Below are 56699 nucleotides of genomic sequence, written 5' to 3'. Positions count from 1 at the left end.
GGCGTCGGTCGCGATGCTGCTGCGCCAGATCCGCGAGGGCCGCTGCGAGGTGGAAAACCAGTACAAGCGGGTAGTGCCCGAACAGGGCAACCCGGCCGCTCTGGCGCTGATGGCCAAGGTGTTCGCGTTGCGCCCGCACTTCGAATGGCGCGGGCTGGGTTTCATCTCGCAGAGCGCGCTGCGGCTGCACGACGATTTCGCCGGCTTCGACGCCGAACTGCGGTTCGCGATGCCCGGGGTGCGGGTGGCCGACCCGAAGGCGTGCCAGTGCGGTGAGGTGCTCAAGGGTGTGCTCAAGCCGTGGGAATGCAAGGTTTTCGGCACCGCGTGCACCCCGGAGACACCGATCGGCACCTGCATGGTGTCCCCGGAGGGAGCATGTGCGGCCTACTACAACTTCGGTCGCATGCACCGTGACGCGGTCAAGCTGGTGGGGTCTTCGGGGCGGGGGTGACGGTGGCCGGACGCGGCGTGGAACCGGGCCCCGAGATGTTCGCCCGGTATGCCTATGCCCCTAACGCGCTGGGTTATTGTGGTCCCCCGCTGGGAGCCACCCTGCGCGACGGCTCGGCCGACGACGTGCGGGTGGCGGCGACGAAGTTCTCCGGGGCCTGGCCGTACCTGCGCGTGCTGTCACGTCTGACCGGCATCGCCGACCCGCTGGACTACCGGCTGGTCGAATCGTATTGGCTCGGCGGCGGCGTCGGCGCCGACCTCGATCCCGGCCGGTTCTTCGAGGACCTGCTGGCCATCATCGGCCCGCAGGCGGGACGCTACTGGTCGCACCTCCCGCAGCTGGCCGACGAGGCCGCCGCCAATCACTGCTTTCATGTCTTCGGTGTCTATCCGTGGACCCGGTTTCTGGGCCGGGGACGCGATGACCACCCGCTGAGCGTGTTGGACAATTGCCGGATCACTTGGGGGACAGTCCTTTCCCGCACCGGAGCTGCCGTCGAAATCTCGTGCCGGCGGCTGGTGTGGGACGGCCGGACGCTGGGGCTGTCCGAGCCCTCGCCACGGGTGCTCGACGTCTGGGCCGACGGGTACAGCGCCGTTCCCGACGTCGCCGCCGGCGACGACGTCGCCGTGCACTGGGGCCGGCTGTGCGGGCGGCTACGGCCGCACCAGGTGCGCGCGCTGGCCGACAGCACCGACCGACAACTGCGGGTGACCAGCCGGCGCCTGGCGCCGGTCTAGTGGCGCTCGGTTCGATCTGCGACGTGCTGCCCGCCGCGGCCGCGCTGCTCGGGGTCTCCGCAGCGGTCGACAAGCTGGCGATTGCGGACCGCGTCGGCCGGGTCGATCGCGTCCTGGTGATCCTCGTCGACGGGTTGGGCTGGCACCTGCTGCCGGAATTAGCCGGCGACGCACCGCTTCTCGCCGCGGTCCTGGCCGGTGCCACCGGTCGGCTCAGCCAGCTCGTGTGCACGTTCCCGTCCACCACACCCACCAACCTGGTCTCCTTGACCACCGGAGCCCAGCCCGGCGAGCATGGCATCCTGGGCTTCACGCTCAACATCCCGGGCACCGGCACGGTGCTCAATCACATCCGGTGGCGCGACGATCCGCCGCACACCCAATGGCAACCACTGCCCACCTGGTTCGAGCGACTGGCCCGGGCCGGCGTCGAGGTGCGCGCCGTGCTGCCGCAGTGGTTAGTCGGCAGCGGGCTGACCGCCGCGGCATACCGGGGGGCGCAACTTCGCGCGGCGTATCAGGACCAGGACTACATCGAGCAGATCGCCGACGAGTTGGCTGCGGCGCCCGGGCTGGTCTACGGCTACACCGCCGAACTCGACACTGCCGCACACCTATTCGGCCTCGGTTCGCAGCAATGGCACGCCGCGGCGAGCAGCGTCGACAACCTGCTGACCCGGCTGGTCGAGGCGCTACCCCCGGATACGGCGCTGCTGGTGACCGCCGACCATGGCGGTCTCAACGTGCCCGCGGTTGCGCGGCTCGATCTCGATGCCGACCCGCGGCTGACGGCGGGAATCCGGGTGGTCGCCGGCGAACCGCGGGTGCGCTACCTGCACACCCAACCTGGCGCCACCGCCGATGTGCTGGCCACCTGGAGAGAAGTGCTGGCCGGCCGGGCGGACGTGCACAGCCGCCAGGAAGCGGTGGCGACGGGACTGTTCGGCCCGGTGAGCCCGCGGCACCTGCCGCGGATCGGCGATGTCGTGGTCATCTGCCGGGGTGAGACGGCCGTGCTGGCCACCGGCCACGAGCCTCCGGAAACGGCTCGGCTCATCGGCTTTCATGGTGCGGCCACGGCCACCGAAATGGCCATCCCGTTGATCGTCTTCGGGGTCTGATTCCCGGGCTGATTCCCGGGCTGATCGGCTGCCGCAACTTCGGGTCGCTGATAGGGTGGACGCACTGTGAGTTTGCGGGGTCGGGGTGAACCAACGCGATGGCAGCGGGCCATCGCTGTTGTCGCCGGGTTGAGCTTATTGGCCGCCGTCGTCGGATGCTGGGCGTTGCGGGCCGCTCTTGCGTCCGCTTCGTCGCAACCGACCATGGTGTCAGCCAACACCGCCGGTATGGGCGAGTCGCGTGCGCAGGCGCGTTCCGACATTCGGTTCCAGGCCTCCAGCGATTCGCATCAGTGCACTTCATCGACGGGTACGACACCGTTCAAAAGCCCTGGGCTCAAGCGTGATCGGCCGCCGACGTGGTCGCGTTCTACACCGCCGCAGTGGTGGTTGCCGACGCCGGCATCGCTTTGCACGGCCGGGTACCCACCGGGTGCGCCGCACACCCGTGCGCCGGCTGCCCCAGTTGCCGGCCAAGACTATCTCAACCAACTCTGCGTCGCGCGCTGCTGATCGGCCAGCGCCAGGCCATCCGGGCGCGGCCCCTCTGCGGTCGGCGCCGCAGCAGGTGAAATCTCAACCGCGTCAGTAGCTTTGCCGCTACGCGGCGCCACGATCACGTCATGCTGCCTGAAATCGGTGTGACGCCTGCGAATCAGTGCCGGCTCGGCCCCTCGCGCCCCCGGCACAGCACACCATGCCCAACGGGAGAAGCTCATGTCCTTTTTCAATGCAACTTTCAATGCAACGCAATCCAACTTCAACAGCCGACCAAGCCGAAGCCAGGGAGATCTAGCAATGGATTTCGGTAGTTTGCCCCCGGAAATCAATTCTGCGCGCATCTATTGCGGTCCCGGCTCGGCATCCCTGCTGACCGCCGCCGCCGCATGGGATGCGCTGGCCGCCGAGTTGTACGCGGCCGCCAGCGGCTACGGTTCGGCCACTTCGGGTTTGACCGGCAAGTGGCAGGGCCCGGCCGCGGTGGCGATGGCCCAAGCCGCGGCACCGTTCACCGGATGGCTCAGCGCCACGGCAACCCGGGCTGAACAGGCATCGGCCCAAGCGCAGGCGGCCGCCGCCGCCCATGCCGCGGCGTTCGCGGCAACCGTTCCGCCGCCGGTGATTGCGGCCAATCGTGCGCTGCTGATGTCGCTGGTCGCGACGAACATCCTGGGTCAGAACAGCCCGGCGATCGCGGCCACCGAGGCCGACTACGAGCACATGTGGGCTCAAGACGCCGCCGCCATGTACAGCTATGCCAGCGCTTCGGCGAGCGCGTCGACGTTGACTCCGTTCGCCGCGCCCCCGCCTATCACCGACCCGGCGGGGTTGGCGCGACAAGGCGCTGCGGTCGCCCAGGCGAGCGGCGCCGCCGCGGCAATACCGGCGCAAGACATCCTGCTAGCCGGATCCCAGCTGCTTGCTACGGTGCCGCAAGCGCTCCACGGGCTGTCCGCGTCGTCGACGGTTACGTCGCTGGATACCACGCTTATCTCGTTGTCGACGTCGCTGTCGAAGCTGAGTTCGCTTACCGTGCCGTTGAATTTCGCGATGTATCCGCTGAATTTCCTCGACAAGGGCCTGGGCTTCGCCAAGGCCGCCACGGGCCCGGCCACGGCAGTTGCCGGTGGTGCCATGAAGGCGCTCGATTCGGGAGCGCGCTCGGTGGGGTCATTGTTATCCGGCCTGGGCGGCGGGAGCGGAGGTGCCGCGGTGTCTGCCGCCATGGGCCGGGGCATGTCGGCTGGCGCGCTGTCCGTGCCGCATGCCTGGACCGCGATGCTGACGTCGAGCTCTCACTCCACATTGCCGGGCCAGAGCTGGGTTCCGGCACCGTTCGGGTCGGCAGAGCCGGGGTCGACGGGTGTGCCGTTCATGCCGCTCACCAGCATGGGCGGACGTGGTTCCAGCGGCCCCTCTGCGTCGCGGTTCGAGCTGCGCCCGAGCGTCGTACCCCAATCACCGGCGGGCGGATGAGCACGGATTCCATTGCACCGCAAGCACAAACGAGCCCCCGCAGCGCTCACATCGGTGCACGCCGCCGGCTCGGAGCGACAGTGCCACGTCGGGCTGGCGCCTAACGGCGCGCGTAGGCGCGCGCCGCCTCGACCAGCCCGGTGAACAGCCGCAGGTCGTCCAGCGACTTCTCCGGATGCCATTGCACCGCAAGCAGAAATCCGTTTCCGGGAGACTCCAGCGCTTCGACCACACCGTCGGCGTCCGTCGCGCTGACTACCAGGCCGGTAGCGACTTCGTCGATCGCCTGATGGTGATAGCAGGGGACGTCGGCCGACTCTCCGATCAGTCCCGCCAATCGGCTGCCCGGCACGGTCTGGACAGGCAGCGTCGTGAAGATCCCGTTTCCCGCGCAATGCCCACTATGGCCGAGGACGTCGGGAAGGTGCTGATGCAGCGTGCCGCCGAGCGCGACGTTGAGCACCTGCACGCCGCGACAGATGCCGAGCACCGGCAGCCCCCGATCCAGCGCCCGCTTCAACAGCGCGACTTCCCAGGCGTCACGGTCGGCTCGGGGCTGGTCGGTGGCCGGATGCGGGTACTGGCCGTATGCGGCGGGATCGATGTCGTAGCCCCCGGTGATCACCAAAGCATGCAGGCCGTCCAGCACCCGGTTCGCGTTCTCCGGATCCACCGGCTGCGGCGGCAGCAGTACCGCGTTGCCACCGGCCATGATGACGGCGTCGGAGTAGTCGGCGGGCAGGTAGCTCGCGGGGACGTCCCAGATCCCGGTCTGCACCTGCTCCCGATACGTCGTCAAACCGATCACCGGCCGACCCCTAGAGGTGTCCGAAACCACGCTGGCTCCCCAATCGATCACCGCCGCATTGAAACTGATTTGACCGCCGCCTGCCCACTCGGGCTTGCCAGCCGAGCAACACCGCGAAACGCATTGTAGGACAATAATTTCGACGTTGTGCGAACCACTGCGCCAAGCACGTCGATGCAGAGCCGGCGCCGCACTACCAGCCGCTGGTGCGCAGGACGATCTCGGTGGCCAACTGCGCGGTCGAGTCGTGTGCATTGCGCCGCGCCGGCAGGTCCACGACCCGGTAATCGGCGTAGACCAGTCGCTGGCTGTCGCGGGCAACCTTGCGCGTAGCCGGAGAACTCACCAGCACGGTGGTGCTGATCTCCACCGGCGGGCAGTGGTCGTCGCGGACCACGCCGTTGACATCGGCCACACGCGGATGTCCGCGATCGATGGCCACCAGACCGGCGAACCGCCCCAGCCTGGTCGCCGCCAGTTCCCAGGCGAGCTCGCCGCCCGCGCGGTCACCGACCACCACCGCCCAGCCGATCGCCAGGATGTCGAGGATGCCCATCACGGACTTGGCGGTCAGCCGCGGGTCAGCGCCGATAACGACGGTCCGAAGCGATGCGGTGTGCAGGCGCTCACAAATGGCGCCGTAGGCCGCGACGGCACGCTGTTCGGCGCCCAGAATGGTGACGACGACGCCCGTTGCCGGACCCGATACCGCTACCGGAACCGGAAATCCGTCGAGCGTGGTCATCATCGCGGACACTTACGCCAAAGTACAGGGAACCGGGCTGGGTGCGCACCGGTTCCAGACGTTCGGCGCGGCCCGCTCACAGACCCGTCAGCGCACCGAAAATGAGGTTGGCGACGTAAAGCGCCCGCGGTACATAACCGATGTCCTCGGTACCCGAGGTGTAGATCCCGAGGTTCTTGACGCCGGACAACAGGGTGCCCAAGTTGAGCAGGCCGGAGTTGGTCGCACCGAAGTCCAGTAAGCCCGAAACCCCTGCACCGAGGTTTAGCGCTCCGGAGTTCCCGAATCCGGCCAGCAGACCCCCCGAGTTTCCCGCACCCGGTGTCAACAGGCCCGAATTCCCCGCACCCGGCGTCAGCAAGCCCGAGTTGCCCAGGCCGAACGCCAGGTAGCCGGAGTCCCCGGCGTAGATGTTGAGCAGCCCCGAGCTGCCCGCGCCCGGGTTCAGCGTCCCCGAGTTTCCGGCGCCGGGGTTGTAGCTGCCGGAACTCCCGAAGCCCAGGTTCTGGTTGCCGGAGCTGCCCGCGCCCGGGTTGCTGGTGCCCGAGCTGCCGGCGCCGACGTTGCCGGTGCCCGCATTGCCGGCACCTGGGTTGTTGGTGCCCGAGCTGCCGGCCCCGATGTTGGTCGTGCCGGAGCTGCCGAAGCCGATGTTGCCGCTGCCGGCATTGCCGCCGCCGATGTTGCTGCGGCCCGAGCTGCCGGCTGACCCATTGTTGTTGAAGCCTGAACTTCCCGCGCTTCCCGCGTTGTCCTTGCCCGAATCCCCGCCGGTGCCCGAGTTGCCCGAACCCGAGCTGCCCTGCGCCGCGATGTTGCCGGTCCCCGAGCTGCCGAACGTCACCGCGTTGTTGCCGGTGCCCGAGTTGCCCGCGCTGCCGTTGTTGTTGAAGCCCGAGTTACCGCCGCTACCGTTGTTACCTTTGCCGGAATTGCCGGCGGTTCCGTTGTTGCCCGAGCCGGAGCTGCCGCCAGAGGCGTTGTTGTTGGAGCCCGAAGTTCCTGCGCCACCGTTGTTTCCGGTGCCCGACTGTCCGCCGCTGCCGTTGTTGTTGAAGCCCGAGTTACCGGCGCTTCCGTTGTTACCGGTGCCCGAACTTCCCCCGGCCGCAGCATTAGTGCTGCCCGAGCTTTTACAAGCCGACACGCCGAGAGTGCAACCACGGCGGCACCGCCCGGCGTGTCGCCACCGCCAGTGCACACTCGGCGCAGCCGGTGCACACTCGGTGAGCAGTTGGGAATTACTCATCTAGCTCAGCAAGCGAAGCTAGCCCGACCTAGCCCCGCAGTTCGCTGACCAGATAGGGCCGCCGCGGCGGCGGCCCGGCAAGCAGGCCGAGCACCGCCTGCACGTCGACATGCGACGCCAACAGATCAGCCATCAGATCCAGCTGAGCGTCGCGTCGCGCCGCCACGTTGACGCCGGCGGCGATGACGAATCCGCTCCGGCCGGCGGCAGTGGCCACCTGCTTGAGCCAGGCGCGACGGAAGTCGTCGTTGTCGAGCAGGCCGTGCCAGTGGGTGCCGAAAACCGCGCCGCACCTGATGCCGTGCATTTCGGAGTCGACGTCGAACCAGCCCACCTCGGCACAGCGGGCCAGCTGCCCATGATGGATTTCGTAACCGGTCAACGGCTGCCGCCAGCGCCGCAGCGTCTTGGCCGCTGCGAACACGATGTCGGCGTCCAACAACCCCAGCCCCGCCACCGCCCCGGCTCCGGACTCAACGGTGTCTTCGATGCTGCGGCACAACATTTGGAAGCCGCCGCAGATCCCCAGCACCGGCCTGCCGGCCCGCGCGTGGTCGACGATGCAGCTGGCCAGGCCACGGTCGCGCAGCCACGACAAATCTGCGACCGTGGCCTTGCTGCCGGGCAGCACGATCAGGTCAGTGTCGGCCAGGTCGGCGGGGTCGGTAATCCAGCGCACCAGCAGGCCGGGCTCACACGCCAGCGCCTCGACATCGGTGGAGTTGGAAATCCGCGGCATCCGCACCGCCGCCACCCGCAGCCACTGGTCGCCGCGGGGCGGCTCGGGCGTGCCGACGACACGGTGCGCCACCACCGACAGCGAGTCCTCGGCGTCGAGCCAGAGCTCGTCGGTGTAGGGCAACACCCCGTAGGTTGGGCGCCCCGTCGACTCCAGCAGCTGCTGCAGCCCCGGCTGCAGCAGCTGCGGGTCACCCCGAAACTTGTTGACAATGAAGCCCGCAATGTGTGCCTGGTCGTCGGGGTCGAGCACCGCGACCGTCCCGAACAGATGGGCCAGCAAACCGCCGCGGTCGATGTCGCCGACCACCACCACCGGCAGGTTGGCCGCGCGCGCCAGCCCCATATTTGCCAAATCCGTTGCCCGCAGATTGATTTCGGCTGGAGAACCGGCTCCCTCGCAGATTACGGCATCGAACTCGGCTCGCAGATTTGCTAATTCGTCGAGCACGACCCCAGCTAACCGGTCGCGATGCCGCAGGTAGCCGGCCGCGGTGACGCTATCGGCGACTCGGCCCCGGATGACCAGTTGCGACGTCCGGTCGCTGCCCGGCTTGAGCAGGATGGGGTTGAACCGCACGCTGGGCTCCAACCCCGCCGCGCGAGCCTGGATGGCCTGAGCCCGGCCGATCTCGCCCCCTTCCACGGCGACGGCTGAATTGTTGGACATGTTCTGCGCCTTGAACGGCGCCACCCGCACGCCGCTGCGGGCGAGCAACCGGCACAGGCCCGCGACCATCACGGACTTGCCGGCATCGGAGCTGGTCCCGGCAACCAGCAGCGCGCCGCTCACCGTGTGGCGGCGAGCAGACGCAAACTCGCACCGCTGCGGCGACGATCATGCGAGTTTGCGACTGCTCGCGCCGGAAAGGTCACGGCAACGTGAGGATTTCGACGCCGGTGTCGGTCACCAGCAGCGTGTGTTCGAACTGCGCGGTCCACTTGCGGTCTTTGGTGACCACCGTCCAGCCGTCGTCCCAAATCTCGTAGTCCAGGGCGCCCAGGTTGATCATCGGCTCGATGGTGAAGGTCATGCCCGGCTGCATGATCGTTTCCACCGCGGGCTGGTCGTAATGCAGCACGACCAACCCGTTGTGGAACGTGGTCCCGATGCCGTGACCGGTGAAGTCGCGAACCACGTTGTAGCCGAACCGATTTGCGTAGGACTCGATAACCCGCCCGATGACCGACAACGCGCGTCCGGGTTTGACGGCGTTGATCGCCCGCATCGTCGCCTCCCGGGTCCGCTCGACGAGCAGGCGGTGTTCTTCGGCGACGTCGCCGGCCAGGAAGGTCGCATTGGTGTCGCCATGCACGCCGTCGAAGTAAGCGGTGACATCGATGTTGACGATGTCACCGTCGGCGATCACCGTCGAGTCGGGGATTCCGTGGCAGATGACCTCGTTGAGCGACGTGCAGCACGACTTCGGGAATCCCTTGTAGCCCAGCGTCGACGGATATGCGCCGTGGTCGACCATGTACTCGTGCGCTATCCGGTCCAGTTCGTCGGTGGACACCCCTGGGGCCACGGCCTTACCGGCCTCGGCCAGGGCGCCGGCCGCGATCCGGCCGGCGACGCGCATCTTCTCGATTACCTCCAGCGTCTGCACCCACGGTTCGGTCCCCTCCTTGGCCGTCGGCTTGCCGACGTATTCGGGGCGCGCGATCCACTTGGGCACCGGCCGCGTCGGGGACAGGGCGCCGGGGGAAAGCGCGGTGCGAGCAGGCATCCCGCTAGCTTAGCCGCGCCCGCGGGACGAGCCGTCAAATGCCGCCCACCGCTGCGACGCCTCGCCACTTGCGCCTCATTGGCCGCTGCCCGGGGAATTGCCCACCTCTCAGCTGTACCCGCGCCACGATCAAGCCTGATGGCGACGCAGCAACGCCCGGCGTGGGCCCCGAATCACCACCGAACCGCAGACCACCCGGCCGGTCAGCACCACATGCGGCGTCCCCTCCGCCGGTGCGTCTTTGCGGCGGTCGCTGGCGCTGCCCACATACACTTCGACGTCGTCGATCGAGGCGCTGGCGCCGTCGGGCAGCCGCAGGTCCAGTGAACCGAACTTCATGTCGAGCTCGATGACCACCACCGGCCCGGCAAAACGGGCCCTAGTGAGGTCGAGATCGATCGAACCCAAGCGGCGGACCAGCGCCAGCCGGGTGGGCACCATCCATTCGCCGTGGCGCTTCAACGACCCTGCCCAGCCGCGCAGTTCCACCCGGTCGGCTGCGGACGTGACGATCGCGCCGGGCCCGGGCAGGTCGCAGACCAGCCCCTCCAGTTCGCTGTGGGTACGCGCGAAGGACACGCGAGATGAGCGTTGCTCGAATTCGTTGATATCGATCAACCCGAGCGCGACGGCGTTGTGCAACCGCCGCATGGTGCCGTTGCGGTCGGCGTCCGAGACCCGCAGTGTCATTGGAGCCACCATGTCCCCGCCGCTGTCCGTCATGACCTTTCCTGATCGTTCTGTCGTCGCCTCACCCTCGCAACTTACCTCCGTTACCGGGCCGGCGCGGCTCGGCGAGTCGGCTGCATCGTCGGCAAACACCCGGTCCCGCCAACGCGATCGCGATACGATCCTTCGGTCGCGGCTTCGGCTTGGGTGAGGCTTGGGTGAGGCTTGGGTGAGGCTCAAGTGAGGCTTGGGTGCGGCGAATCTGCGGATCGCCACGAAGCAACGCGAGGTGCACATGACCTACTTGATCACCGCTCCGGACTCGATCCTTGCGGCGGCTTCGAGCGTATCGAGCATCGGGTCGACGATCACGTCGGCCAACGCGGCGGCCGCGCCCGCCACCCTCGAATTGTTGGCCGCGGGCGCCGACGAGGTTTCGGCAGCCGTTGCGGCCCTGTTCTCCGGGCACGCCCGCGCCTATCAGACACTCAGCGCGCTGGCGGCGACGTTTCACGACCAGTTCGTCCGCGCCTTGACGACCGGTGGCGCGGCGTATGCCGGCGCTGAGGCCGCCAATGTTCAACAGAACCTGCTCGACGTCATCAATGCACCCGCGCTGACCCTGTTGGGCCGCCCGCTGATCGGCAACGGGACAGCCGGCGCCCCGGGCTCCGGGGCAAACGGACAGGACGGCGGGCTATTGGCCGGCAACGGGGGCGCCGGCGGCTCCGGCGCCGTCGGCCAGCGGGGCGGCAACGGCGGGGCCGCCGGGCTGTTGTTCGGCAGCGGCGGCAACGGCGGCAACGGCGGCGGCTCGGCAGCCGTCATCGCCGGTGACGGCGGAAACGGCGGTGCCGGCGGGCTGTTCGGCACCGGCGGGACGGGCGGCACCGGCGGCTTTGGTCTCAACGGCGGTGCCGGCGGCGCCGGCGGAGCGGCCGGCCTGTTCGGCACCGCCGGGTCCGGCGGTGCCGGCGGGCTCGGAGTGGTCGGCTCCCCGGGCAACAGCGGGGCCGGCGGCGCCGGTGGCGCCGGCGGATTGTTCGGTCCCGGTGGCGCCGGCGGCACCGGCGGAGCCTCGCTGGCCCAGACGGGCGGGGCCGGGGGCGCCGGCGGTGCCGGCGGGCTGTTCGGCTCCGGCGGCAGCGGCGGAGCCGGTGGCGCCGGCCACAACGCCGGCGGGGTCGGCGGCGTCGGCGGTACCGGTGGGGTGGTCTTCGGCTCCGGTGGGACCGGCGGCGACGGAGGCCCCGCAGGGATAGGCGCCGCCCTCGGCGGTAACGGCGGGGCCGGCGGCCACGCTATCGGCCTGTTCGGCAATGGCGGTGCCGGCGGTGCCGGCGGCGCCGGCGACTTCACCGGAGGCGTCGGCGGGGCCGGCGGGAACGCCGGCATCCTGTTCGGGTCCGGCGGGATGGGCGGTAGCGGCGGCTTTGCGCACGCCGCCGGAGGCAGCGCCGGCCCCGGCGGCAACGGCGGCAAGGCCGGGCTGATCGGCGACGGCGGTGCCGGCGGCGCCGGCGGCGCATCGGTTGACGGGCTCAGTCCGGGCGGTGACGGCGGTAACGGCGGCGACGCCTGGCTGCTGGGAAGCGGCGGCAGCGGCGGCAACGGCGGTAGTGGCGCACCTGCGGGTAAGCCGGGCGGCGGCGGCGCCGGCGGGCTGATTTTCGGCCAGAACGGCTCGTAGCCAGGACCGGCTACGCCAAGTAACCGGGCGGCAGGATGTCGAACATCATCTTGGTCATCCGGACCGCGTACTCCGAACTGCCGCCCCCGACGATCAGCGACGCGAATGCCAGATCGCCGCGATACCCCGCGAACCAGGAATGCGATCCGCCCGGGAATTCGGCTTCACCGGTCTTTCCGAAAATTTCACCGCAGCCGGCGATCTCCTTGGCGGTGCCGTTGGTCACCACCAGCCGCATCATGGGGCGCAGCGCGTCGATCATCTTCGGGCTGATCGGCGTGCCGTCGCCCTCCACCGCCGTCGGCCGGCCGACGATCAGCTGCGGCACCGGGGTCTTGCCCGCCGCCACGGTCGCCGCTACCAACGCCATGCCAAAGGGGCTGGCCAGGACCCGGCCCTGACCGAACCCGTCCTCGGTGCGCTCGGCGAGATCGACCGTCGGCGGCACCGAACCAGTCACCGTGGTGATGCCTTCCACCCGATAGTCCAGGCCGATGCCGTAGCGACTGGCCGCCTGGGTCAGACCACGCGGCGGCAATTTGCTGCTCAGTTCGGCGAAGGTGGTGTTGCACGAACTGGCGAACGCCCGCGACAACGGCACCACGCCCAGATCGAAGCCACCGTAATTGGGAATGGTGCGGTGTCCGATGTCGAGGTGGCCCGGGCAGCCCAGCATGGTGTTGGGGGTGGCCATATCGCGCTCGACGGCCGCGCCGGCGGTGATCATCTTGAACGTCGACCCCGGCGGGTACAGGCCGGTGGTGGCGATCGGGCCGTCGGCGTCGGCGCCCGCATTCTGTGCGATGGCCAGAATCTCGCCGGTCGACGGCTTGAGCACCACGATCATCGCCTTGCCGCCGCGGGCGTCCACCGCGCGCTGGGCGGCGTTCTGCACGGTCCGGTCCAGCGTGATCGTGATCGACGGCGCCGGCGACGGCTCGACTTCGTGCAGCACCGCGACGTCGACCCCGTTCTGGTTGACGCTGACCACCCGCCAGCCCGCCTGTCCGTCGAGCTGGTCGATCACGGCCTTTTTCACCTCGGTAATGACGACCGGTGCGAAATGGTCGTCGGTGGGCAGCAGGTCGGCCTGCGGTGTGACCACGACGCCGGGCAGTTGTCCGATCGCGCCGAAGACCCGATTGCTGTCGTCGGCGCGCAGCGTGACCCCCAGATCCAACGGCTGGGTCGACGAGCTGGCCTGTTCGGCGAGCAGCTGCGGGTCGTTCAGCGCGTCCAGAGCCGGATTGAACGGGTGCAGGACCTCGACCACCGCGTGTGCGGTCCCGATCAGGTCGGCACCGGCCGCGGTCGCGTCCAGCGAGTAGTGGTACAGGTAACCCGGCGCCAGGACGTCGGTACCGCCGAGTTCGTTCACCGAGGCCCGTCTGGGTGGATCGGACCGCAGCGAAAAGGTCTGGTGCTCACCGAGTTTCGGATGCAGCCCGGTGGTCGACCAGCGGACCTCCCAGTTGCCTTCGTCGCGGGCCATCTTCAGCTGGCCGTCGTAGCTCCAGGTCCGGTTCTTGGGCAGATGCCAGGTGAAGCGATACGCGGCAGTGCCCATATCCTCGGCGTACTTGGAGCTGAGGAGCTGCGCGTCCAGGTGGGTGGCTTGCAGTCCGGCCCAGGCGGCGTTGAGTGCTTCGCGGGCTTCGTTGGGGTTGTCGGTGAGCTGGGCCGCGGTAGCGGTGTCGCCGATAGCCAATGCGGCGAAGAACTTCTCGGCGGCCGGGCCGGGGCCTTCGGGCCGGGGAGTGCACCCTGGCAGTGCGACGACCGCGGCCAGAGCACCTACGACAACCGAGGCTAACGTTATACGAGTTACCATCGTGACTGATGTTAAGAAGACTGACAGCAGCGGCCGCGCAGACACACCGAGACCCAACTGTTATTGGAGCCCGGCACACGCGTACGTAACGTCAGGGCGAGAATCGGGCCGCCGCCCAGATTTTCGCCGCGGCGTTACGCTCGCGGATCGGGGTCAGTCGAGCAGCACCGTGGCGAAGGTGCCCACTTCCCGGAAGCCGACTCGCGTGTAGGCGGCGCGGGCGACGGTGTTGAAGCTGTTCACGTACAGGCTCGCGATGCGCCCACTGCCGACGATCACCGCGGCCACCGTCGCGGTGCCCGCGGTGCCCAGGCCCAGGCCGCGTCGTTCCGGGTGAACCCACACCCCCTGGATCTGCCCGACCGATGGCGACTGCGATCCCACCTCGGCCTTGAAGACCACCTCGCCATGCTCGAACCGGGCCCAAGCCCGTCCGGCCGCGATGAGGCTGGCCACCCGACGGCGGTAGCCGCGGCCGCCGTCGCCCATCCGCGGGTCGATGCCCACCTCGCCGATGAACATGTCCACGGCCGCCACCAGGTAGGCATCCAATTCCTCCGGCCGCACCTGCCGCACCTCGGTGTCGATCGGACAGCTGGGGTGGCTGTTGATGGCCATCAGCGGTTGATGGTCGCGCACGTCACGCGCGGGGCCCCAGGTTGACTCGAGGCGCTGCCACATGGGCAACACCAGGTCGGCCCGGCCGACCAGCGACGAACACCGCCGCGCTGTGCTCTTGGCCTCATCGGCGAAGGCGTTCAGATCGATCAACCCGCCGCGCAGCGGAATGAGGTTGGCGCCGGCGAAGCACAACGACTCCGCCACGCCGCCGCGTCGGGTCCACAATTCGCCGCCAATCGAATTCGGCTCGATGCCATAGTCGGCGACGCGCGCGGCAACCATGCACGATTCGACCGGATTCTCGTCGAGCACCCGCCATACCACGGCGGCATCACGCACCACAGCCACCCGTCGTTCGCCGACCAGGCGCAAGATGGGCGGAGCCGACATCTGAAGGACTCTCTATGGTGCGAACCGAAACCAGGACCGAGGGCTGGCGCCTATCAGCTTACGGTCACAATCGGCGAACCGCTCGATGTCGCGCCCGGATCCTGTTCGGCGTCGGCTGCCATGTCGGCGGCCAGCCGCATCGCCTCTTCGATCAACGTCTCGACGATCTGCGCTTCGGGCACGGTTTTGATCACTTCGCCCCGAACGAAGATCTGTCCCTTGCCGTTTCCGGATGCAACGCCCAAGTCCGCCTCGCGCGCTTCCCCGGGACCATTGACGACACAGCCCATCACGGCCACCCGCAACGGCACGTCCAGCCCGTCGAGACCCGCGGTCACCTCGTTGGCCAACGTATAGACGTCGACCTGGGCGCGACCGCACGACGGGCAGGACACGATCTCCAGCGTCCGCGGTCGCAGGTTCAGCGATCCGAGGATCTGATTGCCGACCTTGACTTCCTCGACCGGCGGGGCCGACAAGGACACCCGGATGGTGTCGCCGATGCCCTTGGACAACAGCGCGCCGAAGGCGACGGCGGATTTGATGGTGCCCTGGAATGCGGGACCGGCCTCGGTGACGCCGAGGTGCAGCGGGTAGTCGCACTGGGCGGCCAGCAGCTCGTAAGCGCGGACCATCACCACCGGATCGTTGTGCTTGACGCTGATCTTGATGTCGCCGAAACCGTGCTCCTCGAACAGCGAGGCCTCCCAGAGCGCCGACTCCACCAGCGCCTCCGGCGTGGCCTTGCCGTGCTTCTGCAAGAACCGCTTGTCCAGCGAGCCGGCGTTCACGCCGATCCGGATCGGGATCCCGGCGTCACCGGCGGCCTTGGCGACCTCGCCGACCCGGCCGTCGAATTCCTTGATGTTTCCCGGGTTTACCCGCACTGCGGCGCATCCTGCTTCAATGGCGGCGAAGATGTACTTCGGCTGGAAGTGGATGTCGGCGATCACCGGGATCTGGCTGTGCCGGGCGATCTCGGCCAGCGCGTCCGCGTCCTCCTGACGCGGGCAGGCCACCCGGACAATGTCGCAGCCGGCCGCGGTCAACTCGGCGATCTGCTGCAACGTCGAGTTGACGTCGTGGGTTTTGGTGGTGCACATCGACTGCACCGAAATCGGGTGGTCGCTGCCGACGCCGACGTCACCGACCATCAGCTGACGGGTGGGGCGCCGAGGGGCGAGCGTGGGCGCCGGCGGTTGCGGCAGGCCCAGGCCAACGGTCACTGTCGGTCCTTCTCTCTAGGTCGCTATTGGAAAAGCCGGATCGGGTTGACCAAGTCAGCGGTGACGGTCAAGAGCATGTATCCCACAACGAAGAACAGGACGACGTAAGTGGCCGGCATGAGTTTGAGATAGTTCACCGGCGCCGCGGCCACCTTGCCGCGGGCGGCCCGAATCATGTTGCGGATCTTCTCGAATACCGCGACGGCGATATGACCACCGTCGAACGGCAGCAACGGCAGCAGGTTGATCGCCCCCAGGATGAGGTTCAACTGAGCCAGGAAGAACCAAAAAGCCACCCACAGCCCGTGGTCCACGGTGTCGCCGCCGATGATGCTGGCGCCGACCACGCTCATCGGGGTCTGCGGGTCACGCTGCCCGCCACCGATGGCGTGCACCAGCGCGCCGACCTTGGTCGGGATGGTAGCCAGCGCCTTGCCCACCTCGATGGTCAGGTCGCCGGCGAACGCGAAAGTAGCCGGAATCGCGGACAATACGCCGTAGTGGGTGGGCCCGGGACGGACGGCTCCGACCCCGATGGCGCCGACCGTGGCGGGCTGAACTTGACCACTCTGTCCGCTGGGCAACCAGCGACGGGTGGATTCGATGGTGACGTTGGCGGTGATGGTGGCGCCGTCCCGCTCGACGACGACCGGCACGCTGCCGTGCATTGCGCGTACCGCAGCGGCCATCTCGTCGAACGTGGACACCGGGGTGTCGCCAACCTTGACGACGACGTCGCCGGCGCGCAGTCCTGCCAGGGCGGCGGGGCCGGGCCCGACGCACTGTTCGAGCTTGCCCTGACTGGTTTCGGCTGCAACGCAGCCGGTTTCGCCGATCACGGCCCGGGTTGGCGGATGCAGGTTGGGCAGGCCCCAGATCAGCGCGATGGCATAGATCAGCACCAGGCAGATGACGAAGTTCATCCCCGGGCCGGCGAACAGCACCGCGACCCGCTTCCAGGTCGCCTGCTTGTACATGGCGCGGTCACGTTCGTCGGGAGCGAGCTCCTCGACCGGGGTCATGCCGGCGATGTCGCAGAAACCGCCCGCCGGAATCGCCTTGACGCCATATTCGGTTTCACCGCGGCGCGTCGACCAGAGGGTGGGACCGAAGCCGACGAAATAACGGCGCACCTTCATCCCGGTAGCGCGCGCTGCCCACATATGGCCGCACTCATGCAACGCCACCGAGATCAGGATGGCGAGTGCGAACAGCACAATGCCGATAACGAACATCATCAGGCTGTATGGACCTTTCTCACGCCTTTCCGGAGACCTTTTCCGGAGACCTTTTATGGGCACCGGCCGGCCTTGCTCTGACAACCGCGCGCTGCGCCCGTTCCCGCGCCCAGCGCTGCGCGTCGAGTACGTCATCCACGGTAGCGGGTGGAAGCGCCCATTGGTCGGCATCGTGCAGCACGTCGGCGATGGTCCCGACGATCGCCGGGAAGCCGATACGCCCGGCAAGGAACGCTTCGGCCGCTTCTTCGTTGGCGGCGTTGTAGACGGCGGTCATGCAGCCGCCGGTTTCGCCGGCGTGCCGGGCCAGTTCCACCGCGGGGAAAACTTGGCTGTCCAGCGGCTCGAACTCCCATGTCTGCGGGTGATAAAAGTCGCAGCAGGTGGCCGCGCCGGGCACCCGGCGCGGCCAGCCCAACGCCAACGAAATGGGCAGTTTCATATCCGGCGGGCTGGCCTGGGCGATCGTCGAGCCGTCGACGAAGGTGACCATTGAATGAATGATCGACTGCGGATGTACGACGACGTCGATGCGGTCATAAAGAATGCCGAACAACAGGTGCGTTTCGATCAGCTCCAGGCCCTTGTTGACCAGCGAGGCCGAATTGAGAGTGTTCATCGGGCCCATTGACCAGGTGGGATGGGCGCCGGCCTGCTCTGGGGTGACGCTCTCGAGGTCGGCCGCAGACCAGCCCCGGAACGGCCCGCCCGAGGCGGTGAGCACCAGTTTGGCCACTTCGTCCGGAGTGCCGCCGCGCAGGCATTGGGCCAGCGCGGAATGCTCGGAGTCCACCGGCACGATCTGGCCGGGCCGCGCGGCGCGCAGCACCAGGGGGCCGCCGGCCACCAGCGATTCCTTGTTGGCCAGGGCCAGCCGGGCACCGGATTCCAGTGCCGCCAGTGTCGGCCGCAGGCCCAATGCACCCACCAATGCGTTGAGCACGACGTCGGCTTCGGTTTCCTCGATCAGCCTGGTGACGGCATCGGGTCCGTGGAAGGGGATGTCACCAACGGCCTGCGCCGCTTGATCGTCGGCGATGGCGATATTGGTCACCCCGGTCTCGGCGCGTTGCCGCAACAGCGTGTCGAGACTTTTGCCGCCTGCGGCCAACCCCACCACCTCGAAGCGGTCCGGATTGGCGGCGATGACCTCCAGCGCCTGCGTGCCGATCGAACCGGTGCTGCCCAGCACCAGGACACGCAAGCGGCTGCCGTCGTGCCCGTCGGTCAGGTTTGTCACCTCATCCTCGGGTTTGTCACCTCATCATTTGTCACCTCATCATTGTGCCGCCAAACTCTCCCGTCGTCGCCACGCCCACGGTGATCGTCGAGTCGGGGTGACGAGCATCCTCTGATGTCATGTTGATGTCTGAGGTTGATGCTAAGATGCCGCCATGCGCACCACGATCCGGATCGACGACGAGCTCTACCGCGAGGTGAAGGCAAGGGCCGCTCGTTCCGGGCGCACTGTCGCCGCCGTTCTCGAGGACGCGGTGCGGCGTGGTCTCAATCCGCCTGAGCAGCCGGCGGCCGGCCGCTATCGGGTCCAGCCGACCGGCAGGGGCGGGCTACGGCCCGGTGTAGATCTGTCATCCAACGCCGCCGTCGCGGAAGCGATGGACGACGGCGTGTCGGTCGATGCTTTGCGTTGACGTCAACGTCCTCGTCTATGCACATCGGGCGGACCTCCCTGAACACTCGAGCTATCGCAGTTTGCTCGAGCGGCTGGCCAACGACGACGAGCCACTCGGTCTGGCGGACGGCGCGCTCGCCCGCTTCGTACGGGTGGTGACCAACCGTCGCGTCTTCACCGAACCGACCAGCCGGCATGATGCGTGGCAGGCGGTCGACGCCTTGCTCGCGGCACCCGCCGCGGTGCGGCTTGGCCCCGGCGAACGGCACTGGATGCTGTTCCGGCAGCTCGCCGCCGATATCGATGCGAGTGGCAACGACATCGCGGACGCGTATCTGGCCGCCTACGCCCTGGAGAACAACGCGACCTGGGTGAGCGCCGACCGCGGCTTCGCCCGCTTTTGTCGGCTGCGCTGGCGTCATCCCCTGGATATGTGAACGACGACGTGCATGCGGCCACGGTTGGTCGCTCGGCAGGTGACTCCAGGCTGATCCTGGCGTGTGTCAAAATGTCGGAAACCGCCGATCCGAAGCCCAAGAAGCCCAATCCGAACCGGAGGAGTCGCCGTGGCAAGTACCGAGGTGGAGCAGTACACCGGCGTCGATCCCGCCGACGTGCCGTCGGCCAAGTGGGGCTGGAGCAGGATCAACCACCGCGCCTGGCACATCGTCGGGCTGTCCATATTCGTATTCCTGCTGGCGATGCTGCGGGGCAATCATGTCGGCCACATCGAGGACTGGTTCCTGATCGGCTTTGCCGCACTGGTGCTCGTTGTGCTGGTGCGCGACTTGTGGGGCCGCCGGCGCGGCTGGCTCAGGTAGAACGCCGCGCCCGGCGATACCAAGCACCGGCAAGCCCGCCGAGCGTCAACATGGCCAACGCCGCAACCCACGGCCAGGCCCCGTGTTCGTGCACCCAGCCGGCGAGGACCCCTTGGAGCCGGCCGGCGGCGGTAATCACCGGGTCCCGGGGGTTCACCCTGGCGCCTGCGAACAGGCGCAGCTCGTAGAGGCCGTAGTAACCCACGTACAGTCCGGTCAGTACCAGCAGCGCGCCGCTGATCCGGTTGACCAATGGCAGGACCCGCCGGATGCGGTCGGCCAGAGCCGAACTCACGGCCGCGACACCCACCGCAAGCACGCCGACGACCAGGGTGAGACCGGCAACGTAAGCCAGGTAGATTGCGACGCTGCCCGCGATCGAACCACCCCGGAACCCAGCTGCGGTAACCGCCAGGAAAGGGCCGATCGTGCACGACAGCGAGGCCGTCGCATAGCTGACGCCGTAGCCGTATGTGGATCCCAGCCGGGCCGTCGGTGCCCATCGCGGGCCGAACCGCCGGGGCGGCAACGCCGTCAACTCTCGACCCGCTAGCAGCCAAACCCCCAGCGCGACAAGGACAATCCCGATCAGAACCGTCGCATAGGGCAGGTAGCGCTGCACCGTCGTGGCCACCGAGATGGTCAGGGCACCGAACAACCCGAACACCGTTGTGAAGCCGAGCGCCATTCCCACGGTGGCCGCCAGCGCTCGGCCGAGCGCTGCCGGTCCCCCACGTTCTGCGGGATGCAGCCCGCGCACCACCAAGAGCAGGTAAGCGGGCAACATGGCAAACCCACACGGGTTCAGTGCGGCCACCAGCCCGGCGGCGAAGGCCAGACCGACGAGACCCTGGTCCACGACCTCAGGAAGCCAGCGCGGCCACCCGGCCGGCAAGGTCTTGTTCGGACATGGCCGACGTGGGGTTGTTGACGAAGGTCGAGGAGCCATCCGCGCGGTAGAACACCCACGCCGGCTGCCAGGGAACGTTGTAGCGAGCCCAGATCGAGCCGTCGGCGTCATTGAGGTTGGTGAAGTTCAGGTCGTACTTAGCGACGAAACCCTGCATCGCACTGATGTCTGAATGCGCCGCGACGCCGACGAAAGTGACACTTGGATTGGCGGCCGCTACGTGACTGACGCCAGGCGCCTCGGCGTTGCAGAACGGGCACCACGGCGTCCAGAACCACAGCACCGCCGGCTTGCCCTGCAAGGCGGCCCCGTTGAACGGAGCGCCGCTGAGGGTGGTGGCAGTAAAATTCAGACGATCGTCAGCGGCCATCGCACGCGGCGCACCGGTAACGCCGAGCAACACGACAACCGCAATCGCGAGGGCCGCAAAGCCCGCGGCGAATGCTCTGGTCGGGGACGGTAGGCGAAGAGTCATGACAGACCTCGTATTCTGACGTTGGTGCCCTGATCACGTAATACCCCGTGCCGCGGTTCATCACGCTCACCCGCCTGCGGCGGCCAGCTGTCCGCAGGCCCGGTCCGATGCGCCCGCGCTCCAGCTACCCGCCTGCGGCGGCCAGCTGTCCGCAGGCCCGGTCCGATGCGCCCGCGCTCCAGCTACCCGCCTCCGGCGGCCAGCTGTCCGCAGGCGGCGCTGATCTCGCGGCCGCGAGTGTCGCGGACAGTACACGAAACCCCTTGCGCGCGAACATGTCTGACGAAATCTCGCTCCACCGGCTTGGGGCTGGCATCCCAGTCGCTGCCCGGTGTCGGGTTCAGCGGGATGAGGTTGACATGGACCAGCGGCCCCAGCGCGCGATGCAGCCGCCGGCCGAGCAGGTCGGCCCGCCACGGTTGGTCGTTGACGTCCCGAATCAATGCGTATTCCACGGAGACCCGACGACCGGTCACCTCGGCGTAGTAACGGGCGGCAGCAAGGGCCTCGTCGACTTTCCAGCGGTTGTTCACCGGGACCAGCGTGTCGCGCAGCCCGTCGTCGGGCGCATGCAACGACAGCGCCAGCGTCACACCGAGCCGTTCGTCGGCGAGCTTGCGGATCGCCGGCGCCAGACCCACCGTCGACACCGTCACCGAGCGGGCCGAGATGCCGAAACCGCACGGCGGCGGCTCGGTGATGCGCCGCACGGCGGCCAACACCCGCGGATAGTTTGCCAGCGGCTCCCCCATGCCCATGAAGACGACATTGGACAGCCGGTCACCGAAGTCGTCCCGCAGCACCGCGGCGGCGGCCCGCACCTGTTCGACGATCTCTGCCGTCGACAGATTGCGGGTCAGACCTCCCTGGCCGGTGGCACAGAACGGGCAGGCCATGCCGCAACCGGCCTGCGACGAGATGCACACCGTATTGCGTTGCGGGTATCGCATCAGCACCGACTCGACGGTGGCACCATCGACGGCCCGCCACAACGTCTTTCGAGTCTGGCCGCCGTCACAGGTGACGTCGCGCACCGCGGTCAGCAGAGTCGGGAACATCGCCGCGGCGATCACGTCGCGAACGGCCGCAGGCAGGTCGGTCATCTGGTGCGGGTCGGCGATCAGGCGGCCGAAGTATTGGTGCGCGAGCTGCTTGGCCCTAAATGCCGGCAGGCCCAGTTCGGCGACAGCGGACGCGCGGCCGGCCGCGTCGAGGTCGGCGAAGTGCCGCGGTGGCATGGCGCGCCGCGGCGCCTCGAAGACCAGCTCACCGACCATGATGTGTCCAGTATTGACCTGCCGGGCGGGCTAGGGCAGGTTAGGGCAGCAGCGTCAGCACTATCCAGGCCGCCACCGCGGACGGGAGGACCCCGTCGAGCCGGTCCATCAGGCCGCCGTGGCCGGGCAGCAGACGCCCCATGTCCTTTATCCCGAGGTCGCGCTTCACCTGCGACTCGACCAGGTCGCCCAGGGTGGTGGTGAGCACGAAAAGTACGCCCAGCAGCGCCCCCACCCACGGTGTCTTGCCGGCCAGATAGGTCGCGGTGATGGTTGTCGCGGTGACACCGCAGACCATCGAACCGGCGAATCCCTCCCAGGACTTCTTCGGGCTGATCGCCGGAACCATCGGATGCTTGCCGAACAGCACGCCCACCGCATAACCACCGACATCGGAGGCGATGACCGCGATCATCATGCACAACACCCACCCGGCGCCGTGGTAGACCAGCAGCGCGGCAAAGGAACCAAACAGCACCACCCACGCGGCCAGAAAAACGGTGGCCGAGGTGTCGCGCAAGTAATTTCCTGGCGACGCTGCCACACCAGGGCGCTTGTCCTGCATGAACAGCCGCCAAATCATGCAGACCACGACCATGGCGCCGAAGCCCGCCAGCACGCCTCGAGCGCCGTAGGGCCAGCTCAGCCAGATTGTCACCTGCCCGCCGACCAGCAACGGGATCACCGGGATCAGATACCCGGCTTCACGTAGTCGGCGCACCACCTCATGGCTGGCGACGGCCATGGCCAGCGCGCAGATTGCGACCCAGCCGCGCGGAGCCAGCAGCAGCGTCGCCACGAGGACCGCGCCGATACCCGAGCCCACCGCGATGGCCGCGGGCAGGTCGCGTCCGGCCCGGGAGGTCTTCTTCGGCCCCTGCGGCGGGCCGTCGGCCGGGGTGCCGGTGCTGGCATCGGTGGTTGCCACGGATCTGTAGGGGCTTGGCTGCTGAGCGGTCCTAGACCTCCAGCAGCTCGCCTTCTTTGTGTTTCACCAGCTCGTCGATCTGGGCGACGTACTGGTGGGTGGTCTTGTCGAGGTCCTTTTCCGCGCGACCGACCTCGTCCTCGCCGGCCTCGCCGTCCTTGCGGATGCGGTGCAGTTCTTCCATCGCTTTGCGACGGATGTTGCGTACCGAAACCCGGGCTTCCTCTCCTTTGTGCTTGGCCTGCTTGACCAGCTCGCGCCGGCGCTCCTCGGTGAGTTGCGGTATCGCCACGCGGATCAGGGTGCCGTCGTTGGTGGGGTTGACTCCGAGGTCGGAGTTGCGAATCGCGGTCTCGATAGCGCGCAGCTGGTTGGCTTCATACGGCTTGATGACGACCAGCCGTGCCTCGGGAACGTTGATGCTAGCCAGCTGGGTGATCGGGGTGTTGGTGCCGTAATAGTCGATGACGATCCGGGAGAACATACCCGGGTTGGCGCGCCCGGTCCGGATGGTTGACAGGTCGTCACGGGCCACCGATACGGCCTTCTCCATTTTCTCTTCGGCATCGAAGAGAGCATCATCGATCATCGCGTCTTCCCCTTAGGTGGTGACCAGCGTTCAGGTGGTGACCAGCGTTCCGATCTTCTCACCAGCGACCGCACGGGCAATATTCCCATCGACCAGCAAGTTGAACACCAGAATCGGCATGCCATTGTCCATACACAAGCTGAATGCGGTGGTATCGGCAACTCGCAACCCCCGGTCGATCACCTCCCGGTGACTGATCACGGTCAGTAGTTCGGCCGCAGGATTATCGCGTGGATCCTCGGCGAACACACCGTCGACAGCCTTGGCCATCAAGACGACGTCCGCGCCGATCTCCAGCGCCCGCTGCGCTGCCGTGGTGTCGGTGGAGAAGTAGGGCAGCCCCATGCCGGCGCCGAAGATCACCACCCGCCCCTTCTCCAGGTGACGCACCGCCCGCAACGGCAGATAGGGCTCGGCCACCTGGCCCATGGTGATCGCCGTCTGGACCCGGGTGACGATGCCTTCTTTCTCCAAAAAGTCTTGCAGCGCAAGGCTATTCATGACGGTACCGAGCATGCCCATGTAGTCCGAACGGGTGCGTTCCATACCGCGCTGCTGCAATTGCGCGCCGCGGAAGAAGTTGCCGCCACCGATCACGACGGCGACCTGCACCCCACCGCGCACCACCTCGGCGATCTGCCGAGCGACTTGGGCCACCACGTCGGGATCCAGTCCCACCTGGCCGCCGCCGAACATTTCGCCGCCGAGCTTGAGCAACACCCGCTTATACCTCGACGGTGGGTGCGGAACTGCCGAAGCCGGTACGCCATTGGTGGTTGTCGCCTCCGGCCGGGGAGCCGTCGAGCCGGCGACGTCAGTTTCCGGGGACTCCGCCATAAGACTCCTCGCATGACAGTGCCATCCCGGCGACCACGCGGGACGGCATCTGACATCCTGCCTCATCGCGGTGCCGTGGGGTAGCCGGGGTGTAGCCGGGGTGGTTCACCTCGCCTGCAGGTGCGACAACGTGCGCACCCGGCACCCTCCCTGCAGCAGGCCGAGCTTTCCGGTGGTGTTGCCGGTGGTCACCGCGCCCGCGGTGCGGACTTCCAGGACCAGCACCTCCTTGCCGGCCCGGGCCAACAGCACAGCGTGACCAGTCCGGTGACGCCGGCGCCGAGACCTCAACTGGCCGTTCAGGCGATCGGATTGCTCCCGCAGGCGATTGTGGCCGGCGAGCCATCGCGACGTCATTGGTGCCTAATTGCCCGGTGCGAGCACGGCCAAACGGTGTCGGTGATAACACGGTTGCAGCACAGCCGCGGCAGTGGCCGTCGTCGGGCCCGACCGGCACCCCGATTGCCGATGTTTGAGCAGCCGGCGCGGCGGGGAATTCGGCGCGCAGCTCGAAACGCAGCCCCGCGCTCCTAGCGTGAGGGACCATAGCTTGAGGGAAGGGTGGACCCGGCCCGGGGATAACGGGCCGGGTTAATCGATAGCGCCGAATCTCAACCGAGTCGGTGGTACTGACAGCGTTGGAATAATTTTCTTCCTAGCGGGTACTCAAGGCTTCGCTGAAAGACATCTCCCCGGGAGGTGCCTACGGATAGGGGGTGGCGGGACCCTCGCGAAGGGGTTGGGAGACGTCTGTTGGAAGTTCTGCTGATCAGCAACGAAGCCGACTTCCCATCGGTATTGCCGAGGTTGGAATCGTTCGCGCGCTCGGTGCGGCGTGCCCCGCTGGACGACTACCACGCATGGCAGCTCAACGGCGCTGACGTCGCGATAATCGATGCGCGCACCGACCTGGCTGCGGCTCGCCGGGCATGCCGGCGGCTGACGGTCGGCGCACCCACAGTTGCGGTGGTGGCCGTTGTCGCGCTAGCCGATTTCATCGAGGTTGACGTCGACTGGCACTTCGACGATGTGCTGCTGGAGGCGGCCGACGCGGCCGAGTTGCGGGCACGGTTGCGGCTGGCGATCACCCGCCGGCGCGACGCGCTGGAGGGCACGCTCGAATTCGGCGACCTCGTGCTGCACCCCGACAGCTATACGGCGTCGCTGGGCGGCAAAGACCTGGGCCTGACCACCACCGAATTCAAATTGCTCGCTTTTCTTGTGCAGCACGCTGGGCGGGCGTTCACCCGGACCCGGCTGATGCATGAAGTGTGGGGATATGACTGTGCCGGTCAGGTCCGAACCGTAGACGTCCACGTGCGACGACTGCGCGCCAAGCTCGGAGCCGAGTACGCAGCGCTGGTGGAAACAGTCCGCAGCGTGGGCTACCGGGCGGCAACGCCGCCACAGCCCCGGTGGATTGTCCGCGGGCCGGAGGTACGTCCCGTGTCTACAGCGGCCCCGGACTCCGTAGCGCAGTAGTTCAGCCGAATAGCCGCAGGGCGCGCTTGCGGGTCGGTGTTCGAGCTCGAGCAATCGACCAGCGCGTCGTCGCTGTTGTTGTCCTCCATCGACGCGGCCCGGCGCGAGTTTCAAGAACATGGCGAGCGGCTGCCGGGCGTTGGCGCTGTGCGTCAGATCGGAACTCGCGCGGATGCCGGGGCTGAGCCTCATGGGTGACGAAATCCTGAGGAGCCCACGTGCTTTCGCGTCCGATTCGACCCATGTCACCAACGACGTCGTCGGGCGGGGCCTTACCGGTTTCCGGGCCGCTGATTGGTTGCGGGAACGCTGCGGCATCCATACGGAGCTGTCCGGCCACCGGCGGGTGATGTTGTTGATCAGCTACGCCGACGCCATGGCGGCGTTGGCCGAGGAACACGCCGGGGCCAAGCCCCGCACCGTCGACGATGTGCCGGCATGGCCGGACCTGCGCACCGAGACCGTCATGCTGCCCCGCGATGCCTTCCGGGGCGCCACCGACGAGTCACTGGCCGAATTGCGGGTGGTGGCAGGCCGATAACCCGCCACGCGACCGCCTCCCGTCGGGACCAACCGGCGGATGGGCTCGCCGCAAGCTATTTGACGGCAACGGATTACGCGTCGGCGCCAGCGCGAGCTCCAGTAGAGCATCGACGTCCACGGTTGGCTTCGCAGCGCAGGCAACGGAAAAGACGCCGATGTTCGCTGTGAGCGAAATATGAAATCACTTGCCGGATAGTGATTTTCTGCGTCTTTCTTGTCGGTGGGTCAGCATAGTGTTTCGAACATGGGGAGTTCGAGTAGTCGAGAGGAAGTCGTTGCGGCCTTCGACGCGCTTGCGGCGACCATGTCGCGGCTGCAGGAGCTGTCCTTCGAGGCGCTGACCACCCCCGAACGGCTGGCCTTGCTCGAACATTGCGAAACAGCACGGCGCCGGCTGCCCAGCATCGAACACGCACTGATCAATCAACTCAGCGAGCAGGCCAGCGAGGAGGAGTTGGGCGGGCGACTACCCGCAGCGCTGGCCAACCGGCTGCGCATCACCCGCGCCGAAGCCGGCCGGCGAATAGATGAGGCCGCCGACCTGGGCCCACGTCGGGCATTGACCGGTGAGCCGTTGCCCCCACAGTTGACCGCTACCGCAGCCGCCCAACGCGACGGCCACATCGGCGGCGTCCAGGTGCGGGTGATCCGTGATTTCTTTCGCCGGCTGCCGGCGTTTGTCGATATCGAGACCCAAGTGAAAGCCGAAGCTCACCTGGCCCGGCTGGCCACCCAGTACCGGCCCGACCAATTAGCCAAACTGGCCGAGCGGCTGATGGATTGCCTGCACCCTGATGGCGACTACACCGATGAGCACCGCGCCCGGCGGCGCGGTATCACGCTGGGCAACCAGGACGTCGACGGTATGTCGCGTATCAGCGGCTATCTGACACCCGAAGCGCGGGCGACCCTCGAGGCCGTGTGGGCAAAATTGGCCGCCCCGGGCATGTGCAACCCGGCCGAAGAGAGCCCGTGCGTGGACGGTACGCCGTCGGAGGAAGCCACCCAGCGTGATACCCGCTCGGAAAGCCAGCGCAACCATGACGGTGTGCTGGCCGGCCTGCGTGGGCTGCTGGCCAGTGGAGACCTGGGCCAGCACAACGGATTACCGGCATCGATCATTGTGACCACCACGCTCAAAGATCTCGAAGCCGCGGCCGGCAAGGCACTCACCGGCGGCGGCACCTTGTTGCCGATGAGCGATGTCATCCGCCTTGCGCGCCATGCCCACCACTACCTCGCATTATTCGACGGTTGCAAGGCGTTGGCGCTGTATCACACCAAACGCCTGGCCACGCCCGGGCAGCGAATCATGTTGTACGCCAAGGAGCGCGGGTGCAGCGCTCCCGGATGCGACGTACCGGGGTATCGCTGCGAGGTCCACCACGTGCGGGAGTGGGCCACCACACAGCGCACCGACATCGACCAACTCACCCTGGCCTGCGGCGCGCACCACAAACTCCTCGACGGCGGCTGGACCACCCGCAAGAACACCCGCGGCGACACCGAATGGGTCCCACCGGCCCATCTCGACTCTTCTGGTTCACAGGGCCGACCAAGAACCAACACCTACTTTCACCCCGAGAAACTCCTGCGCGACAGCAACGACGAGGACGAGGACGAGGACGAGGACGAGGACGAGCCCGGGTAGCGCGCGGGGCATGCGCCGTGGACGCCGTTGCCTATCAGCCGGCGGCGGGGGACTACATCAAGACAGTCCTACCGCGAGGCAGCCGCGGTGACTCCGCGGCGTGCTCAGCCTTTTGACAGGGTGAACTGCGCAACGTCGGTGTAGCCCTCGCGAAACAACTCGGCGCAACCGGTCAAGTACTTCATGTAGCGGTCGTAGACCTCTTGGGACTGAATCGCGATGGCCTCATCCCGGTGCGCCTGTAGCGCGGCTGCCCAGGTGTCGAGGGTGCGGGCGTAGTGCAGTCGCAACGGCTGAACTAGTTTGACGGCAAAGCCGGCCTGTTGCGCGTGCTCCTCGACGACCTGGGCGCTGGGCAGGTCGCCACCCGGAAAGATCTCGTCCATGATGAACTTCATGAACCGCAGCTTGGTCATGGTGATGGGCAGTCCACGCTGGGCGAACTCGTCATCGCTGGGCTTGATGATGGTGTGTAGCAGCATCATGCCGTCGTGCGGGAGCGCCTGGTAGGCCATGGCGAAGAAGTCGGCGTAGCGATTACGGCCGAAGTGCTCGAAGGCGCCGATCGAGACTATGCGGTCCACCTTTTCGCCGAACTGCTCCCAGCCCTGCAGCAGCACGCGCTTGCTTCGGGCGCTGGGATGCTCGTCGAGCAGTTGCTGCACGTGGGCGTGCTGATTGCGGCTCAGCGTCAGGCCTACGACGTTGACGTCGTAACGCTCGAGGGCTCGGACGATTGTGGCGCCCCAGCCGCACCCGATGTCGAGTAGCGTCATGCCCGGTTGCAGCCCCAGCTTGCCCAGCGCGAGGTCGATCTTGGCCACCTGCGCCTGCTCGAGGGTCATGTCCTCGCGTTCGAAGTAGGCGCAACTGTAGGTCTGTGTCGGGTCCAGGAACAGTCTGAAGAAGTCGTCGGACAGGTCGTAGTGCGCCTGCACATCGTCGAAATGCGGCTCTAGGCTGTCGTTTTCACCACTGTGGTTTGGCAAAGGTCACCTCTGACGTTGATCCTTGTCGAGCTTGGCTACGACGACCGGGCCGCCGGGGGCGAATCGGCCTCAGCCGACACGCCGTCCGACCGCAACGGGTGGCTCTTCGGCTTGAATCCAAGTAGTCGTCTCGTGAGTAAACCACACGATCTCTATTGGGCTAAGGCACTGGCCGTAGGAGATCAGGTACGTCAAAACGTGCCTTCGCGCCCGTCTACACCCATGCATCCACGTTGCTCGGGTGCGCCTGGCCACCTTCGACAACGACGACTGCGCGTTTGTGACCGAGGTCGGCGAGGTCGTCGTCGAACCAACCCGGCGAGCAAGGCAAAGGCATCACCGTGGGCGTGACTGCCGACAACGGTCCCGACGAGCTGACCGCGGCTTTGGCGCGGACGCGTGAGGAATACACCGAGGTGATGATTGAGCGACGAGCACGGGGCGACGACCTACGCTTAGTGGTCATCGACGGCCGGGTGGTTGCCGCCGCGCTGCGGATGCCACCGCAGGTCGTCGGCACCGGCGAGCACACCGTCCGCGACTTGATCGGCGCCGAGAGCAGACAGCGATCGGGCTCCCGAGTCGATCAACTCCGCCAACGCCAGTTGGACGAGAATGTCTGTGCCGCGGTCGCTTCGGCGCTTGGCCGCGACAACCGCGTCGAGCAGGCTGTGGGCAGGACCAGCCAGCTGAGGCGAAGCCCCGGAGCCAGGCTCTTGCTGGCGCTGCCCGCATACATCGCGCCAGCTTCGCAAGCTGCTATTCGACGCGCGTCCGACTTCTACGCATTCAATCATGTTTGACGGCAGAGGGATTCGGGAAAGCTCCACTCGGCGTCGGGCGCCGGTCAGCTACCACGTCAGTCCATCAGATGAACGCGACGACCAACCGCCCACGACGTTGTCCGCTTTGCCGTTCACGACCGCAGCCGACGTTGTCTGCCTAGCAGCCGCGAGCTCGTGGCATTCGCCACCGCGGGTGGCGCCGACCCGCTAACCTGGAAATGCTAACGGCGCCAACGCAACGGCTGATGAATTGGCATCGACCGACGGGCGGACAACCCCTCGGTTGGTGGGCGATTGGGTGCACCACGAAGCACTCCCGACTATCCCAGATGACTATCCCAGATCAGGGACAGATCTGGGATAGAGCTGTTCGACACGGCACTCTGCACCGTCATCCGATGAAGGGCCCGATAATGTGAATTCTGCAAGAAGTCGAGGTCACGTCATCCCGCGCCGAACCGTGCTCAAACTGCCGCTGGTATCACTGGCGGGTCTCGCCCTGGCTCACGTGCCCCGGGCATCCGCAGCTGGAGCAGGGCAGTGGTCGCCCGACCGTGCCAACACCTGGTACCAGGCGCAAGAGCGGCTCATCGGCGCGAATTACATCACCTCGAACGCAGTCAATCAGCTCGAGATGTTCCAGGCCGAGACTTTTGCCCCGCAACAAATCGATACCGAGCTGCGCTGGGCGCGGTTGTGCGGGCTCAACAGCGTCCGCGTGTTTCTTCACGATCAGCTTTGGGCCCAAGATAATCGGGGCTTTCAGCGCCGTCTCGCACAGTTCGTCGCCATCGCCGCCCGCCATCACATCAAGCCGCTTTTCGTCTTCTTCGACTCCTGCTGGGATCCGCTTCCCCATCCGGGTCCGCAACCCGAGCCCAGGCCCGGGGTGCACAACTCGGGTTGGGTGCAAAGCCCAGGCGCTGAGCACCTCGACGACCGCCGCTACCGACCTGTTCTGCACGACTACGTCACCGGAGTACTGAGCCAATTCCGCAGCGATGACCGCGTATTGGGTTGGGACCTGTGGAATGAGCCCGACAATCCGGCCCGCCTATACCGTTCCGCGGAACGGGTGGACAAGCAGGAACGAGTGGCAGAGCTGCTCCCGGAGGTATTCCAGTGGGCACGCTCAGTGGACCCGAGTCAACCGCTGACGAGCGGCGTGTGGCACGGCCAGTGGGCAAATCCGCGGCGTCGCAGCACCATCTGCGCCATTCAATTGGATAACGCCGATGTGGTCAGCTTCCATTGTTATGGAACGCCGGCCGTCTTCGAATCCCGCATCGCTGAGCTCTTGCCGCTGCGCCGGCCCATCCTGTGCACCGAATATCTGGCCCGGCCGCTGGGCAGCACCATCGCCGGAATCCTGCCAATTGCCAAGCGCTACAACGTCGCAGCGTTCAATTGGGGCTTGGTTGCCGGCAAGACCCAGACCTACCTGCCCTGGGACTCCTGGGACCACCCCTATCCGACGGTCCCCAAAGTGTGGTTCCACGACTTGCTGTATCCCGACGGACGGCCATACCAGGACAGCGAAATTCGGATCATCTCAGCAGTCGATCGCATGAACTGACGCGTCACAGCACCTGCACGCCCGGCTCACCCCACTCGCCGACCAGCTGTGCGCCGCACCGGGAACCGTCCGTCCCAGGCTGCCCAGCAGCACGACGGCGACCGAGAGGTACATACTCGGCGGCGTCCGACGCAAGACCGTGTCCGGCTCCTCCTCGCCTTTGCTGGCCTGTGACGGGTCGGCGGCTGGCTCCGCGCCGCTCCCCCATCTCGTGAAGCAGCGCCGCGACAGCCGGTCGAACCACCATCGACAGCCGATTGCTCCCTCGCGCAACGACTTTCCCAACGCGGTGCCGAACGCGGCAACCCGGCAAGCGCCAGCGCGGCAAGCAGGTACAGTCCGGCCAGCTGCCAGTGGCCGCGGCCACGTCCGGACAACTCCAACTCGTCCACCGTCCGGTGACGGTCCAGCAGAATCCCAACGATCAAAAACAAATGCCGACTTGGCGCCGGCATGAGCCAGCACGTAGACGGCCGTGCCGGTGACCCCCTCCGGGCGCAGCGTCGCCGTGGCCACCAGAAACAGGCCCATATAACCGATCGTCGAGTAGGCAGCAGCCACATGAGGTTCAATTCGTCCTCAACGGTTGGGATCTGGACGTCGATTACCCCGAGTCAGGGCCTGGCAATCCCACCAATGGGTGCCGAAGCGCGCTTTCGGCCGCGCCAATCATTCGAAAGCCGGGATCCACATACTCGCCGGACCGACGAGGGCTCGGCGTCGCTGTGCCCTGGTTGCTCAGCTACTTGGCGGCGTGGATCCGCGCCCAGGGACGAGCCTCTTCGAGTTCATAGGCCAGCTCCAGCAGCCGGTCTTCCCGCCCTAGGTCGGCGGCCAGCATCATGCCCACCGGCAGCCCACCCGCGGACTGGGCCATCGGCAGCGAAATCGCCGGCTCCCCGGTGACGTTCTGCAGCGGCGTGAATGCCACCCAATCGGCCATCCGGTCCATGACCTGCTGGTAGTCGGTGGGAGCGAGATAGCCGATGCGCGGCGGCGCATCGGCGAGGGTAGGCGTGAGCACGGCGTCGTAGGTGCCGAAGAATCGCGCGGTGTGCCGCCGGACTCCGCGCAGCCGGATGATCGCGGCCGGGAGCAGATGAAAATTGCGGCGGGCATTACGGGCCAGACCCAGAGTCAAGCTGTCCAGCCGGGTCTGGTCGAACGTCTTGCCGAACGTGAGCCGTCCGGTGCGCACCTGCCCCAGCGCCATCAGACCCCAATACAGGACAAAGTCCTCGGTAAAACTGGACGGCACCGGCGGTTGGTCGACGTGTTCGACATGGTGACCGAGCTCTTCGAGCAACGCGGCCGACTTCAGCGTCAGGTCGCGGACTTCGGGACTGGCCTCCACGTGCACCGAGCGCGTGATCACGGCAATCTTCAGTCGTCGCTTACCCGGGCTGGTCACATCTCCCACCGGAGGCAACTTGGGCGTGCGCCACAGGCGCTCGGCCTCGCGATACAAAGCGGCGGTATCGCGCACCGAGCGGGTCAGCACCCCGTTGGCGACGATGCGTATCGGCAGCCGCCGCAGCTGCGGGTCCAGTGGCAGCCGGCCGCGCGACGGCTTGAGCCCCACCAGGCCGTTGCAGGAGGCGGGGATGCGAATGGAGCCGCCGCCGTCGTTGGCGTGCGCGATGGGTACCACGCCGGCGGCGACCAACGCCCCTGACCCCGATGACGAGGCACCCGCCGTGTGGTCGGTATGCCATGGGTTACGAACAGGTCCCAGCCGCGGATGTTCGGCGGCAGCGCTGAACCCGAACTCCGACATCTGAGTCTTGCCCAGCGCGATGAGGCCGGTGGACAGCAGCACCCGGGTGATCTCGCTGTCGGTACCCGCCCGGCGCGGCGTCCACGCGTCGGTGCCGCGCATCGTCGGCAGCCCGCTGACGTCGACGTTGTCCTTGATATAGCTGGGTATCCCACCGAAAAAGCCGTCGGCCGGCCCGCGCTGGGCCCTGTCGCGCGCCATGTCGAACGCCTCATACGCCACGGCGTTGAGCTTCGAGTCGACGGCTTCGCTTCGTGCGATCGCAGCCTCGGCCAGCTCGGTGGGGGTCACCTGACCGGACCGGACGGCCTCGGCAAGAGCGACGGCGTCGAGATCGCCCAGGGCGTCGTCACCGAAAGCGTGGATGCGGGTCATGGGGCGCCTCTAAGCCTGGCCTACCTCGAACCGGACGAACCGGGTCACCGTGACCCCGGCTTCCTCCAGCAGTGCCTTGACGGACTTCTTGCTGTCGGACACCGATGGCTGCTCGAGCAGGACGGCGTCCTTGAAGAAACCGGTCAGCCGGCCTTCGACGATCTTGGGCAGCGCTTGCTCGGGTTTGCCCTCGGCCTTCGCGGTCTCCTCGGCGATGCGGCGTTCGGTGGCCACGACGTCTTCGGGCACATCGTCGCGTGACAGGTAGCGCGCCTTGAGCGCGGCAATCTGCAGCGCGACGGCATGGGCGGCATCTTTGTCCCCACCCTGATACTCGACCAGCACACCCACCGCTGGCGGCAGGTCGGCCGAACGCCGGTGCAGGTAGGTCTCGACGGTGCCGTCGAAGTTCGCGACGCGGCGCAATTCGAGCTTCTCGCCGATCTTGGCCGACAGCTCGCCGATTGCCTGCTCGACGTTCTTGTCACCCGCTTGAGCCGCCTTGAGCGCGTCGACGTCGGCGGCTTTCGACGACACGGCCGCTGTCACGATCTGATCGGCCAGCGCCTGGAATTCCGCGTTCTTGGCGACGAAGTCGGTCTCGCAATTCAGTTCGATGAGCACGCCATCCTTGGCCGCGACCAGGCCTTCGGCGGTGGCGCGCTCGGCTCGCTTGCCGACGTCCTTGGCGCCCTTGATCCGGAGCGCCTCAACGGCCTTGTCGAAGTCGCCGTCGGCTTCGGCCAGCGCGTTCTTACAGTCCAGCATGCCGGAACCGGTGAGCTCACGAAGCCGCTTGACGTCGGCAGCGGTGAAGTTCGCCAATGATCAGCCTTCCTATGAGGGATCAGTCGTTGATTCGGTGGGGGTTTCGGCCGTCGGGTCGCCAGCTCCGGCGGTCACCGGAGTTGTTGCCGAGGCCAGCAGCTCCTGCTCCCATTCGGCGAGCGGCTCGGCGGCCAGTGAGTCCGAAGCCTCGGGCTTGCCGTCGCCGCGGCCCAGCCCGGCACGGGCTTGCAGGCCCTCGGCAACCGCGGAGGCGATCACCTTGGTCAGCAGCGCGGCCGAACGGATCGCGTCGTCGTTGCCCGGGATCGGGTAGTCGACCTCGTCGGGGTCGCAGTTGGTGTCCAGGATCGCGATCACCGGGATTCCGAGTTTGCGGGCCTCGCCGACGGCGATGTGTTCCTTGTTCGTGTCAACGACCCAGATCGCCGAGGGCACCTTGGCCATGTCCCTGATCCCACCCAGCGACCGCTCCAGCTTGTTCTTCTCCCGGGTCAGGCCGAGGATCTCCTTTTTGGTGCGACCCTCGAAGCCGCCGGTCTGTTCCATCGCCTCGAGCTCTTTGAGGCGCTGCAGCCGCTTGTGCACCGTGGAGAAGTTGGTGAGCATGCCGCCCAGCCAGCGCTGGTTCACGTATGGCATGCCGACGCGGGTGGCTTCGGCGGCGACGGATTCCTGCGCCTGCTTTTTGGTGCCGACGAACAGCACCGAGCCGCCGTGGGCGACGGTTTCTTTGACGAACTCGTACGCCTTGTCGATGAAGGTCAGGGTCTGCTGTAGGTCGATGATGTAGATGCCGTTGCGGTCGGTGAAGATGAACCGCTTCATCTTGGGATTCCAGCGACGGGTCTGGTGCCCGAAGTGGGTGCCGCTGTCAAGCAGCTGCTTCATGGTGACTACGGCCATTGCCGGTATTCCTTTGTCGTCGGTTGGTTGCCTGGCATCGGGTGAAGCCGGGCCCTGGCGGCTGCTGCGATGCCGGACCCTGTTACGGGACCGCCCGGCATGCGGTGCGAATTCCTGAACAACGGGAATCGCGGTGCAGATGCGCGAAGTCAACCCGCTAATGCGAGTCGCGCCGAGAAGTTTACACCCCGTGGGGTCATGGCTTTCCCAGCCGGGGAGTACTCCCCAGAACCGTCCGCGGTGACTGGTACCGCGGTTGGCGTGGCGCTTCACTGAGCCGGTGCGACGGTTGGTGCTGATCCTGTGCTGGACGCTGGCCGGTGCCTCGCCAGCGGTTGCAGACGATTTTCGGCTGGAGTGGCCGTTGCGACCACCTCCCGCCGTGGTACGCGGCTATGACGCGCCCGCGCTGAACTGGCATCCCGGACACCGCGGTGTGGACCTGGCCGCCGCTCCCGGTCAGGCCGTGTACGCGCCCGGCGGCGCGACGGTTGTCTTCGCCGGGTTGCTGGCGGGGCGGCCGGTCGTTTCATTGGCTCATCCGGGCGGCTTGCATACCAGCTACGAGCCGGTGCGCGCGACTGTCCGGGCCGGTCAGCTGGTGACGGCGCAGACGGTGCTGGGCACCGTGCTGGCCGGCCATCCCAGCTGCGCTGCGCAGGCCTGCCTGCATTGGGGTGCCATGTGGGGGCCGGCTTCGCGTGCCGACTACGTCGACCCGCTGGGTTTGGTGAAATCGACACCGATAAGGCTCAAGCCGCTGACTGGCTGAGTTGGTTGGTGCTCGCGGGCGCAGCCTGCAAACGCAACATTGATAGCAGCCGCGGTGGCTCGCGGACCGAGCTCGGCCACCGTACCCGGCTAAGGGAGCCGGCGGTGTCACTAGTCGCTATTCGCTGTGGTGGGGCTGCGCCCCGTTGGGGGTAATGAAAATTCGCGTGCGGGTGCGCCCCCACCGGGTCGTCAGCGATGCCCCAGCTGGCCCAGGTCGTAGCGCAGCTCCTTGTCGCCGATGATGACGACCAGCTCCGCTTGCGCGCCGGCGGCGTGGATGTAGCTTGCGAGCGTCATCCTCCGAAGCCAAGGTAGGCGGTGACGACTTCGCGTACTTTTGCGAGCACGGTTGGGGTTACGTATCCACATCGTTGTTGCAAATTGCGTCGGTGGACTGTGACGATCTTGTCTGCCTGGATCATGGACGGTCCGGTGAGTCCCGTCTGTTGGTTTGCCGGGATGGGGATGCGAGTAAATCCCTCGGTGTGGTCTGTCGTTATTAGGAGTACCGTCACGAAGTCGAAGGCGGAGAAGACGTCACTTGTGATAATGAGTGCGGGCCGGGGTTTGGTGGTCAGCTTGCCGCCGCCTCCGGCGAGCGTCCAGAGGTCACCCCGTTTTGGCTCGACCTTCATTGCTCGGTGATCGTCTCGGCTTGGATGTCGTCAAGGAACTTCGCCGTGTCTTCGCGCTGGTCGGCCTCATTTAGCGCCGCTGCCTCATTGTGAATTCGCTGGATGAATTCAGGGCTGGTGACATCCGGCACCCAGTACCGGACCTCCTTGTATCCGCGCTGCCTCATCCGTGCCCGGTGCTCTGCTACTCGGTTCCTCACACCACTATGTTACACGTAACACGACTGCGTTGCACGTAACCACTGCGCACGGGAAGGCCGGCCGTCAGCCAAATCATCTGATGTCGAACGGGTTCGCTCATTAATGGACTGGTAGCTTCAGCGGTGCCCGTATGCCTGCCACCCATGCGGCGTACACCACATTGAGAAGGTCGGCGCCGTGGCGCTCCCAGCACAGCAGCACCTCCAACTGGCGACACCGCACGAATTCCCTTGTGTAGCTGATCGTTTGGTCGGGATTCTCCAGCCCGTTCAACCCCGGCCGCTGACATGCCATCATCGCCAGCGCGTCCTCGTGTTCCTCGCCGAGCACCGCCCACTCCTGAACCGTCGGCCAACATTGGGCGACCAACGCATGCGCAACTGGCTGCGCAGCCGGCGACAAACCTTCCCCCGCAACGCCAAACGCCAACTGGCGGACCAACTCACGGCAGTAAGCACGCACCACCGATTCATCCGATCCCACCAAATCTGAATACAGCGCCGCATCCACGGTCTGCAGACAGTGCGCCCGTGAGGTTCCCCCCAAACCGTAGAGGCATCGACAATGAGGAGCACGATGCCAGAGAAGCGGATGAAGTACGACCGGGAGTTTCGTGAGGGGGCTGTCCGGATCGTCGAGGAGACGGGGAAACCGATCGCTCAGGTCGCGCGCGACCTCGGTGTCAACGAGGGGACGCTGGGTAACTGGGTCGCCCAGGTAGGCCCGCGCCAAGCGCGACGGCGACGGTGAGTTGAGCGGCGATGATGTCGCCGAGCTCAAGCGGCTGCGTTCCGAGGTCGCTGAATTGAGGATGGAGCGTGATGTCCTCAAGCGATGCGTGGTCCTGTGGGTGAAGGAGGCGACGAAGTGAGCGTGGCACGTTTCATCGCCGACCAGAGGACCGATTTTCGGGTGCCGCATACGATCTGCTGTGCCCTGCTCGGGGTGAGCCTGGCGTGGTTCTACAAGTGGATCGCCCGGGCCAACAGCCCGGAGGCTGCAACCGGTTTGCACACCGAGCGGGATCGGCGCCGCGATGAAGTCGATCGCGCTGTCGCGGCTGCATTTACCGAGGCCAAGGGCCTGCATGGGTCACCGCGCTTGCACGCCGACCTGCGTGATCTGGGCTGGCAGGTGTCGGAGAAGACGGTGGCCGATTCGATGCGCCGCCAAGGGTTGGTGGCCCGGCGGATCAAACGCCGCAACGGGCTGACCAAACAGGACAAGACTGTGCCGAAGTTCGGTGATCTGGTCAAGCGCAACTTCACCGCCGATCGGCCGAACCTCAAGTGGGTTGGTGATATCACCGAAGTCCCCACTGCGGCCGGCAAGTTGTATCTGGCCAACGTGATCGACCTGTTCAGCCGGCGACTGCTCGGTGCGGCCACCAGCGTGCATCCCGACGCCGAGTTGGCGTGTGCGGCGATCCGGATGGCGGTGGCCACCCGTGGCGGTAAGGCGGTGATCTGGCGCGAGGAGGAATCTCAGCGGGTGATATTCCACACCGACGCGGTTCGACTTATACCGCGAACAGCTTCACCACACTGTGCCGGGACATGGGGATCCGGCAGTCGATGGGCCGGGTCGGTTCATGTTTCGACAACGCTGCCGATGAGGCGTTCTTCTCCTCGATGGAGTGGGAAGTGTTGTCCCGCAATGTGTTCGACACTATTGTGCAAGCACGTGCTGGCGTGCTTGACTGGTGCTACGGCTTCTACAACCACGTCTGGCGGCACAGCACGATCGTGATGGTCAGCCCCATCAACTGCGAGAACGCTGCGGCCACCAACCCGGGAAGCCGCATAGAGGAAACCTCCACGATTTGGAGGGAACCACACGACGACGCATTGAACGTGGTACTGGTCAACGCCCGCCACACCCGCAACGTGCCCGGACACGGCTACAACGTCACTCTCGAACCCCTCAACGACGTTGCCTAACATCACCGGGCGGCCGCTCACTAGCCGTTTGAGGATCCACGTTCGACAATTCATTGGTGATGCGGAATGACTAGCCTTTGACGAATCCTCAAGCGGCTAGTGGGATTTCGATGGCAAGATCGTTGAACAGTGTGTGCATATCGATGCGGATTCGCTCATAGTCACGGTCCACGCGTGTCCAGTGCGCAGGTTTGCGTCCCATACGGGGGCTGCGTATCCCGGCCAGTATCGGGGCGATGACCTGGTCACGCAGGGCGAGGAGGGCGGCGATGGTGCGCGCGGCCAGCGACGGGACGTGGTAGCGGCGGGATCGGGCGGGCAAGACGACCAGTTGTTTGGCGCGCAATTTACGAAGGTCGTAGGCCGCCTGACGAACGGTGTAATCGCGGCACCCGGTCAGACCGTGCACCTTGGCGGCGAACTCGGCAACGGTGAACCCGTTGGGTGCCGGCGCCAGTGCCAGGGCGGCGCGCAGCGCGTCATGGATGCGGGGTTTGTTGAGCCGCCGACCCTGTGGCGCCCAGCCGGGTGCCGGTGGGTAGCTCATCGAGGATGCGGAAAGAACGCGTTGAGCACGATCCGATCCACGCAGTCATAACTGCCCGTCACCAGATCCGAATACCGCAGGCTGAACTCATCACCAGACACCCGCTCAACCTACGAAACCACCCGCCCGCGTGAGATCAAACTGCCCGAAGCGCCACCGCTTCCGGGCGAAGTCCCGGAAGCGGTGTAGTTTCTGGTCGCGTTCCATTTTCGAGTGAGGCGGGCACATCGCAAACCCGCCGGACCTAGAGACGGTTGTGACAGATGTGATTGGCGGAACCTGGCGCCGGCATGCGGACTGGCACGCCCGCCTATCCCGAGCCGCCGGGCTCGGCCGGATTGTCCCGCTACGCGCGGGGATGGGCCTGATCATGCACCGCCCGTAGCCGGTTTACCGCGACATGGGTATACAGCTGCGTGGTGGCCAGACTGGAATGGCCCAGCAATTCCTGGACAACCCGCAGGTCGGCACCACCTTCGAGGAGATGAGTTGCAGCACTGTGCCGCAACCCGTGCGGCCCTATGTCCGGCGCGCCGTTCACCGCGGCGACGGTCTGGTGCACCACCGTGCGCGCCTGCCGCACGTCGAGCCGCCGCCCCCGAGCGCCCAGCAGTAGGGCCGGCCCAGACTCGACCGTGACGAGCGCGGGACGGCCGTCGGTCAGCCAGGCTTGCAACGCCTCAGCAGCGGGCCGTCCGTAGGGCACAGTGCGCTGCTTGTTGCCCTTACCGAGCACCCGCACCACCCGATGCCCGGTGTCGACGTCGTCGATGTCCAGGCCGCACAGCTCGCTCACCCGAATTCCGGTGGCATAGAGCAATTCGACGATCAACCGGTCCCGCAGGGCCAGCGGATCACCCTGCTTGGCGCCGGATTTCGCGGCCGTCATCGCCGCCAACGCCTGATCCTGACGCAGCACGGCGGGCAACGTGCGGTGGGCTTTCGGAACCTGCAACCGGGCGGCCGGGTCGCCGGTCAACAAGCCATGCCGGAGCGCCCATGCCGTGAATGCCTTGACCGCCGACGTGCGCCGGGCCAGCGTGGTGCGTGCGGCTCCCGCGCCGGCTGCACTGGCCAACCATGCCCGCAGCAGCGGCAGGCTCAGCGTTTCCAGGGCGGACCCGCGGTCGGTCAGAAAGGCGAACAGCGACCGCAGGTCGCCCAGATATGCCCGGCGGGTGTGCGCCGACCGTCCGCATTGCAGCGCCAGATAGTCGTCGAACTCCTCGAGGATCGCCTGGTCCTTATCCGGCACGTCCCCACCCTCGCAGACGACGCACCGCGATTCACTCGACGCGCCGCAGTGTGTCCGGGGTGAGATCTTTGCGCGCCGGATAACCGTCGACGGCCATGATCAGGTCGGCTTCGGCCAGCATCATGCGCAATACGTGCACGATGCCGTCGACTCCGCCCAGCGCCAAACCGTAGGCATAGGGACGGCCGACGCCGACGGCGGTCGCGCCCATCGCGAGCGCCTTGATGACGTCGGCGCCGCTGCGAATCCCCGAGTCGAACAGCACCGGCAGCCCGTCGGCGGCCTCGACAACGGCCGGCAAACAGTCCAGCGCGGGCAGGCCGCCGTTGGCTTGCCGGCCGCCGTGGTTGGAGCAGTAGATGCCGTCGACGCCGCCGTCTTTGGCGCGCCGGGCGTCGTCGGGGTGGCAGATGCCCTTGACGATCAGTGGAAGTTCGGTCAGCGAACGCAGCCAGCTGAGGTCATCCCAGGAAAGCGGCAGTCCGAAGACCTGCGCCCAGCGCAGCACCGCGCCCTGCCGGTCCTCTTCCGGCGGGCGCGGCAGGCTGGCGCGGAAAACCGGGTCGCTGGTGTAGTTGGCCAGGCAGTGACCACGCAGCTGCGGGAAGTTCGCCGTGCTCAAGTCGCGCGGCCGCCATCCGGTGACCCAGGTGTCGAGCGTGACGACGATGCCTTTGAAACCGGCCGCTTCGGCACGGCGTACCAGGCTGGCGGCCAACTCGCGGTCGGTCGGCGTGTACAGCTGAAAGAACCCGGGCGTATTACCGAACGCGGCGGCGACATCTTCCATGGGGTCGACCGTGAGCGTCGAGGCGATCATCGGGACTCCGCTGCTGGCGGCCGCGCGTGCAGTGGCCAGGTCGCCGTGGCCGTCCTGGGCGCACAACCCGATGACGCCGATCGGCGCCATGAACAGCGGCGACGGCAAGGCCAGGCCGAACAGCTCGACGGAGAGGTCGCGTGTAGCCGCGCCGACGAACATGCGCGGCACCAAACCCCAGCGATCGAAGGCCTCGCGGTTAGCACGCTGGGTGCGCTCATCGCCCGCTCCCCCGGCGACATAGGACCACACCGACGGCGGTAGTGCCACCGCGGCCTTGGCCTCCAGCTCCGCAAACGCCATCGGCAGCGGCGGCGCCACCCCGGCCAGGCCCTGGAAATAGATCTCGTTCTGGTAGTCACCGAAGTGCGGCCGGTATGCCATGGGATGAGAATGCCAGCCGGCGTTCAGCCGCCGGCTTCGGCCTCAGCCAGTTCCTTCTTCCACTGCCGGAAGGTCTCTTCGGTGCGGCCGCGCCGCCAGTAACCGGAGACCGACGACGCCCATTTCGCTTCCACGCCACGCTCTTTGCGGATGTAGGGCCGCAAGTTATGCATCACGGCTTGCGCCTCGCCATGGATGAAAACGTGCACCTGACCAGGTAGCCACTGCGCGGTGGTAACCGCCTCGATCAGTGGCGCATGATCACCGGCACGGTCCTCGGGAACCAGATCCGCACGGCCGCCGCGGTAGACCCAGTGCACATCGACGGACTCCGGCGAGATCAACTCGATCTCGTCGTCGGGGCCGGCCACTTCGATGAATGCCTGGCCAACTGCTTTGGCGGGCAACGCTTCCAGCGCGGCGGCGATGGCTGGGAGCGCAGATTCGTCACCCGCCAGCAGGTGCCAGTCGGCGGCCGGGTCGGGTGCGTAGGCGCCGCCGGGCCCCATGAGGTGGATCTGCTCGCCTGGTTGAACCGCAGCCGCCCACGGACCGGCCACGCCGTGTTCGCCGTGCACCACGATGTCGATCGCGATTTCGCGCGCCGCGGTGTCGACTCGGCGGACGGTCATCGTCCGTACCGAGGGCTGCTTGGCGGGTGGGAGGCCGGCAAAGCTGTCCAGGGTCAGTGGCCGCGGCAGTTCCGCCACATCGACATCGTCGGCGACGAACACCAGCTTGACGTAGGAGTCGGTGAATTCGTTGGGAACGAATGTGTCGAAGCCGCTGCCGCCGAACCGCACCCGGATCAGATGCGGTGCGAGTTGCCGGGTGCCGACGACGTCGAAGGTGTGCAGTGGTCGACCGGCCACGTGTCCTCCTGTCCAAACCCCGACCCTTGGTCGACTATACGAGCCGGCCAGGGAAACCCGCTCGGGCCCGATGGGCACGGACGACGCGCCACCGGCCCTCGTCGCGCCGAGCCAGCCCGCCCACCTCGAGGATTGCCAGCTGTCCCAGCACCTGCTCCGGCAGCAGCCCCGACGCTGCGGCGATCTCGTCGACAGTTGCGGCGCCGCGACCGGGCAACGCTTCGTACACCTGACGTTCGGCCTCGCTAAGGCCGTCGAAAAGCGTGCTGGGCCGCGGCTGTTCGGCGGCCAGCTCACCGATATGACCGACAAGCTCGACAATGTCGTCGACTCGGGTGATCAGCTCCGCACCGTCGCGCAGCAGCACATGGCAGCCGGCCGAAGCCGACGACGTCACCGGCCCCGGGACCGCCCCCACCGCACGGCCCAACGCCCGGGCCCAGGCCGCGGTATTGGCCGCACCGCTGCGCAGGCCCGCTTCCACCACCACCGCCGCACCCGCGACGGCGGCCACCAGCCGGTTGCGGGTCAAAAACCGGTAGCGGGCCGGACGCACACCGGGCGGGTATTCGGTGATCAGCAGCCCGTGCTCGCCGATGCGGTGTAGCAGCGACGAATGCCCGGCCGGATATAGGACGTCGATTCCACCCGCCAGCACCGCCACGGTGGTGCCGTCGCAGTTGAGCGCCGCGCGGTGGGCTGCGCCGTCGATGCCGTACGCGCCGCCGGAGATGACGGCAACGTCACGCTCGGCCAGGCCGGCGGCCAGATCTGCCGCGACGTGCTCGCCGTAGGCAGTCGCGGCCCGGGTTCCGACGATTGCGGCGGCGCGCGGCACCACCTCGTCAAGGCGCGCAGGGCCCCGCGCCCACAACACCATCGGCGCGCCGCTGTACGGCTTGGCGCGCGCTGCAGAGCCACCAAACGCGGCAAATGCGAGCACCGGCCATTCGTCGTCGTCGGGCGTGATCAGTCGTCCGCCGCGGCGCATGAGCAATTCGAGGTCTGCTGCCGCCCGGTCGATTCCGCGCCTGGCCTGGGTGTGGCGCGCCAAGTCGCCGTCGACCAGCCCGCGCCGCACCCGATCGGCCGCCTCCAGCGGGCCGACACGACGCACCAACGCGGCGAGTTCCGCACAGGGCGGCTCCGCCACCCGGGACAGGTAAGCCCAGGCCCGCAACACGTCGGCCACTGCGGTCATCGCGAGACTCCCGGTTGCCGAAAGCTCAGCGCGGTGGCGACATCCTCGAGGCTCGGCGAGACCCGGCCGGCCAAGTCGGCCAAACTCCACGCGACCCGCAACGTGCGATCCACACCGCGAATGCTCAGCAGTCCACGATCCAGGGCCTTGCGCAGTGGCTCCATCGCCGCATTGCCGGGCCGGAATTTGCGCCGCAGCAGCGGCCCGCTGACCTCGGCGTTGGTGGCGAAGCCATGCGGTCGCCACCGCTGCGCGGCGGCGTCTCGAGCTAACGCCACGCGACCGCGAACCTGCGAGGTCGGCTCCCCGTCGACGGCCGACATCGCCCCGGCCCGCACCGGATGCATCTGCACCCTCAGGTCCACCCGGTCCAGCAATGGTCCGGACAGCTTGCCCAGGTAACGCCTCTTGACGGCGGCCGCGCAGATGCAGTCCGCTGGATCCGCCGGCGCACACGGGCACGGGTTGGCAGCCAGCACGAGTTGAAACCGGGCCGGGTAGCATGCCACGCCGTCGCGCCGGGCAAGACGAATCTCGCCGTCCTCCAAGGGAGTTCGCAGTGCCTCCAGCGCGCTGACGCTGATCTCGGCGCACTCGTCCAGGAACAACACGCCGCGATGGGCCCGGCTCACCGCTCCTGGACGGGCCATCCCCGAACCCCCGCCGACCAGGGCCGCCACGCTGGAACTGTGATGCGGCGCCACGAACGGCGGCCGGGTGATCAACGGCGTGTTCCCGGACAGCAGGCCGGCCACCGAGTGGATCGCGGTGACCTCCAGCGACTCGCTGTCCGACAACGGCGGCAGCAGTCCCGGAAGACGTTGCGCCAGCATGGTTTTGCCCACTCCAGGCGGGCCGGTCAACATGACGTGGTGGCCGCCGGCTGCGGCCACCTCGACCGCGAACCGCGCTTGCGACTGGCCCACGACATCGGCCAGATCAGCCGATCGCTCCTCGACAGTGGCTGCCGGCGCGACCCTGTCGCCCAAACCGGCTGAACCGCTCAGCCAACTCTGCAGTTGGCTCAGGGTACGGACACCCCGCACGTCGATACCATCCACCAGGCAGGCCTCGGCGAGGTTGTCCGCCGGAACGACGACGGCCGGCCAGCCGTCGCGCTTGGCGGCCAGCACAGCGGGCAGCACGCCACGCACGGCCCGGACCCGGCCGTCCAGCGACAACTCCCCCAGCAGCACGGTCTTCTCCAGGCGGTGCCACGGATTCTTCCGCTGCGCCGACAGCACCGCGGCCGCCAGGGCCAGGTCGTAGACCGACCCCATCTTCGGCAGCGTCGCAGGCGACAACGCAAGCGTCAGCCGCGCCAAGGGCCAGCTGTTTCCGCAATTGGTGACAGCGGCACGGACCCGGTCGCGAGACTCCTGCAGGGCCGCGTCGGGCAAACCCACCAGATGAACACCCGGCAGTCCTGACGTGATGTCGGCTTCGATCTCCACAATTTGGCCGTCCAGCGCACACACCGCCACCGAAAACGCACGTCCCAGCGCCATCAGCCGATCCCCTTGAGGTGGGTGAGCTCCGGTACCCGCCGCCGGCCGATCCGCACGCCGATCACATCGATGCGGACCGCTGCCCAGCGTTGGTCCTGCCCGGCCAACCACAGCCCGGCCAGCCGACGCAGCCGACGAACCTTCGGCTCGGTCACCGCGTGCGCCAACCCGCCATAGCCGTCGCCGGTGCGGGTCTTGACCTCAACAAACACCACCGATCGGGCGCCCGGATCGCAGGCGACCACATCGAGTTCGCCGTACCGGCAGCGCCAGTTGCGGTTCAAGATCCGCAACCCCAGACCGGTCAGATGGTCCACGGCCAGTTGCTCACCCAGCGCCCCGAGCTGGGCTCGCGTCAAAGTCCTCTGCGTCGTCATGCCGGTCAATCTGCATGCTCGTCCCGACAGCCCAGGCGGCGCCGGACCCCGCGGCACCCAGGAACGGCGCAGTTATCCACAGTCGCGCGCTCATCCCCAAGAACGCCGATCACATCCGGCTAAGTGATGCGGTCGGGATGGGTATAGACATTCATCGAGTCCTCCCGCAGGAATGCCACCAGCGTGATCCCGGACTCCTCGGCCAGCGAGACCGCCAGCGACGACGGCGCGGAAACCGCCGCCAACACCGGAATCCCGGCCATCAGCGCCTTCTGGGTCAGCTCGAACGACGCGCGGCCGCTGACCAGCAGCGCCGACGCCGCCAGCGGCACCCGGTCCTGTTGCAGTGCCCAACCGATGACCTTGTCGACCGCGTTGTGCCGGCCGATGTCCTCGCGCACGGCAAACATGGTGCCGTCCACCTCGAATAACGCCGCGGCGTGCAGCCCGCCGGTGCTGGCGAACACTTTTTGGGCAGCGCGAAGTCGGCCGGGCATCGCCTTCAGGGTCGCGACGGTGACGGTGGCGGGATCGTCACCCGGTGAGAACTGGCTGATCAGCCGTACCGCTTCCAGAGACGCCTTGCCGCAGACCCCGCACGACGACGTGGTGTAGAAGTTGCGGGTGACGTCGAGGGCGGGCAGGCCTACCCAGGGTGCCAGTGTCACGTCGAGAACGTTGTAGGTGTTGAGCCCATCCGCACCGCGGCCGTCGCAGTAACGAACCGTCAGCACGTCGGCGCGACCGGCGATCACCCCTTCGGTAAGCAAAAACCCTTGCGCCAGTTCGAAATCCGAGCCAGGCGTGCGCATGGTCACGGTGACCGGCACGCCGTTGACCCGGATCTCCAGCGGCTCCTCGACCACCAGGGTTTCCGGTCGGGTGCTCACGTGATCGGCGGCGAAGCGCTTAACCCGCCGGCGTGCCGTTACGCGTCTCACCAGGCCATTTCAGGTTCCGCTGACGCCGCGGCCGAGCGCGCAAACACGGCCTCAACGTACCCGATCAAGGGTCGGCCGTCGTCCCGGCCAACCGGCGTCAGACGGCGGAAGCCAGCGCCGCCAAGGTCTCCGCCGAGGAGTGCGTCGGGCGCCAACCGAGGTCACGTTTGGCCTTGGTGGTGTCCATCACCACCGAGGTCCGTGCGACATGCAGCCATTCGAGCCGGGAAGGAACCAACGGCAATCGCGAAATTGCCGCGGACGCCGCCGATGCCGCGGCGGCGGGCACCCTTACCGGGCGCCCGCCCAGCGCCTTGGCCACGTCCGTCACTGTCACCGTGCCGTCGGCGGCGATGTTGTATGCCCCCGGCGGTACCGGAGCGGTGGCGGCCAACGCGATCGCGGCCGCGACGTCGTCGTGGTGCACCAGCTGCAACGGAAAACCGGGATCGGGCACGATCGGCTTCAACATCGGCAGCGCCTTGCTCAACGCCCGCACCGGGGCCGGCAGCTGGTTGCACGGCATCGCCTCGGCCAACGCGTGAGCCTCGGGTCCGGCGACGATGCATGGCCGCAGGACGAACACTTGCAGCGACGAGCCTTTGGTGATTTCGGCCAGTTCGGCCTCGCAGGTCGCCTTCTGCTGGGAGTAGTAGTGCTCGGGGGATCCGCGGACGGGCGTGTCCTCGGTCAGTGGTACCGGGTTATCGGAGTGGTAACCGTAAGCGGCGACCGAGGACGTATAGACCAGCCGCCGTGGCCGCCGTGCGGCAACCGTGGCCTCGAACACGTTACGGGTGCCCTCCAGGTTGACCCGGGCACTATCTGTGCGTGAGCCCATGATGATGAACGCCAGGTGGACTACCACGTCGGCCTGCGCGATCAACGCGTCTACCATGTCGCGATCCAGGATGTCGCCCTGCAGGTAGACGGTTTTTGTCCACCCATGCACCGTCGGGTCGAACGGCCGGCGCGCCATCCCGACAATCTTCTCCACCGCCGGTTCGCGCTCGAGTGCCGTCACCGCCGGGATGCCGATCCCTCCGGTCGGCCCGGTAACGGCGACGGTAACCCCCATTGACCTTGGATTCCCCCGTGACGCCGGCGCCCAAACGCTTCGACCGGGTCCGACTGATGTCCGACTAATGTGTGCCACACGCTGCGGGTGGCTATCCCGCTTGTACAGGCCTACCGCGGGAGACGGACATGAAGCTGATAACACCGACCGATTCGATGTTCCTGCTCGGCGAATCGCGCGAACATCCGATGCACGTCGGCGCCCTGCAACTCTTCCAGCCGCCCGAGCAGGCTGACGAAAACTTCGTCACCGAAGCCTATGAAGCCATGCTCCAGTGCACTGATATCCAGCCGATGTTCCGCAAGCATCCGGCGTTCTTCAGCGCTGTCACCAACCTCGCGTGGACTTTCGACAAGGACATCGAGCTCGACTACCACTTCCGCCGGTCCGCGTTGCCTCGGCCGGGCCGGGTACGCGAGCTGCTGGAGCTGGCCTCGCGGCTGCACGGCAGCCTGCTCGACCGCCACCGGCCGCTGTGGGAGGCACACCTGGTGGAAGGCCTCAACGACGGCCGCTACGCCGTCTACGTCAAGTTCCACCATTCGCTGCAGGACGGCGTGTCGGCGCAGAAGTTGATGCAGGGGGCATTGACCACAGACCCCGGCGACGATGGGATCCGGGTGCCGTGGACGCTGCAGCCACGAGAACGCGCCAACACCGGCCCGAAGTCTTCACCGCTTCAGCTGCTCACCCAGACGGTCGGATCGGCGGCGGCCCTGGTGCCGTCGACGCTGTCATTGGCCCGTGCCGGCTTGCTGGAGCAGCAACTCACGCTGCCGTTCCGGGCTCCGAAGACCATGTTCAACGTCCGGATCGGCGGTGCGCGGCGGGTCGCTGCACAGTCATGGCCGCTGGATCGAATCAAGGCGGTGAAGAACGCCGCCAACGTGACCGTCAACGACGTCGTGCTGGCAATGTCGGCCGGCGCCCTGCGCGCCTATCTCATCGACCAGCACGCCCTGCCCGACACACCGCTGATCGCCATGGTCCCGGTGAGCCTGCGAAAGGAAGGCGACGCCGAGCGCGGCGGAAACATGGTGGGCACGGTCTTGTGCAACCTCAGCACCCATGTCGAGGACCCGGCGGTCCGCCTCTACGCCATCAACCAGTCGATGCGCGACAACAAGGAAGTGTTCAGCCAACTGCCCCGAGTTCAGCAGCTGGCCTTGTCGGTTTTTCTCACCGGCGGTCTGGTCTTCGGACTGATTCCCGGCTTCGTGGCCACCGCTCCGCCACCGTTCAACATCGTCATTTCGAATGTGCCAGGCGCTGCCGACCCCCTGTATTGGCGGGGCGCCGAGCTGGTCGGCAATTATCCGCTGTCCATCGCCCTCGACGGTCAGGCAATGAACATCACGGTCACCAACAACGCCGGTAATCTGGACTTCGGGCTCGTCGGGTGCCGACGCAGCGTGCCACATCTGCAGCGCATGCTGGGACACCTGGAGACATCGCTGAAAGAGTTGGAACGTGCTGTCGGAGCTTGAGCACCTAGCCGTGGCCGGTAGTCTACGGCCAGCACGGCGGGGCGGGGGTCCCGGCAGCCGAACTGAGGGAGGGACGTGGCGGGCACACCGAGGCGCGGCTCCCAGGGCTCGACACCGGGCGAGATGATGGCCGATCCGGCCACCGTCTTCTCCGCCCTGGCCGAGATCATCTATCAAGGGGCAAATCCGGCGGAGATCTACGCCGCCATCTGCGTCGCGGCGACCTTGATCGTTCCCGGCTGCGACCACGCCAGCATGCTCGTGAAGACGAATGACCGTTACGTCACGGTCGGCGCCAGCGACCGGCTGGCACAGCGCGTCGACGAAATCGAACGACGCGCCGGCGACGGCCCTTGCATCGACGCGATCGAGGAGGAGGCCCCGCAGATCGAACCGGACCTGACCACGCCCAGCCAATGGCCCAAGTTCGCGGCCGCCCTGGTCGCCGAGACGCCGGTGCGCGGCGCAATGGGCTTTCGGCTGCAGATCGACAAGCGCAAAGCCGCCGCGCTCAACCTGTTCGCCGATGCCCCCAACCGCTTCGACACCGAATCCGCCGGCCGGGCGGCGGTGCTGGCCTCCTTCGCCAGCGTGGCCGTCAACGCCGTCGCTCACGGAGAAGACGCGGCCAGCCTGCGCCGAGGGCTGCTCAGCAACCGCGAAATCGGCAAAGCGGTCGGGATGCTGATGTTGCTGTACGACATGACCGAAGACCACGCCTTCGACGTGCTGCGGCGCCATTCGCAGAGCCTGAATATCAAATTGGCGGACGTGGCGCGCAAGGTGATCGAGAACCGGGGCCAGCTGCCGTCCCACGCTCAGTAACCCGCAGCCTTCTGCCGAGCAGCCTCGCGGCCGCACCGCCATTATTCAGCCGTTATTCCGGCAACCGCAGCTCGGGCTTCTCGACTTCCTCGATGTTGACGTCCTTGAAGGTGACCACCCGCACCTGCTTGACGAACCGAGCGGGTCGATACATATCCCATACCCAGGCGTCGGCCAGCCGCAGCTCGAAATACACCTCGCCGTCGGCGTTACGTGGCACCATCTCCACGCTATTCGCCAGGTAAAAGCGTCGCTCCGTTTCCACGACATAGCTGAACTGGCCGACGATGTCCTTGTATTCGCGGTACAGCGAGAGCTCCATCTCGGTTTCGTACTTTTCGAGATCCTCTGCACTCATCTGCCACTCATCTGCTCAGACGTCCTTCTCCCAGCCAATATGCCTGACTTCCCGGCCCAGGGTCCCGCCCAGCCCTGAGTGCTACACGGCGCGAAACGTCGCCGGGCGGGAACTCGCGCACCATCTTTCCTCACCGGACTTCGCCGCGCTCTTCCGGAGGGTCCGGATCGCACTCGGCCACCAGGCGGATGTCCGATCCGTCCGCAACCCGGCGGACGTTGATAAAGGAGTAACGATGCTCCGGGCAAGGACCCAGCCGGGCCAGCGCGAGGGTGTGTGCGGGCGTGCTATAGCCCTTATGCTCGGCGAAACCGTAGCCCGGGTACTGCGCGTCCATCGTGACCATCAATCGGTCTCTGCTGACCTTCGCCAGCACGCTGGCCGCGGCAATGCACGCGGCCACCGCGTCGCCCCCGACCACCGGCAGCGACGGCACGGGCAACCCGGGCACTCGGAACCCGTCGCTCAGCACGTAGCCGGGTCGCACCGCCAGCCCGGCCACCGCGCGCCGCATGCCTTCGATGTTGGCCGCGTGCACGCCGCGCCGGTCGACCTCGACCGACGGGATGAACACCACGTGGTAGGCCAGCGCATAGCGGCAGATCAACGGAAACAGCTTCTCCCGCGTCTTCTCGGTAAGCCTCTTCGAATCATCCAGGGCGGCAAGGCTTTCCAAGCGATTCGGGCCCAGCACGCACGCCGCCACCACCAGCGGGCCGGCGCAGGCGCCGCGCCCCACCTCGTCCACCCCGGCGACCGGGCCCAGCCCGCTACGGTGCAGCGCAGACTCCAGGGTGCGCAAACCCCCAGCTTTGCGGATCACCGTCCGTGGTGGCCAGGTCGTACTCATAGTCCTGCCACGGCTACTGCCCTTGTTGCGGGTTTACCGACCGCACCACACCCCATCGCGACGGCGGCCACACGATGAAGCGGGCCTTACCGATCACGTTGGATATCGGCACGGTGCCCGCCGTGGAATCCCCGGTGCACATCATCGGACAGTGAGCGCGTGAGTCCGCCGAATGGGTCCGGTTGTCGCCCATGACCCACAGTCGCCCGGGGGGAACAGTCACCGGGCCGAACTCGCTGCCAAGACAGGGGTAGACCGACGGGTCGGCCATCATGGTGGCCGGATCCAGATACGGCTCCTTGAGAGGTTTGCCGTTGACCGTCAAGCCGGTGTCAGAGCGGCACTGAACCGTTTGCCCACCGACCGCGATGACGCGCTTCACCAGGTCGTTTTCGTCGGGAGGCACGAAACCGATGAACGACAGCGCGTTCTGCGCCCAGCGGACCAGCATATTGCTCGAGCGAATCGACTTGTAACCCACGTTCCACGAGGGCGGTCCCCTGAAGACGATGACGTCGCCGGGCTTGGGCGAGCTGAAGCGGTAGGTGAGCTTGTCCACCAGAATGCGGTCACCGACGCAGGTCGAACACCCGTGCAGCGTGGGTTCCATCGATTCCGAAGGAATCAGGTAAGGACGCGCCACGAACGTCAACATGACGTAGTAGAGCACGACCGCGATCACCGTCAGGGTGGCAAGTTCCCGCAGCGTCGATTTCTTGGCCGCCTTGGATGCGCCGTTGTCGGCTTCTGTCGACTCGGTCGCGCCGGTTCGCGGGGTTGTCTCGCCGGTGGTGTCAGATTCGCGGCCAGACGGCTTCGATTCCGGCTGACCAGCGCCGGGCTCGCGCTCAGCCGGGGAGTCCGTGGTTTCGGTCACGGGATCAGCGTAGCCAGCACACGCCCTGTCCTTTGCGACTGGCGTGTCGGGGCGCCCCGGTCACCACGGCAGTGCCGGTCAGCGCTTCTCCTTGATCTTGGCTTTCTTGCCGCGAAGCTCGCGCAGGTAGTACAGCTTGGCGCGGCGAACGTCGCCGCGCGTCACCACCTCGATGTGGTCGATGTTGGGCGAATGCACCGGGAAAGTCCGTTCGACGCCGACACCGTAGCTTTCCTTGCGCACCGTGAACGTCTCGCGGATACCTCCGCCCTGCCGGCGGATCACCACGCCCTTGAACACCTGGATACGCTCCTTGGCGCCCTCGATGACCTTGACGTGCACGTTGATGGTGTCACCCGGGTTGAAGGCCGGGATGTCGTCGCGCAGCGACGCCTTGTCGACGAAGTCCAGCCTGTTCATGGGAAAGACACTTCCTCCGGTTCGCGGCCTGGTGAACCGCCGACACGCAGGCGTGAGGCGCTTGTCAAGCCGATGGATATGGGCTTATGGCTGTATGCCGCAGCAGGCGAGGATACCCGGCCTGCGCGGACAACTGGTCAATTGTGCCAGACGGTGTGCGTGCCATGAAAATCACAGGAAATCCGGGTGGTTCACGCCCGCCCGCATGCACCGGCGAATGGTACATATGAACGGGGTCAAACCGCATAAGTCGGACCCGCACTTTTGCGTGATGCCCGGGCACCTGGCAATGCGGCCGCCAACCTGCACGTCTTCGCGATGGAAGATGCAAAAGGATGCTAAAGGAGAAGCATGCGAGCACGGCCGCTTACGATGCTCACCGCCGCGGCGGCGGTGGCATTGGTCGTGGTTGCGGCTTGTGAGGCAAAGGTACAGGCGAAGGCATACAGCACGCCCGATCACAGCGCGTCCCATTACCCCGCCCAGCCGCAACAGCAACTCGTCGAGCTGCTGTTGCGCGCGATCACCCCGCCCGGTGCGCCGGATGCGCTGCTGCCCGGCGCCGGGTTGAGCGGAGTGCAGGAACGCATCCAGCAGGCGACCGACGAGGCCGCTGCCAAGGGCGCCACCTTGTCGGTCGCCGTTCTCGATCGCGCGACCCGGCAACTGGTCTCCAACGGCAACACGTCGATCATCGCGACCGCCTCGGTCTCCAAGCTGTTCATCGCCGACCAGCTGCTCCTGCAGGAATCGCAGGGCAAACTCACTCTCACCGCGGACGATCACCAGGCTCTGGACCTCATGCTGCGGTCATCTGATGATGGCGCCGCCGAGTGGTTCTGGAATCAGCTCGGCGGGGACGCCACCATCACCGAAGTCGCCGCCCGGTATGGACTGACGTCGACCATGCCGCCCGGCGACGGGCGCTGGTGGAACACGATCAGTACCGCACCCGATCTGATCCGCTACTACGAAATGTTGCTCGACGGCACGGGTGGGCTACCGCTGGACCGCGCCGGGTTCATCGTGAACGACCTGGCCCGGTCCACCCCGACCGGAATCGACGGCTATCCCCAGCGGTTCGGCATTCCCGATGGTTTGTACGCGGAGCCGGTCGCGGTCAAACAAGGCTGGATGTGCTGTATCGGGGCGAACTGGATGCACCTGTCGACCGGTGTCGTGGGCTCCGACCGCCGCTACATCATGGTGATCGAGTCGCTGCAAGCTTCCGACGAGGCCACCGCGCGCGAAACCATCACCCAGGCCGTCATGACGATCTTTCCCAGCGGCCGGATCTAATCCGCTCCGCGCTCCGACGCTGCGCAGCTCGGTGTGCGCGAGCAGACACACAATCGCATAGATCCGGCTTGTCGCGTACGAGTCTGTGTCTGCTGGGCCGCCTCAGCTCGGTGGGGTCTCAGTCTGGTGGGGCTAATTCCGGTCGCCGCTCGCGAGTGCGCTGTAGCGCGACCTGCCGACGCCAGGCGGCAATGCGGGCGTGGTCACCGGAGAGCAGCACCTCAGGCACGTCCAGGCCACGCCAACTCGGCGGCCTGGTGTAGCTGGGGCCCTCCAGCAGCCCGTCCAGGCCTGGCGAGTGTGAATCATGCTGGACGGAAGTGGGATTGCCCAGGACTCCGGCCAGCAGCCGCAGCACAGTTTCGATCATGACCACGGCCGCCGACTCGCCACCGGGTAGTACGTAGTCGCCGATCGAGACCTCTGCCACGCGCATCCGCCGGGCGGCATCCTCGACGACTCGCTGGTCGATGCCCTCGTAACGGCCGCAGGCGAACACCAGGTGCTGCTCAGTGCTCCAACGTTGCGCAGTAGCCTGGTCGAACAGCACACCAGCGGGCGTGGGAACTACTAAAAGTGTTCCAGCAGAACATATTTCGTCGAGTGCCGCACCCCATACCGGCGCCTTCATCACCATTCCCGGGCCGCCGCCGTACGGCGTATCGTCCACCGATCGGTGCACATCGTGGGTCCACCGCCGTAGGTCGTGCACCTGCAAGTCGACCAGCCCTGACGCAATTGCCTTGCCCGGCAACGACTGCCGCAGCGGGTCCAGGTAGCCAGGAAAGATCGTGACTATGTCGATTTTCATGTCGATGCGCCCCTGCTAGCTCAGATCCAGCAAACCGTCGGGCGGATCGATCTGCAGAATACCGTCCTCCAGCGACACGGAAGTGACGATGGCGCGGACGAACGGCACCAACACCTCGCCCTTTTGGCTGCCAGCCGCACGCCGCACCGCCAACAGCTCGCCGGCAGCGGTGTGCAGCACCTCGGTGACGACGCCGACGTCCCGTCCCGTCACGGTACGGACTCGCAGACCCTCCAGCTGGTGGTCGTAGTAGGTGTCGGCCTCCTCGATCGGCGGCAGATCGTCGGAGTCGATGACGAACACACTGCCGCGCAGCGCGTCGGCCGCATCACGGTCGGTGACGCCGTCCAAACGCACGAGGAGCCGCGCGCCATGGTCGCGCACGCTGTCGATCACATAGCTGCGCTCCTGGCCCGGGTCGCGGGAACTCTTGGCGCGCAACAGCGTTCCGGCGGCGAACCGGGTATCCGGATCGTCGGTGCGGATTTCGACGACGAGTTCGCCGCTGATACCGTGCGCCTTCACCACACGCCCGACTACCAGCTCCATGGGTGCTCCGTGAGCATGGGCTCAGCTACTGGTCGGTGTCCACCACGTCGACGCGGATGCCCCGGCCGCCGATACCGGCAACCAGCGTGCGCAGCGCGGTCGCGGTACGCCCCCCGCGGCCGATCACCTTGCCCAGGTCGTCGGGATGCACGTGAACCTCCACCGTTCGTCCACGACGGCTGGTCACCATATCCACCCGCACATCGTCGGGGTTGTCCACGATCCCGCGGACCAGGTGTTCGACAGCGTCGACTACCACCGTGCTCATGGCGCCGGTCAACTTTCGGTCGGCTCGGACGGTTCGGCACCCTCGGCGGGCGCTTCTGTCTTCTCGGCCGCGGCGCCGGCCTCGGCTTCTTGGGCACCCTTGGCGGCCTTCTTAGCCGGTGACTTCTTCTTCGGTTTGGCGGCCTCGGTGGTGGGACCGCCCTCTGCGGCGGCCAGCGCGGCGTTGAACAACTCGAGCTTGCTGGGCTTGGTCGGGGCAACCTTCAACCGGCCCTCCGCACCCGGAAGTCCCTTGAACTTCTGCCAGTCGCCGGTGATCTTGAGCAGCTTGAGGACGGGCTCGGTGGGCTGCGCACCCACCGACAGCCAGTACTGGGCGCGCTCGGAGTTGATCTCGATCAGGCTCGGCTCTTCCTTCGGGTGGTACCGGCCGATGACCTCGATCGAGCGGCCGTCGCGGCGGGTGCGAGCGTCGGCGACCGCGATGCGGTACTGAGGGTTACGGATCTTGCCAAGCCGGGTGAGCTTGATCTTCACAGCCATGGTTAAGCGATTTCTCCTGTGTGTGTCACGCTGCAATTCAGCGACTCGGGCGGGACGCCCGAGTCCGGTTTTGCCTCGCGTGTCTGACCGCCGGGCAAGCACTTCGATGGAGGTGGGTCGCGCGACGGACAGCCGCCTATTGTGCCAGAAGGCGCTGACCCCGGGGAAATCCGTGGCGATCGCAAGCGCGGCTCGATGGGTCTAGAGCCGGGCGCAGCGGGTCGCCACCATGGCCCCGTGGCGATCGCAAGCGCGGCTCGACGGGTCTAGCCGGGCTCTGAACAACGGGGCGTGATGGGGCGGGAAGAACGCCGACAAGGCCGTTTCTTCGGCAGTAGGTCAGACCCTG

57 protein-coding genes and 4 pseudogenes (1 of these 61 running past the window's edge) are annotated in these 56699 nt (G+C 66.9%); 19 read left to right on the top strand and 42 right to left on the bottom strand.

Annotated elements, in window-relative coordinates:
* The 4 genes from hypD to AWC07_RS21580 form a co-directional block, all read left to right on the top strand.
* Positions 1-454, top strand: partial view of a hydrogenase formation protein HypD gene (gene hypD, locus AWC07_RS21600; RefSeq protein WP_036409926.1) — the 3' end only. Its footprint begins 686 nt before the window's first position; 454 of the gene's 1140 nt are visible here — the last part of the coding sequence; the start codon falls outside the window, past its left edge; the stop codon is at positions 452-454.
* The gene (locus tag AWC07_RS21595) at positions 451-1197 is read left to right on the top strand and encodes a DUF6390 family protein (RefSeq protein ID WP_036409928.1); all 747 of its coding nucleotides are present in this window, start codon (positions 451-453) and stop codon (positions 1195-1197) included. The genes hypD and AWC07_RS21595 overlap by 4 nt, the downstream gene beginning before the upstream one ends.
* A complete protein-coding gene (locus tag AWC07_RS21590) occupies positions 1197-2318 on the top strand; it encodes an alkaline phosphatase family protein (protein ID WP_036409930.1) in 1122 nt (373 codons plus the stop codon). The genes AWC07_RS21595 and AWC07_RS21590 overlap by 1 nt, the downstream gene beginning before the upstream one ends.
* 798 nt (positions 2319-3116) lie before the next feature.
* Positions 3117-4295 carry a PPE family protein gene (locus tag AWC07_RS21580; RefSeq protein WP_036409932.1) on the top strand — a complete coding sequence of 393 codons (1179 nt, stop codon included), beginning with the start codon at positions 3117-3119 and terminating at the stop codon, positions 4293-4295.
* 100 nt (positions 4296-4395) lie between these two features.
* On the opposite strand, the gene AWC07_RS21575 is transcribed toward AWC07_RS21580, so the two are convergent.
* The 6 genes from AWC07_RS21575 to AWC07_RS21540 all read right to left on the bottom strand — a co-directional run bounded on the left by AWC07_RS21575 (position 4396) and on the right by AWC07_RS21540 (position 10288).
* Complete coding sequence (locus tag AWC07_RS21575; RefSeq protein WP_051507798.1) at positions 4396-5154, bottom strand: gamma-glutamyl-gamma-aminobutyrate hydrolase family protein; 759 nt, start codon at positions 5152-5154, stop codon at positions 4396-4398.
* Between the two features lie 142 nt (positions 5155-5296).
* Positions 5297-5851, bottom strand: a complete 555-nt coding sequence (locus AWC07_RS21570) for an alpha/beta hydrolase (RefSeq protein WP_036409936.1) — start codon at positions 5849-5851, stop codon at positions 5297-5299.
* A 73-nt stretch (positions 5852-5924) separates the two neighbouring features.
* Entirely contained in the window at positions 5925-6995 is a 1071-nt protein-coding gene (locus tag AWC07_RS27150; RefSeq protein WP_051507799.1) for a hypothetical protein, read from the bottom strand.
* 130 nt (positions 6996-7125) lie between these two features.
* The gene (locus AWC07_RS21550) at positions 7126-8628 is read right to left on the bottom strand and encodes a cobyric acid synthase (protein ID WP_085105225.1); all 1503 of its coding nucleotides are present in this window, start codon (positions 8626-8628) and stop codon (positions 7126-7128) included.
* A gap of 79 nt (positions 8629-8707) precedes the next feature.
* Entirely contained in the window at positions 8708-9565 is an 858-nt protein-coding gene (gene map / locus AWC07_RS21545) for a type I methionyl aminopeptidase (protein WP_036409783.1), read from the bottom strand.
* Between the two features lie 129 nt (positions 9566-9694).
* Positions 9695-10288, bottom strand: coding sequence for a DUF1707 SHOCT-like domain-containing protein (locus AWC07_RS21540; RefSeq protein WP_036409781.1), 594 nt, complete (start codon positions 10286-10288; stop codon positions 9695-9697).
* 241 nt (positions 10289-10529) lie between these two features.
* Between AWC07_RS21540 and AWC07_RS21535 the strand changes: the two genes are divergently transcribed.
* On the top strand, positions 10530-11924 hold the full coding sequence (locus AWC07_RS21535; protein WP_036409779.1) for a PE family protein: 1395 nt from the start codon (positions 10530-10532) through the stop codon (positions 11922-11924).
* 10 nt (positions 11925-11934) lie between these two features.
* Here AWC07_RS21535 and AWC07_RS21530 read toward each other — a convergent pair whose 3' ends face one another.
* The 5 genes from AWC07_RS21530 to dxr form a co-directional block, all read right to left on the bottom strand.
* Positions 11935-13755, bottom strand: a complete 1821-nt coding sequence (locus AWC07_RS21530; protein WP_036409778.1) for a penicillin-binding transpeptidase domain-containing protein — start codon at positions 13753-13755, stop codon at positions 11935-11937.
* A 153-nt stretch (positions 13756-13908) separates the two neighbouring features.
* The gene (locus tag AWC07_RS21525; RefSeq protein WP_036409777.1) at positions 13909-14766 is read right to left on the bottom strand and encodes a GNAT family N-acetyltransferase; all 858 of its coding nucleotides are present in this window, start codon (positions 14764-14766) and stop codon (positions 13909-13911) included.
* A gap of 53 nt (positions 14767-14819) precedes the next feature.
* Entirely contained in the window at positions 14820-15992 is a 1173-nt protein-coding gene (gene ispG / locus AWC07_RS21520; RefSeq protein WP_036409775.1) for a flavodoxin-dependent (E)-4-hydroxy-3-methylbut-2-enyl-diphosphate synthase, read from the bottom strand.
* Between the two features lie 23 nt (positions 15993-16015).
* Positions 16016-17230 carry a M50 family metallopeptidase gene (locus tag AWC07_RS21515; protein ID WP_036409774.1) on the bottom strand — a complete coding sequence of 405 codons (1215 nt, stop codon included), beginning with the start codon at positions 17228-17230 and terminating at the stop codon, positions 16016-16018.
* Positions 17231-17249: 19 nt separating this feature from the next.
* Positions 17250-18470 (bottom strand): 1-deoxy-D-xylulose-5-phosphate reductoisomerase, encoded by a 1221-nt coding sequence (gene dxr, locus AWC07_RS21510; protein ID WP_036409773.1) that lies wholly within the window; start codon positions 18468-18470, stop codon positions 17250-17252.
* 154 nt (positions 18471-18624) lie between these two features.
* Between dxr and AWC07_RS21505 the strand changes: the two genes are divergently transcribed.
* From AWC07_RS21505 to AWC07_RS21495, 3 genes are all read left to right on the top strand, one after another.
* Positions 18625-18882 (top strand): ribbon-helix-helix domain-containing protein, encoded by a 258-nt coding sequence (locus AWC07_RS21505; RefSeq protein WP_036409770.1) that lies wholly within the window; start codon positions 18625-18627, stop codon positions 18880-18882.
* Positions 18869-19300 carry a type II toxin-antitoxin system VapC family toxin gene (locus tag AWC07_RS21500; protein WP_036409769.1) on the top strand — a complete coding sequence of 144 codons (432 nt, stop codon included), beginning with the start codon at positions 18869-18871 and terminating at the stop codon, positions 19298-19300. Before AWC07_RS21505 ends, AWC07_RS21500 begins: the two co-directional genes overlap by 14 nt.
* 129 nt (positions 19301-19429) lie before the next feature.
* Complete coding sequence (locus AWC07_RS21495) at positions 19430-19684, top strand: DUF2631 domain-containing protein (RefSeq protein ID WP_036409767.1); 255 nt, start codon at positions 19430-19432, stop codon at positions 19682-19684.
* Here AWC07_RS21495 and AWC07_RS21490 read toward each other — a convergent pair.
* From AWC07_RS21490 to AWC07_RS28160, 7 genes are all read right to left on the bottom strand, one after another.
* On the bottom strand, positions 19677-20543 hold the full coding sequence (locus AWC07_RS21490) for a cytochrome c biogenesis CcdA family protein (RefSeq protein WP_036409789.1): 867 nt from the start codon (positions 20541-20543) through the stop codon (positions 19677-19679). The genes AWC07_RS21495 and AWC07_RS21490 overlap by 8 nt on opposite strands.
* A 4-nt stretch (positions 20544-20547) precedes the next feature.
* Positions 20548-21069 (bottom strand): disulfide bond-forming protein DsbE, encoded by a 522-nt coding sequence (gene dsbE / locus AWC07_RS21485; RefSeq protein ID WP_036409765.1) that lies wholly within the window; start codon positions 21067-21069, stop codon positions 20548-20550.
* 182 nt (positions 21070-21251) lie between these two features.
* Complete coding sequence (rlmN, locus tag AWC07_RS21480; RefSeq protein ID WP_036409763.1) at positions 21252-22346, bottom strand: dual-specificity RNA methyltransferase RlmN; 1095 nt, start codon at positions 22344-22346, stop codon at positions 21252-21254.
* A 40-nt stretch (positions 22347-22386) separates the two neighbouring features.
* A complete protein-coding gene (locus AWC07_RS21475) occupies positions 22387-23274 on the bottom strand; it encodes a phosphatidate cytidylyltransferase (protein WP_036409761.1) in 888 nt (295 codons plus the stop codon).
* Between the two features lie 31 nt (positions 23275-23305).
* Entirely contained in the window at positions 23306-23863 is a 558-nt protein-coding gene (frr, locus tag AWC07_RS21470; RefSeq protein ID WP_036409759.1) for a ribosome recycling factor, read from the bottom strand.
* A gap of 30 nt (positions 23864-23893) precedes the next feature.
* Positions 23894-24700, bottom strand: coding sequence for a UMP kinase (pyrH, locus tag AWC07_RS21465; RefSeq protein WP_036409757.1), 807 nt, complete (start codon positions 24698-24700; stop codon positions 23894-23896).
* A 105-nt stretch (positions 24701-24805) separates the two neighbouring features.
* Entirely contained in the window at positions 24806-25057 is a 252-nt protein-coding gene (locus AWC07_RS28160) for a hypothetical protein (protein WP_036409755.1), read from the bottom strand.
* A gap of 396 nt (positions 25058-25453) precedes the next feature.
* Between AWC07_RS28160 and AWC07_RS21455 the strand changes: the two genes are divergently transcribed.
* The 3 genes from AWC07_RS21455 (at position 25454) to AWC07_RS21445 (ending at position 28376) form a co-directional block, all read left to right on the top strand.
* Complete coding sequence (locus tag AWC07_RS21455) at positions 25454-26182, top strand: winged helix-turn-helix domain-containing protein (RefSeq protein ID WP_036409753.1); 729 nt, start codon at positions 25454-25456, stop codon at positions 26180-26182.
* A 118-nt stretch (positions 26183-26300) separates the two neighbouring features.
* Entirely contained in the window at positions 26301-26723 is a 423-nt protein-coding gene (locus AWC07_RS21450; protein WP_036409751.1) for a hypothetical protein, read from the top strand.
* Positions 26724-26969: 246 nt separating this feature from the next.
* Complete coding sequence (locus AWC07_RS21445; protein WP_036409749.1) at positions 26970-28376, top strand: HNH endonuclease signature motif containing protein; 1407 nt, start codon at positions 26970-26972, stop codon at positions 28374-28376.
* A 104-nt stretch (positions 28377-28480) separates the two neighbouring features.
* On the opposite strand, the gene AWC07_RS21440 is transcribed toward AWC07_RS21445, so the two are convergent.
* Positions 28481-29365, bottom strand: coding sequence for a cyclopropane mycolic acid synthase family methyltransferase (locus AWC07_RS21440; protein ID WP_036409748.1), 885 nt, complete (start codon positions 29363-29365; stop codon positions 28481-28483).
* 226 nt (positions 29366-29591) lie between these two features.
* Here AWC07_RS21440 and AWC07_RS27145 point away from each other — a divergent pair.
* Both AWC07_RS27145 and AWC07_RS21430 read left to right on the top strand, forming a co-directional pair.
* Positions 29592-30006, top strand: a pseudogene (locus AWC07_RS27145) (N-acetylglutaminylglutamine synthetase); the annotation flags it as partial.
* Positions 30007-30595: 589 nt separating this feature from the next.
* Entirely contained in the window at positions 30596-31726 is a 1131-nt protein-coding gene (locus AWC07_RS21430) for a glycoside hydrolase 5 family protein (protein ID WP_036409787.1), read from the top strand.
* Between the two features lie 742 nt (positions 31727-32468).
* Here AWC07_RS21430 and AWC07_RS21425 read toward each other — a convergent pair.
* Genes AWC07_RS21425 through rpsB form a run of 3 tightly spaced genes read right to left on the bottom strand, consistent with a single transcriptional unit; the run spans position 32469 to position 35570 of the window.
* A complete protein-coding gene (locus AWC07_RS21425; RefSeq protein ID WP_036409745.1) occupies positions 32469-33878 on the bottom strand; it encodes an amidase in 1410 nt (469 codons plus the stop codon).
* A 9-nt stretch (positions 33879-33887) separates the two neighbouring features.
* Entirely contained in the window at positions 33888-34703 is an 816-nt protein-coding gene (gene tsf, locus AWC07_RS21420) for a translation elongation factor Ts (RefSeq protein ID WP_036409742.1), read from the bottom strand.
* 12 nt (positions 34704-34715) lie between these two features.
* Positions 34716-35570 (bottom strand): 30S ribosomal protein S2, encoded by an 855-nt coding sequence (gene rpsB / locus AWC07_RS21415; protein WP_036409741.1) that lies wholly within the window; start codon positions 35568-35570, stop codon positions 34716-34718.
* 244 nt (positions 35571-35814) lie between these two features.
* Between rpsB and AWC07_RS21410 the strand changes: the two are divergent.
* A pseudogene (locus tag AWC07_RS21410) lies at positions 35815-36336 on the top strand (M23 family metallopeptidase); the annotation flags it as partial.
* Between the two features lie 301 nt (positions 36337-36637).
* On the opposite strand, the gene AWC07_RS21405 reads toward AWC07_RS21410, so the two are convergent.
* From AWC07_RS21405 to AWC07_RS21395, 3 genes are all read right to left on the bottom strand, one after another.
* The gene (locus tag AWC07_RS21405; protein ID WP_036409736.1) at positions 36638-36979 is read right to left on the bottom strand and encodes a type II toxin-antitoxin system PemK/MazF family toxin; all 342 of its coding nucleotides are present in this window, start codon (positions 36977-36979) and stop codon (positions 36638-36640) included.
* Positions 36976-37179: an antitoxin MazE-like protein gene (locus AWC07_RS21400; protein WP_036409734.1), complete on the bottom strand. Its 204-nt coding sequence runs from the start codon at positions 37177-37179 to the stop codon at positions 36976-36978. Before AWC07_RS21400 ends, AWC07_RS21405 begins: the two co-directional genes overlap by 4 nt.
* 100 nt (positions 37180-37279) lie before the next feature.
* Complete coding sequence (locus tag AWC07_RS21395) at positions 37280-37663, bottom strand: hypothetical protein (protein ID WP_139829814.1); 384 nt, start codon at positions 37661-37663, stop codon at positions 37280-37282.
* A 93-nt stretch (positions 37664-37756) separates the two neighbouring features.
* Here AWC07_RS21395 and AWC07_RS21390 point away from each other — a divergent pair, with 93 nt between their 5' ends.
* Together AWC07_RS21390 and AWC07_RS29580 are read left to right on the top strand one after the other, a co-directional pair.
* Entirely contained in the window at positions 37757-37930 is a 174-nt protein-coding gene (locus AWC07_RS21390) for a transposase (RefSeq protein WP_208622453.1), read from the top strand.
* Positions 37931-38047: 117 nt separating this feature from the next.
* Positions 38048-38973, top strand: a pseudogene (locus tag AWC07_RS29580) (IS3 family transposase); the annotation flags it as partial.
* 235 nt (positions 38974-39208) lie between these two features.
* On the opposite strand, the gene AWC07_RS21380 reads toward AWC07_RS29580, so the two are convergent.
* The 9 genes from AWC07_RS21380 to AWC07_RS21340 all read right to left on the bottom strand — a co-directional run bounded on the left by AWC07_RS21380 (position 39209) and on the right by AWC07_RS21340 (position 48103).
* Positions 39209-39667 carry a hypothetical protein gene (locus AWC07_RS21380; protein WP_036409731.1) on the bottom strand — a complete coding sequence of 153 codons (459 nt, stop codon included), beginning with the start codon at positions 39665-39667 and terminating at the stop codon, positions 39209-39211.
* A 346-nt stretch (positions 39668-40013) separates the two neighbouring features.
* On the bottom strand, positions 40014-40922 hold the full coding sequence (locus tag AWC07_RS21375) for a tyrosine recombinase XerC (protein WP_036409729.1): 909 nt from the start codon (positions 40920-40922) through the stop codon (positions 40014-40016).
* Positions 40923-40953: 31 nt separating this feature from the next.
* The gene (locus AWC07_RS21370; RefSeq protein ID WP_036409728.1) at positions 40954-42126 is read right to left on the bottom strand and encodes a lactate 2-monooxygenase; all 1173 of its coding nucleotides are present in this window, start codon (positions 42124-42126) and stop codon (positions 40954-40956) included.
* A 23-nt stretch (positions 42127-42149) separates the two neighbouring features.
* Positions 42150-42998: a siderophore-interacting protein gene (locus AWC07_RS21365; RefSeq protein ID WP_036409725.1), complete on the bottom strand. Its 849-nt coding sequence runs from the start codon at positions 42996-42998 to the stop codon at positions 42150-42152.
* A 34-nt stretch (positions 42999-43032) separates the two neighbouring features.
* Positions 43033-44199 carry a DNA-processing protein DprA gene (gene dprA, locus AWC07_RS21360; protein ID WP_036409723.1) on the bottom strand — a complete coding sequence of 389 codons (1167 nt, stop codon included), beginning with the start codon at positions 44197-44199 and terminating at the stop codon, positions 43033-43035.
* Positions 44196-45707 (bottom strand): YifB family Mg chelatase-like AAA ATPase, encoded by a 1512-nt coding sequence (locus AWC07_RS21355; protein ID WP_036409721.1) that lies wholly within the window; start codon positions 45705-45707, stop codon positions 44196-44198. The genes dprA and AWC07_RS21355 overlap by 4 nt, the downstream gene beginning before the upstream one ends.
* The gene (locus AWC07_RS21350; protein WP_036409719.1) at positions 45707-46084 is read right to left on the bottom strand and encodes a YraN family protein; all 378 of its coding nucleotides are present in this window, start codon (positions 46082-46084) and stop codon (positions 45707-45709) included. Before AWC07_RS21350 ends, AWC07_RS21355 begins: the two co-directional genes overlap by 1 nt.
* 119 nt (positions 46085-46203) lie before the next feature.
* Positions 46204-47025, bottom strand: coding sequence for a formate dehydrogenase accessory sulfurtransferase FdhD (gene fdhD / locus AWC07_RS21345; protein WP_036409717.1), 822 nt, complete (start codon positions 47023-47025; stop codon positions 46204-46206).
* 97 nt (positions 47026-47122) lie between these two features.
* On the bottom strand, positions 47123-48103 hold the full coding sequence (locus AWC07_RS21340) for an NAD-dependent epimerase/dehydratase family protein (protein WP_036409715.1): 981 nt from the start codon (positions 48101-48103) through the stop codon (positions 47123-47125).
* Positions 48104-48231: 128 nt separating this feature from the next.
* Between AWC07_RS21340 and AWC07_RS21335 the strand changes: the two genes are divergently transcribed.
* Complete coding sequence (locus AWC07_RS21335) at positions 48232-49590, top strand: WS/DGAT/MGAT family O-acyltransferase (protein ID WP_036409712.1); 1359 nt, start codon at positions 48232-48234, stop codon at positions 49588-49590.
* Positions 49591-49713: 123 nt separating this feature from the next.
* Entirely contained in the window at positions 49714-50415 is a 702-nt protein-coding gene (locus AWC07_RS21330) for a GAF and ANTAR domain-containing protein (protein ID WP_036409710.1), read from the top strand.
* A gap of 52 nt (positions 50416-50467) precedes the next feature.
* On the opposite strand, the gene AWC07_RS21325 is transcribed toward AWC07_RS21330, so the two are convergent.
* The 4 genes and pseudogenes from AWC07_RS21325 to rplS form a co-directional block, all read right to left on the bottom strand.
* The gene (locus AWC07_RS21325) at positions 50468-50773 is read right to left on the bottom strand and encodes a DUF2469 domain-containing protein (protein ID WP_012393608.1); all 306 of its coding nucleotides are present in this window, start codon (positions 50771-50773) and stop codon (positions 50468-50470) included.
* A gap of 81 nt (positions 50774-50854) precedes the next feature.
* Positions 50855-51623, bottom strand: a pseudogene (locus AWC07_RS21320) (ribonuclease HII).
* A 13-nt stretch (positions 51624-51636) separates the two neighbouring features.
* On the bottom strand, positions 51637-52500 hold the full coding sequence (lepB, locus tag AWC07_RS21315; RefSeq protein ID WP_085105224.1) for a signal peptidase I: 864 nt from the start codon (positions 52498-52500) through the stop codon (positions 51637-51639).
* Between the two features lie 78 nt (positions 52501-52578).
* On the bottom strand, positions 52579-52920 hold the full coding sequence (gene rplS, locus AWC07_RS21310) for a 50S ribosomal protein L19 (RefSeq protein ID WP_036408946.1): 342 nt from the start codon (positions 52918-52920) through the stop codon (positions 52579-52581).
* Between the two features lie 351 nt (positions 52921-53271).
* Here rplS and AWC07_RS21305 point away from each other — a divergent pair, with 351 nt between their 5' ends.
* Positions 53272-54219 carry a serine hydrolase gene (locus tag AWC07_RS21305; protein ID WP_036408949.1) on the top strand — a complete coding sequence of 316 codons (948 nt, stop codon included), beginning with the start codon at positions 53272-53274 and terminating at the stop codon, positions 54217-54219.
* Positions 54220-54337: 118 nt separating this feature from the next.
* Here the strand turns inward: AWC07_RS21305 and trmD are convergent, their stop codons facing one another.
* The 4 genes from trmD to rpsP are packed head-to-tail and all read right to left on the bottom strand — an operon-like array spanning position 54338 to position 56350.
* A complete protein-coding gene (gene trmD, locus AWC07_RS21300) occupies positions 54338-55030 on the bottom strand; it encodes a tRNA (guanosine(37)-N1)-methyltransferase TrmD (RefSeq protein ID WP_036408951.1) in 693 nt (230 codons plus the stop codon).
* Positions 55031-55045: 15 nt separating this feature from the next.
* Positions 55046-55579 carry a ribosome maturation factor RimM gene (gene rimM / locus AWC07_RS21295; RefSeq protein ID WP_036408953.1) on the bottom strand — a complete coding sequence of 178 codons (534 nt, stop codon included), beginning with the start codon at positions 55577-55579 and terminating at the stop codon, positions 55046-55048.
* 25 nt (positions 55580-55604) lie between these two features.
* Entirely contained in the window at positions 55605-55847 is a 243-nt protein-coding gene (locus AWC07_RS21290; RefSeq protein WP_003878715.1) for an RNA-binding protein, read from the bottom strand.
* An 8-nt stretch (positions 55848-55855) separates the two neighbouring features.
* The gene (gene rpsP, locus AWC07_RS21285) at positions 55856-56350 is read right to left on the bottom strand and encodes a 30S ribosomal protein S16 (RefSeq protein WP_036408955.1); all 495 of its coding nucleotides are present in this window, start codon (positions 56348-56350) and stop codon (positions 55856-55858) included.
* Between the last annotated feature and the right edge of the window lie 349 nt (positions 56351-56699).

The sequence above is a fragment of the Mycobacterium gastri genome, assembly GCF_002102175.1.
Lineage (GTDB): Bacteria > Actinomycetota > Actinomycetes > Mycobacteriales > Mycobacteriaceae > Mycobacterium > Mycobacterium gastri.
This window is presented reverse-complemented; position numbering and strand designations above follow the sequence as displayed.

What these genes read in the sequence shown, in the direction of transcription:
- AWC07_RS21500 (WP_036409769.1), top strand. Translation starts at nt 18,869, where the DNA reads ATGCTTTGCGTTGACGTCAACGTCCTCGTCTATGCACATCGGGCGGAC.
- rpsB (WP_036409741.1), bottom strand. Translation starts at nt 35,570, where the DNA reads ATGGCCGTAGTCACCATGAAGCAGCTGCTTGACAGCGGCACCCACTTC.
- AWC07_RS21330 (WP_036409710.1), top strand. Translation starts at nt 49,714, where the DNA reads ATGATGGCCGATCCGGCCACCGTCTTCTCCGCCCTGGCCGAGATCATC.
- AWC07_RS21570 (WP_036409936.1), bottom strand. Translation starts at nt 5,851, where the DNA reads ATGATGACCACGCTCGACGGATTTCCGGTTCCGGTAGCGGTATCGGGT.
- AWC07_RS21305 (WP_036408949.1), top strand. Translation starts at nt 53,272, where the DNA reads ATGCGAGCACGGCCGCTTACGATGCTCACCGCCGCGGCGGCGGTGGCA.
- frr (WP_036409759.1), bottom strand. Translation starts at nt 23,863, where the DNA reads ATGATCGATGATGCTCTCTTCGATGCCGAAGAGAAAATGGAGAAGGCC.
- rlmN (WP_036409763.1), bottom strand. Translation starts at nt 22,346, where the DNA reads ATGGTCGGTGAGCTGGTCTTCGAGGCGCCGCGGCGCGCCATGCCACCG.
- rpsP (WP_036408955.1), bottom strand. Translation starts at nt 56,350, where the DNA reads ATGGCTGTGAAGATCAAGCTCACCCGGCTTGGCAAGATCCGTAACCCT.
- pyrH (WP_036409757.1), bottom strand. Translation starts at nt 24,700, where the DNA reads ATGGCGGAGTCCCCGGAAACTGACGTCGCCGGCTCGACGGCTCCCCGG.
- dprA (WP_036409723.1), bottom strand. Translation starts at nt 44,199, where the DNA reads ATGACCGCAGTGGCCGACGTGTTGCGGGCCTGGGCTTACCTGTCCCGG.
- rplS (WP_036408946.1), bottom strand. Translation starts at nt 52,920, where the DNA reads ATGAACAGGCTGGACTTCGTCGACAAGGCGTCGCTGCGCGACGACATC.
- AWC07_RS21370 (WP_036409728.1), bottom strand. Translation starts at nt 42,126, where the DNA reads ATGGCATACCGGCCGCACTTCGGTGACTACCAGAACGAGATCTATTTC.
- AWC07_RS21580 (WP_036409932.1), top strand. Translation starts at nt 3,117, where the DNA reads ATGGATTTCGGTAGTTTGCCCCCGGAAATCAATTCTGCGCGCATCTAT.
- AWC07_RS28160 (WP_036409755.1), bottom strand. Translation starts at nt 25,057, where the DNA reads ATGACGTCGCGATGGCTCGCCGGCCACAATCGCCTGCGGGAGCAATCC.
- AWC07_RS21505 (WP_036409770.1), top strand. Translation starts at nt 18,625, where the DNA reads ATGCGCACCACGATCCGGATCGACGACGAGCTCTACCGCGAGGTGAAG.
- AWC07_RS21540 (WP_036409781.1), bottom strand. Translation starts at nt 10,288, where the DNA reads ATGACGGACAGCGGCGGGGACATGGTGGCTCCAATGACACTGCGGGTC.
- rimM (WP_036408953.1), bottom strand. Translation starts at nt 55,579, where the DNA reads ATGGAGCTGGTAGTCGGGCGTGTGGTGAAGGCGCACGGTATCAGCGGC.
- AWC07_RS21515 (WP_036409774.1), bottom strand. Translation starts at nt 17,230, where the DNA reads ATGATGTTCGTTATCGGCATTGTGCTGTTCGCACTCGCCATCCTGATC.
- AWC07_RS21390 (WP_208622453.1), top strand. Translation starts at nt 37,757, where the DNA reads ATGCCAGAGAAGCGGATGAAGTACGACCGGGAGTTTCGTGAGGGGGCT.
- dsbE (WP_036409765.1), bottom strand. Translation starts at nt 21,069, where the DNA reads ATGACTCTTCGCCTACCGTCCCCGACCAGAGCATTCGCCGCGGGCTTT.
- AWC07_RS21340 (WP_036409715.1), bottom strand. Translation starts at nt 48,103, where the DNA reads ATGGGGGTTACCGTCGCCGTTACCGGGCCGACCGGAGGGATCGGCATC.
- AWC07_RS21445 (WP_036409749.1), top strand. Translation starts at nt 26,970, where the DNA reads ATGGGGAGTTCGAGTAGTCGAGAGGAAGTCGTTGCGGCCTTCGACGCG.
- trmD (WP_036408951.1), bottom strand. Translation starts at nt 55,030, where the DNA reads ATGAAAATCGACATAGTCACGATCTTTCCTGGCTACCTGGACCCGCTG.
- AWC07_RS21380 (WP_036409731.1), bottom strand. Translation starts at nt 39,667, where the DNA reads ATGAGCTACCCACCGGCACCCGGCTGGGCGCCACAGGGTCGGCGGCTC.
- AWC07_RS21405 (WP_036409736.1), bottom strand. Translation starts at nt 36,979, where the DNA reads ATGAAGGTCGAGCCAAAACGGGGTGACCTCTGGACGCTCGCCGGAGGC.
- AWC07_RS21335 (WP_036409712.1), top strand. Translation starts at nt 48,232, where the DNA reads ATGAAGCTGATAACACCGACCGATTCGATGTTCCTGCTCGGCGAATCG.
- AWC07_RS21535 (WP_036409779.1), top strand. Translation starts at nt 10,530, where the DNA reads ATGACCTACTTGATCACCGCTCCGGACTCGATCCTTGCGGCGGCTTCG.
- AWC07_RS21450 (WP_036409751.1), top strand. Translation starts at nt 26,301, where the DNA reads ATGGCGAGCGGCTGCCGGGCGTTGGCGCTGTGCGTCAGATCGGAACTC.
- AWC07_RS21325 (WP_012393608.1), bottom strand. Translation starts at nt 50,773, where the DNA reads ATGAGTGCAGAGGATCTCGAAAAGTACGAAACCGAGATGGAGCTCTCG.
- AWC07_RS21425 (WP_036409745.1), bottom strand. Translation starts at nt 33,878, where the DNA reads ATGACCCGCATCCACGCTTTCGGTGACGACGCCCTGGGCGATCTCGAC.
- AWC07_RS21290 (WP_003878715.1), bottom strand. Translation starts at nt 55,847, where the DNA reads ATGAGCACGGTGGTAGTCGACGCTGTCGAACACCTGGTCCGCGGGATC.
- AWC07_RS21350 (WP_036409719.1), bottom strand. Translation starts at nt 46,084, where the DNA reads ATGACGACGCAGAGGACTTTGACGCGAGCCCAGCTCGGGGCGCTGGGT.
- AWC07_RS21355 (WP_036409721.1), bottom strand. Translation starts at nt 45,707, where the DNA reads ATGGCGCTGGGACGTGCGTTTTCGGTGGCGGTGTGTGCGCTGGACGGC.
- AWC07_RS21525 (WP_036409777.1), bottom strand. Translation starts at nt 14,766, where the DNA reads ATGTCGGCTCCGCCCATCTTGCGCCTGGTCGGCGAACGACGGGTGGCT.
- map (WP_036409783.1), bottom strand. Translation starts at nt 9,565, where the DNA reads ATGCCTGCTCGCACCGCGCTTTCCCCCGGCGCCCTGTCCCCGACGCGG.
- AWC07_RS21530 (WP_036409778.1), bottom strand. Translation starts at nt 13,755, where the DNA reads ATGGTAACTCGTATAACGTTAGCCTCGGTTGTCGTAGGTGCTCTGGCC.